Below are 57,377 nucleotides of genomic sequence, written 5' to 3' on the forward strand. Positions count from 1 at the left end.
CCGTCGAGCCGTGCACACACCGGCCCAGGCGAACTCCGACTGGCAGGAAACACCCATGCCCCACCCTTCTCCCGCGCCCGACGGACTTGTGTTCCTCCGCAAACCGGCTCTCTGGGGTGGGACTTCCGCCATCGCCGGTGTGGTGATCTTCCTTCTGTCCTTGGCCTACCTGGGCGGCATCGTCAATCCCGCGGCCGATCTGCGGGGGCTGCCAGTCGCGGTGGTCAACGAGGACACCGGGCGGCCCGGCGGGCCGGCCGCGGGCGACACCGTGGCTGGCAGGGTGGTGGCGACCACGCGGGCGGACGGTCGCCTGGACGTGGAGCCGATGTCGCGGACCGATGCCGACAAGGCGCTCGCGTCCGGGAAGCTGTACGCCGCCGTCGTCATCCCGCCCGACTTCACCGAACGGCTCGATGGTCTGACCAAGCCGGCCGACCCGGCCGGAGAGCGCCCGGGAATTACCCTGCGGACCAGTCCGCGCGCGGGGACTCTCGGCGTCTCCCTAGCCACGTCAGGCCTTCAACCCGTCCTCGCACAGGTCTCGCAGCAACTCGGTGCGCAGCTTCTCGCCTCCGCCCCGAGCGGCTCCCGGGCACCGGCCGTCGTCCAGTTGCTCGCCGATCCGGTGCAGGTGACGTCGATGCCCCACGATCCGCTGCCGGCCCGGTCGGGCATGGGACTGTCGGCGTTCTACTGCACCCTCCTCATCCTGCTCGCCGGCTATCTGGGCGCGACGATCATCAACACGTCGGTCGACACGTCGCTGGGTCACGCCTTCGGCGAGTCGGGCCCCTTCCTCACCCGGAGGGCGCCGGTCGCCATCTCCCGGACGCGTACGTTCCTCGTCAAGAGCGCCATCTCCGCCGGGTTCGCCCCGCTGGCCGCTGCGATGCTGGTGCTCGCCTGTCATGTGTTGGACGTGGACACCCCGCACGCGTGGCTCATGTGGGGCTTCGCGACGGTCGCCATCGCGGCCGTGGGAGTCGCGCAACAGGCCCTGTTCACCGCGTTCGGATCACTGGGCTCGCTGTTGGGGACGTTCGTGTTCATCGCCCTGTCTCTGCCGTCCTCCGGCGGGACGGTCCCAAAAGAGGCGCTGCCCGACTTCTACCGCCTCCTGTCCGGCTTCGAACCCGCCGGACACCTCATCGGCGGGGTGAGGTCGATCCTCTTCTTCGACGCGCGGGGGGAGGCGGGGCTGGCCTCCGCCTGGACGACCCTCGGACTCGTCCTGCCGCTGACGCTGGCGTCGGGATGGGCCATTGCCCGCTTCTACGACCGGAGAGGCAGCAGACTCGCACTGCTGGAGACCACTCCGCCCGCGTCGTGATGCAGGAACCGTCGGCCCGGGCCCGCTGAACGCATTCCTGATCGGTGTTTTCTGACGAAGCCGCAAGCCTGCCGGGAGGGGCCCTCTCCCGCCCTCCGGGAGGGGGAAAGACGCCGGGCTCCGGCCAGGAACCCGCCCTATCACTGTCCGGAATTCGGCGGCGGTCAGACGTCGGTCACGCTCAGTCCGGCGTGGGCTTTGTAGCGGCGGTTGACCGAGATGAGGTCGGCGACGAGATCCACCTGGTGGGCGCCCCGCAGCCGGACCGCCGACACGCCCCGCAGGCCCGGCATGTGGGCCACTCGGCGTTGTCGGCGCCGTCGACGCCCCAGCCGAGCTCAGGGCGGCGGCCTCGGCGCGCTCGGCGGCCCGCGAACCGATGAATCACCTTCTGCTCGGCGCGGGCCAGGCGGTAGGCGAGGCCACGGCCCTGGTCGCCGGTGCGCCGAGAACAACAGCCGCTTCCTGCTGGTCTGTCTCCCTGACGCGCCGGTACAGGACGGTGGAACGGTGCGACCTCCTCCATGTGAGGCAACTGCAGTCCGTCGCCGCCTGTTTGCGGGAGACCTGCCGGTATGCCGCGGCGGAGACGCGGCTCAGGTAAGCATTGCGCTTCGCGCGCAGTCGACGAGCGACGCGGGGTGTCTGGATTCGAGTGAGGTGGAGCTGCGGGCCGCACTCATCCTGGCCGTGACCGAGCGGGACGCCCGGCTCAGGTCGGGTGCACCACGATCTGGCAGCACTGTTCCTTGCGGCGGGCAGGACGCGCAAGGCCACGAGGCACGCCCGCACGGCCCTGATGCCCGTACGGAACGCCGGTACATCCAATGAGTTCATGCATGCCGCCGGTCGATTGCGCCTGGCGTATGCCCTCGCCCCCGGGCCCACCCCGTGGTACGGCCGTCCGTCGTGAACGGCCCGGCTGCCGAGCGGAGAGCCGGGCGTGCCGGCACCCCTCACCGGAAGCCGAACGGACCTCCGACCACGGAGCTACGATTCGTACGCTCGCGCACCTCTTCAGGCGTCTGGTAGGCGTCCGTGTACTCGAAGGCCCGGAGGTTGGCGGGCCGTTGCGCGAAGAACCCGATCCGCACGAAGTCGTCACCGGCGATGGCATGCAGCGTCCAGTTGGTCAACACCCGGACCTTCGCCACGTTGGTGCGGAGGGCCGAGATGTGGTAGCCACGGGCCACCGCCTGCGCCGGCAGGCCCGCCAGTTCGATGCCCAGGGGCTTCGATACGGCGTCCGTACCACCGAGGTCCACCACGAGGCCGAGGTCACGGTGGCGGTACGGGCGGAGGCTTCCGTCGCGCATCGCGGCGATGACGTTGTCGGCGACCGCCTTGCCCTGGCGAGTGGCGTGCTGGGCGGTCGGGGGGCAGATGGCGCCCTCGCCCGACGCCAAATCCGGCACCGCCGCGGCGTCACCGACCGCGAAGACCCCGGGCGCGCCGGGCACTTCGAGCGTGGGGGTGACGGCCAGCCGGCCCCGCACCTTCTCCGCCTCGAACGTACTGATGAGGGGGCTGGCCGCCACACCCGCCGTCCAGATGAGGGTGTGGCACGGCAGCTTGCGCCCATCGGTGAACGTGACCGATTCCGCCGTGACCTCCGCCACCGACACTCCCAGGGAGACCTCGATGCCCCTGCGCCGGAGCATCGTCAGTGCCTTGAAGCCGAGGTCGTCCCCGAGCTCCGGCATCAACTTGGGAGCGATGTCGACGAGGTGCCACTTGACCTGGGAGGGGTCCAGGCGGGGGTAGCGCCGGCACGCTGCGGCGGTCAGGCGTTGCAGGGAGGCCGCAGTCTCGGTTCCGGCGTATCCGCCACCGACGACGACGAAGCGCAACCGTGCGGCCCGCTCCTCGGCGTCGAGGCTGTGCGCAGCCAGGTCGAGCTGCGTGATCATGTGATCACGCAGGTACGCCGCCTCCGCCAGCGTCTTCATCCCCCGGGCGTGGTCCTCCAGGCCGGGGATGTCGAACGTGCGGGTGACACTGCCAGGGGTGAGAACCAGGTAGTCGTACGGAACGTCGACGATCTCGCCGGTGGTCATCCTGACGACACAGTTCTTTGCCTTGGTGTCGATCCCGATGGCTCCGCCCGGGAGCACCTGGGTCCCGCGGAGCACACGGCGCAGGGACACGGCGACCGACTGGGGCGTGAGCATGCCCGCGGCCACCTGCGGCAGGAGCGGGAGGTAAAGCGAGTACCCGGCCGGGGTGACGAGCGTGATGTCCGCTTCCGCGCTGTCCAGCCGACGTGTCAGCCGCCGCGCACACTCCACTCCGGCGAAGCCGCCGCCCACGATGACGATCCGAGTACGTTCCATGTCACGACCCTCCGGCCCGGAGCAGGACTCCCTTGGCGGAACTTCTGAACACTCCGAACCACCCTGTCACCTGCAGGCCGGCTGGTCCGAGAGCAACCGGTACTCTCCGGGCCGCGCCTCCTTCCCCACCGTATGCGGTGGCGGTCCTGGGCGGAGACCGGAGATTCGTGGACCCCTGCGGGCTCCCCGAGGTCCCGCTCATCGTGAAGATGGCAGAACCGGTCCCCTCGGCCGTCGGCCCGTGCACCGGACCCTGCGCCAGCCGTGACCGACCAGTGGCCCTACGGATGCGATTCACCGGGCTGCGGCCCTTTGATGGGGGACGCCTACCGCGCGGCCCAGGGTGACGGCGGCGCCGTCGGTGCAGAAGGTGAACGCAAGCCACTACCTACTTCTCCCCTGTGAGCCACAGGGGACCACCGGCAGGAGGGCAGCAACGGGATAAGCATCGACTACTCACCTGAGGGCCGGCCGCGTGGCGGAGCATGTGAGAGACGGGCGCCCGGCCAAAGGCCCGCTTACCACCCGCCCGGCGAGATACGCAGGTAACCGGACTCTATTTACGGTTGCACTCACCCACTCATCAGGATCGAACATGTCATACCGCCCGTTCGCGCGTGGCAGCTCCCCCGTGGGTGTCCGCACCCTGGAGCTTTCGGACGAGACGCGCGAGAGTCGCCCTCTCACCATCGAGATCTGGTACCCGGCCGACGCCCGCTTCCTCGGCCAGGACCTCGACCCCGCCACTGCCGATCACTTCACTTCCGCGCCCGGCCTGCCCGAGGCCGTGCAGCACGCGGTACGCGACGCCGCCCCCGCCGTCGGCACCTTCCCCCTGCTGCTCACCTCGCACGCCGCGGCGTCCCACCGGCGGGACGGTGCCTTCGCCGCGACCCACCTGGCGAGCCACGGCTACGTCGTCGCCGCACCGGACCACAGCGGTGACACCCAGGCCGACCTGATCGGTGACGCGCTGGCGGCAGACACCGGCGCGCCGCCCCGCCGGCTGCCGGACGAGGAGATCTGCGTCCACCGGCCACTCGACGTGTTGTTCACCCTCGACCATCTGCTGTCCGGCGCCGACGCCGAGCTGGCGGCCCTGATCGATCCCGAGCGGATCGGCATGTACGGGGTCTCCCTGGGCGGCTGGACCACACTCACCACCAACGCCCTCGACAGGCGGCTGAAGGCCTCCCTGGTCGCTGCCCCGAGCTACGGCACCCACGGCCCCTTCCCGCAGACGGCGATGCAGACGTCCCTGCTGCGACTCGACTGGGGGCGGCCCGTACCCACCTTTGTGATCGCCGGCGAGTGCGACTCCCTTGTCGTCCTGTCGGACCTGCGGGAACTCTACGACAGGCTGCAACCGCCCAAGAGGTTCGCCGTGTTGTCCCGCGCCAGCCACTTCCACTGGGCGGAAAACGGCGAAGAGCTGTACGAGCAGGTCCGCCCGATGTGGGAGAGCGGCCTCATCCAGAACGCCGGTGCCGACCTTGCCGCGCTGGCCTCCATCCCGTTCTCCGCACTCTGCCCGAACCGGCACGCCACCGACACCCTCAAAGCCCTGTGCCTGGCACACATGGACACCCACTTGAAGGGCAGCGCCGCGGCCCGTGCCTATCTCGACAAGGACGTGCCCGGGTCGTTCACCGACCGCGGCATCGGTCTGGAGACGGTGTCCACCGGATAGCGAGCGGCGTACCTGGGGGGCGCCGGCCGACGCCACCCCCAGGCGAGGTACAGCACCTTCCGGGGCTACGGCCTCGACGGTCCCGCGGTTGACGGGGCGACACCGCCGAAGTGCCGCGGATGCCGGGCGTGGCACCCATCCGGACGGCACGCGGGCGAGACACGGTCTGCTCCGAACCCGTAACCCAAGACCTGTAGAGCAGCGAAGGAAGTCCCATGCCCAAGACGCAACCCATCGGCCGGATCATCAGGGAACTGGCCGCGCGGGACCCGCAGCGCCCTGCCGTGACCTGCGGCGCCCAGACCATCAGCCGAGAGCAGCTCGAGCGGCGGAGCAACCGGCTCGCCCGCGCCTACGCCCGGCTCGGTGTCGAGCAGGGAGACTTCGTCACCATCGCGCTGCCGAACTCGGTCGAGTTCTACCTCGCCACCGTCGCCATCTGGAAACTCGGCGCCGTCCCGCAGCCGGTCTCCTGGCGGCTGCCGCTCCGCGAGCGGCAGGCGATCGTCGAACTCGCCGGCTCCTCCCTGATCGTCGGCGTCCCGAACCCCGCCGACCACCCCGGCACCACCAGCGTTCCGGCCGGCTTCGAGCCCTCCGCAGATCTGGACGACGGCCCGCTGCCCGACCGGATCTCCCCGTCGTGGAAGGCGCCGACCTCGGGCGGCAGTACTGGGCGGCCCAAGCTCATCGTCGACGGCCACAGCGGTGAGATCGACCTCGACCAAGCCCGCTCCTTGCTGATGGAACCGGACGAGTGCCAGCTGGTCTGCGGCCCGCTCTACCACAACGGGCCGTTCTCCTTCTCCAGCCTGGGACTGTTCATGGGCCACCACCTGGTGGTGCTGCCCCGCTTCGAGACCGCGGCGGCGATCGACGCGATCCGCATCCACCGCGTGGGGTGGATGATGGTGGTGCCCACGATGATGCAGCGCATCTGGCGAGCGGTGCAGGAAGAACCCGAGCGCTTCGATCCCTCCTCCCTGCGAGTGGTGCTGCACACGGCGGCGGCCTGCCCGGAGTGGGTGAAGGAAGCCTGGATCGGTCTGATCGGCCCTGAGCGGCTGTGGGAGATGTACTCCGGCACCGAGTCCCAGGCGGTCGCCGCGCTCAACGGCACCGAATGGCTGCGACACCGCGGCTCGGTGGGCCGTCCGATGGTCGGCGAGATGACCGTCCTGGACGCCGACGGCATGCCGGTCCCGCCGCGGGTGGTCGGTGAGATATTCATGCGCTCCCCCCAGGACCACGCCCGCTACCGGTACGTCGGAGCCGAGGCCCGCTCGCACGGCGACTGGGAGTCCCTGGGCGACCTCGGCTGGATGGACGAGGACGGCTATCTCTACCTCAGCGACCGCCGCACCGACCTGATCGTCTCAGGTGGCGCCAACGTCTACCCCGCCGAGGTCGAGGCGGCCTTGAGCGAGCACCCCGCAGTGCTCTCCAGTGTCGTCGTCGGTCTGCCCGACGACGACCTCGGGCAGCGGGTCCACGCCGTCGTGCAGGCCCCCGTCGGCACCGCTGCGGAGGAACTCCTCGCCCATCTCGAGGAGCGTCTGGCCCGCTACAAGATTCCCCGTTCGATCGAGTTCACCGACCAGCTGCTGCGTGACGACGCCGGCAAGGCCCGCCGCGCCGCCATCCGCGACGCGGCCATCGCGCGTCTGAACACGCGCTGACACCTGCCGTGTGCCGTACCGTCCAGGGCGAGCTCTCCGAGGCCGTCCGGCCGTCGTGCGGTGCCCGGCCGGCCGAGCAGTAGCTGCCTGCCGCTGCCGGCCCGCGACGCGTCGCCGCACCATGGACCGCCGGGCGGGTAGCGGCACAAGACGAGCACGACGACGTCGACGGGTCGGGCCTCCCCCGCGAGGAGACCCGGTCCGGCCATGCTCGCGGCACGGCCCGGCTACACCATCCGTCCCGACCGCCGGCGGGCGCCCGAGGCGCGCGGCCGCCGGTTCCTCCACCGGCGGCCGGAGAAAGGTGAGCAACGATTGCTCGCCATCGCCCCGCGCACCACCCGGACCATGGACGTGGAGACCGTCGGGGGCGCGGCCCGGCAGACGTTCGCCGTCGGCCGAGGCACCTGCAGTCCCACAGCCGAGGGGCATGCTCCGGCAGTCACTTACCACCGCACCCATGCACAAGGAGCGTGAGCATCACATGTCCGAAAAGATCATTGACGCCGGTGACCTGAAGCTGTGGACCGAGGACTTCGGCAACCCCGCCGATCCGGCCGTGTTGCTGATCATGGGAGGGGTCGCACAGGGGATCCAGTGGCCGGAAAGCCTGTGTGAGGGCCTGGCGGCAAGCGGCCGACACGTCATCCGCTACGACCACCGCAATACCGGCAAATCCACCCTGGTGGACTTCGAGAAGGACCCGTACGACTGCCACGATCTCGCCCGTGACGCCCTCGCGATTCTGGACGCCTACGGCGTGGAATCCGCCCACATCGTCGGCATCTCCATGGGCGGGTACATCGGCATGCTGATGGCCCTGGACCACCGGTCTCGGCTGCGCTCGCTGACTCTGCTCTCGACCAGCTCGGCGATGGCCGCCCACCCTTCCGCCCTGCTCGGCGACCCGTTGTACTTCTCCCCCCTCCCGGACCCGCGGTTCCTGGAGCAGAATGCCGCGGGATTGGCCGAGTTGGCGGCCAATCCGCCCACCACCCGCGAAGAGTTCATCGAAGCCAAATTCCGGCTGTTCAGCATCTCCGTCGGGACCACCGAATACGACCTGGAGGAGTTGCGAAGGGTTCTGACCCGGGAATTCGATCGCGCAAACGACCCGTTTCACCCGGATGCCACCGCGCTGGCCATCTCCGCCACGGCTCACGAGGGAGATCTCGCGCCCCGGCTGGGCTCCCTTGATGTACCGACCCTGGTCATTCACGGCGTCGCCGACCCGGTCGTACCCGTCGAGCATGGCGAGGCGCTGGTCGAGAACATCCCCGGAGCCCAAGGGGTGTTCATCGACGGCTTCGGTCACGTCGCAATGAACGCCACGGTGATCGAGCGGTTGCGCGCCGCGATGACCGACTTCACCGGCGGGGTCTGAATCGCCGGGGCCGGTCCGGGACGCCGGGGCCGCCCCTGACGGGCGGACCCGGCGCTCGTCCCTCGCCACCGGTGTTCCTACGGATGCGGCATGCAATTCACGGGCGTTGGATGAGCCCGGAGTGCAAAAGGGCAACCGGTCCTACTTTGTGCCGTGCCACCCGGTGGGGTGGTGTTTCCGCCGCGTGCCCCCCCGATCGGCAAGACCTCGATCGTCGTCGAAGCCGTCAACATGGTCGAGGAGGGCGCGCGTCGCCGGTCTCCGAGGACAGGCCGGAATGCAGGCCCGTCACCCGACCGCCCCGCCCGCCCTCACCGATGAGCTCGACGTGAAGCTGTCGCAGGAGGCACCGGGAGGGGAGACCCAGCGAGCGGTTCCCGCGCCCGGGAAACCCCCGACCGGCGCGGGGACCGCGGTCGGCGAACCCACGGGGCGCCCTGCCGGACACGGGCCCGCCCGGGCGGTGCCGTGCACATCAACCATTCAGCAGCGAGAAGGAGACCACCCATGCGTGACGCAGTCATCGTGGACGCCGTGCGTACCGCCGTCGGCAAGGGCAAACCCGGAGGCGCACTGTCGGGAATCCACCCCGTCGACCTGTCGGCCCACGTCCTCAAGGCACTGGCTGAGCGCACGCACCTCGATCCGGAGCTCGTCGACGACGTCGTGTGGGGCTGTGTGTCCCAGGTGGGCGAGCAGGGCTTCTGTGTCGGCCGTCATGCCGCCCTGGGCGCCGGCTGGCCGGAGAGCGTGCCCGGCGTCACGGTGGACCGTCAGTGCGGCTCCTCCCAGCAGGCGGTCCACTTCGCCGCGGCGGGCGTCATCTCCGGTCAGTACGACGTCGTCGTCGCCGGCGGAGTCGAGTCCATGTCCCGCGTACCCATGGGCGCCGCCCTGAGCGCTTTCGGCCGGCCGATGGGGTCGCTGGTCGAGAAGCGTTACGACAACTTCCCGTTCAACCAGGGCACCGGGGCGGAGATGATCGCCGAGGAGTTCGGGCTCGGCCGAGAAGTGCTGGACCAGCACGCCCTGGACTCGCACGCCCGGGCCGCCCGCGCGCAGGACGAGGGACGGTTCAAGGGTCAGATCACCCCTGTTGCGGTCACCGGCCCCGACGGCACCGCCCACGTCTTCGACACCGACGAGGGCGTGCGCCGCGGCGGCACGCTGGAGGCGCTGAGCGCGCTGAAGACGCCGTTCAAGGAGTGCGGCGTCGTCTCGGCGGGCAACGCCTCGCAGATCAGCGACGGTTCCGCCGCGCTCCTGATCACCACCAGCGAGATCGCTGCCCGCAACGGGTGGACGCCGATTGCCCGGGTGCACACCGCCGTGGTCGCCGGTACCGACCCGGTCACCATGCTGAAGGGCCCCATACCCGCCACCGCGAAGGCGCTGAGGCGCTCGGGTCTGTCGATCGACGACATCGGCGCCTTCGAGATCAACGAGGCGTTCGCCTCGGTGTCGCTGGCCTGGCAGAGGGCGACGGGAGCGGACTATGACCGGCTCAACCCCAATGGCGGAGCCATGGCCCTCGGCCACCCCCTCGGCGGCTCGGGCGCCCGCCTGATGACCACACTGGTCCACCACATGCGGGACAACGGCATCCGTTACGGCCTGCAGTCGATGTGCGAGGGCGGCGGCATGGCCAATGCCACCATTCTGGAACTCGTGTGAGCCCTCGGCCGAGCGCGGGCGGCGCAACCGCCGTGACCGGCTTCCCCATCGCACCGGTCGGTGGGGGTCACCGCTGCCGGAACCGCTGCCGCGGGCATCGCGGCGATGGCTCTCTGCGGAGCTCCGGGCGCTGCCGCGAACTCGAACGGCATCCATGAGGAATCCCGCTGGAGCGAGGCAGTGTTCTGCCGGGGCCTCGCCACGGACGGAACGGTCCAGGTCCAGGTTCAGGCGCGCGCCGTGCGCAACGTTTCGACGCCGGCTTCTTCCACGTACAGGCGTTCGGAGACGGTGGCAGCGGTGACCTCCGGTTCGAGGCGGCGAGCGAGCCGGCCATCTGGTCGGGCGACGCCCTGCGGGGCAGTGCCGGGCTGATCGACCTGAATGCCGAGCCCCTGCCCGGCGAAGCCTCGCTCACCGCGTCCATCTCCGTCGCCGGTGACCTGCGGATCGGGTGGTGCGGGTACAGGAGAACAACCAGCCACGGTCACCAGTACGCAGTACCGGGTCAGAGCGCCCGTGCCGACCGTGACGGGGCTGGAACTCGGCCCGCTGGACTGCTCCGACAGCCGGTCCCGGGCCCCCATGACGGTGAGGCACGCGTGGTGGACATGGCGCGTGATGTGGCGGTGCCGACGGCATCCGGATCCCTCAGATGCTCGACCCCATAGTCACTCAGGTCATCGAGGACCTCGTCAGCGTCCCCGTCACACCGGTTGAGCAGACGACGGGTCCGGTCCGGACTGTCATGCCCGGCCCCCTCCGCCAGCGTCCAGCCGTTCTTCCGCTCCAACGGTGCTAGCAGTCCACGCATATACGCAAGCACCGGCTCCGGCGGCTCTGACCGGGGCAAGGCGGTCCACCCGCCCGGCCGGGTGGACCGTCCCCGTGTGTGCGACTCGGCCAGGCACTGACGGCTCTGTCTGTGGGGGCGCCGGGCCGAGTCAACCGTGCGGGCCGCCGGTCACGTAGATGACCTGGCCCGATACGTATCCCGCGTTCTCGCCGGCGAGGAAGGAGATCACATGGGCGATGTCCTGCGGACAGCCGACGCGCCGGACGGGGATCTCGGATGCCGCCTGCGCGAGGAGGCTGTCGAAGTCGGCGCCCATACGGGCCGCGGCGGCAGCGAGCATCTCGGTGACGACGTAGCCCGGGCCGATGGCGTTCGCCGTCACGCCGAAGGGACCGAGTTCGATGGCCAGGGTCTTGGTGAAGCCCTCCAGGCCGGCTTTGGCGGCGGAGTAGTTGGCCTGCCCGCGGTTGCCTGTGGCGGTCACCGAGGAGAGGTTGATGACGCGGCCCCAGCGCTGCTCCGTCATGTACGCCTGCACCGCCCGGCTCATCAGGAAGGCACCGCGCAGATGGACGTGGTGCACGGTGTCCCAGTCCGCGTCGGTCATCCTGGCGAGCAGGTTGTCACGGATGACTCCCGCGTTGTTGACCAGGACCGTCGGCGGCCCCAGTTCCTCGGCCACCCGGGTGACCGCCGCCTCGACCTGTTCGGCGTCCGAGACATCGGCCTGCACGGCCAGCGCCCGGCCGCCTTCGGAGGTGATGGCTGCCGTGACAGGTGCGCAGGCGGTGCTGTCCAGGTCGAGCACCGCCACCGCCAGACCATCGGCGGCAAGGCGTTGCGCGACAGCGGCACCGATGCCGCGGGCGGCGCCGGTCACAACGGCGACGCGGGTGAGTGGACCCGGCATGATGGGGCTCCTGGAGTCTGCCCGGGCCGCACCCGGGACGGAGAGGACCGGCCGGACGCGGGAGGACCCGGCCGGCCACTGCCTGGCAGGAAGGTGTCCCTCCATTACAGGGCCTGGGAGCCCGCACGGGATCCGTACGAACACTGGAGCGAGCACCCGTGCACGTCGGGGCGGGGGGACCGCTGGGTGGCCGTGACCCGTCCGTGGCCGAGCGGAGGGCCGTCGTACCGGGGCGGAACCGGTGTCACTCGGGCTTGGCCAGGTGAGGGGCGAGTTCGCTGCGGTGGCGGATCCCGAGTTTCCGGTAGACGGCGGAGAGATGGACCTCCACGGTCTTGGCGGTCACGTACAGCCGCTGGGCGATCTGACGGTTCGTGAGGCCGTCGGCGGCGAGCCGGGCCACGCGCGATTCGCTCGGCGTGAGGGCTTCCAGGCCGGTCTGCCGGGGCGCGCGGGGGCGGGCGCCGGCCGCACGCAGCTCCGTGCGGGCGTGTTCGACCAGGAGCGCGGCCCCGCACATGTCGGCGAGGTCCATCCCGGCGGTGAGGTCCTCGCGAGCGCTGGAACGCTGGTTGGCACGGCGCAGGGCGGCACCCCGGGCGATCAGTGCCTTGGCGTGGTCGAGGCGCGCCGAGGTGTGGCGCAGTGTCTCGATCGCACCCTCGAGGATCGGGATCGCCCCGGCCCCCGGGGTGAGCAGACCGACGGTGCACTGGGCCCGCCCCACCGTGTGCGGGGCGCCCCAGCGCATCGCCGCTGCCAGTTCCTCCTGCGCGAGGGAGAGGCCCTCCTCGCCCCGGTCCAGGGCGTGCAGACAAGCGGCGGCGACCGACCGCCAGCCCAGGACTGCGGGATTGTCCCCACCGCTGGCACCGAAGTCCCGGCCCGCGTCGAGGGCGGCTCGCAGCGCCTGCTCCTCCTGCCCTGTCGCGTGCAGGACCATGGCATGGGCCAGCAGGAGGAACCCGTACACCTCCCGGTCCTTGTGCGAGGGTCCCGGCAGGGCCTGCGCGAGTACGGCCTCCGCCTCGGGGAGCAGCCCCTGTTCGAGGAGCGTCTGCGCGAGCCAGGCGATCACGGCGTACTGCTGGAAGGGCGTATGGGCCGCTGTGGCGAGCCGGAGGGCCTCCCTCAGTTCGCCGGCGGCCTCCGACAGATCGCCGCGCTGGAGCCAGGCAAGGCCCCGGAATCCCTGGAGTGCCGACAGCGACAGCAACGACCCGGTCCGACGCGCTTTGTCGATCAGCAGGTCGCATGCGCTGATGCCCTCGTCGGGGTCGTACACGACCAGAGGGAAGGAAGCGTTCATGAAGAGGAAGGCCCCGTCGGCAGCGGCCTGGTGGACGCGGGGGTCGGCGATCACGCGGCGGGCTCTCCCGGCGGCCTCCGGCCGGCCCGCGTAGGCGTCACAGATCGCGATCATGCTGTCGAGGCCGACCGATCCGAGAGTCGTCGAGGGGGGCAGTTCCCGGAGCACGGGAAGCCGGTCGAGCAAGTGGTGGCGTCCCGGTACGACCAGGGGCACGGCCAGCAGCATGGCTTCGAGGGTCCGGCGCAGGTCGTCCTCGTCCTCGGGCAGCCGCTCGAGGGCTTCGTTCACCCCTGCGATGGTGTGATCGGGGTCCTGGAAACCGAGCAGGTGGATGAGCTCCCTGAGGGTGGCGAGGCGTGCCTGGGTCGTCGGGTCCTCCGCGAGGACTGCCGCGGTGTCCAGGTAGTCCTTCGCGGCCGGCAGGTCGGTGAGGAAGGCCGCAGTGGCGGCTTCCATGAGGACAGTGACGTGCTGCTCGGGCGGCGGGGGTTCGGTGGTGGCGCGGTGGAGGTAGGTGTGGGCCGCCTGGGGGGCGCCCGTGCTCATGGCGAGGGTGGCGGCCCGCCGGAGTATGGCGACGGTCTGGGGGTTGTTGGCGGGTGGCGTGTGGAGCAGATGTTCGGCCGCCTGTTCGGGGCGGGCGCCGGCGGCGGTGAGGAGGTCGGCGGCTCGGGCGTGCAGGGCTGCGCGTTCGGTGGGGTGGGTGGTGCGGTAGATGGTGGCGCGGATGAGGGGGTGGAGGAAATCGAGGTGGGCCTGGCCGCCGGGGTGCGGAGGGGACGGCTGCAGGAGGTGGGCGCTGTGCAGGTGGGTGAGGTGTCCGGCGAGCCGGGCCGGTTCGATGTCGGCCAGTCGGGCGGCGTGCGCGGGATGAGCATGGGGGCCGAGGACGGCGATGGCCCGGGCGAGGCGGACGGTGTCGGGGTGGAGCCGGGCGAGTTCGAGCGCGATGCGGCGGGCGAGGGCGCGGGACCCGATGTGTTCGACGTGGGGGATGGTGTCGGCGGTGGGCGGGAACGCGTCGCGGGTGAGGGCGCGGGTGAGTTCGGCGAGCAGGAGGGGGTTGCCACCGGTCGCCCGGTGGCAGGCGCGGGTGAACTCGGGGTCGGGCCGCCGGTCGAACCACTGCGCGAGTGCGTCGCCGGTGGCGCGCTCGGTGAGGGGGGCCGGGGTGAGGGTGCGGCATTCCTGGTCGGAGAGGATGAGGTCGAGCAACTGGCCCGAGGCGTCGGGTTCGTCGGGGCGGAGGGCGCCGACGACGAGCAGGGGCAGGTCACCGAGGCGGGGCAGCAGGTAGGCGAGGAACCGCAGGGAGGGTTCGTCGGCCCAGTGCAGATCGTCGATGATCATTGCCAGGGGCGTGTCCTGGCAGATGTTGGACGTGAGCCAGAACAACCCGTGCAGCATGGCGAACTCGCCGCCCGACGAGGTGTCGCTCAGCATTCCTCTCGCCGTGCCGGCCGCGCCGGACAGCCAGCGGTCGCGTTCCTCGGGGGTGGCCGCGTGGAGCAGGGGTTCGAACAGCTGTCGCACCAGGCCCAGGGAATACTCCCGCTCCAGTTCGGTGCCACGGGCGGACAGCACGCGGACACCTGCCTCACGGGCCAGGGCGTCCGTCTCCTTCAGCAGCCGGGTCTTCCCCATGCCCGCCGGCGCCGCGATCACCATAAAGGCGTGGCTGCCCGCCAGTACGTCACCGACGCCCGTACGCAGCCACCCCAGTTCCGCGTCGCGGCCCAGGAGGGCACCTTCCATGACACCCATTATGATCACGGCCCGGCGCGAGAGGGTCGGCTATGTGCTCGGTGACCCGTGACACCGGTGAGGGCGGGCCGGCTGGAGCTACGCCGGGAGAACCGTCCGGCCGCACCTGGCCAGGCGCTAGAGGACGAAACCGAGGGACCCGGGGCTCGTGAGGTGGCACCGGTTGCCGAGGATCCCCCGGGGCCCCGGAGTGCCGCGGGTCCCCCGGGCGCCGGAGTGCCGAGCGACCCTGGACTGCGCCGGGCACGCACGTTCCCCAGCGCGGCAGCGTCCGCAGCCCGCCGGAACCGCCCTCTGCCCGCTGCGCCTCTGCGGTGGCCGGCCGCGTACGCAGTGCCACGGCCTGTCGTCGTGGCGGGGGACAGCACCTCCCGTGCGCCGCGCCGCCCTTCGGCCGTTCGTCGCCGACGACGTTTGCCGTCGCCGGTCGGTCGTATCACGATGACTGTATGGACGGCGCGCTTCTCGATCGTGAAGCGGAAGTGGACCGGCTGCGTGCTGGCGCGGCCACTGCCGGGACGCAGGGCACTGTCGTCGTTCTCCTCGGCAGGGCCGGAACGGGAAAGACCCGCCTGCTCAGAGAAGCCGCATCCCTCGGCTCCGCCGAGAGCATGCGGATTCTGACCGCACGAGCCTCCGAACTGGAGCGCGAGTACGCCCTGGGCGTCGCACGGCAGCTGTTCGAACCCCTGCTCTTCTCCGCCTCACCGCAGGAGAAGGACCGCTGGACGGCGGGGGCCGCACGTACCGCCGCATCGGTCCTGAGCCATCAGCCGGCGGGCGGTGCCCAGCCGGGCGAGTTCGCCGCGTTCCATTCGCTGTTCTGGCTGGTGTCGAACATCTGCCAGGACACGCCCCTGGCAATGGTCATCGACGACCTCCAGTGGGCGGACGAGCCCTCGCTGCGCTTCCTCAACTTCCTCCTTCCCCGCCTCGCCGACCTGCGGCTGCTCATCACCGCGGGGCTGCGCCCCGACGAACCCGGCTCGGCCTCCCACCTGATCGACCTCCTGCTGGCGGACCCGGAGGTGCACACCGTGCCGCTGGGCCCACTGAGCGCGGCGGCCACGGACGAACTGCTGAAGGGCTGGTTCGAGAGCCCACCGGACCCCGACTTCTCCCGGGCGTGCCACACGGCCACCGGAGGCAATCCGCTGCTGCTGACCGAGCTGGGCAGGACCATGACGGGCAACAGCGTCGCGCCGACCGCCCTCGCCGTCCCGCAGGTGGAGCTGCTGGGTTCCCGGGTGCTGGCCCGCAGGGTGGGCGTGGAGCTGGGCCGGCTGCCCGCCGAGTCCATCCGCCTCGCCGAGGCGATAGCCGTACTGGGGCACACTGCCGGCCTGTCCCAGGCGGCAAACCTGGCGGACGTCCGGGTGGCGGACGCTCCCTGGAGCGTGGCGGCACTCCAGGCCGCGCATGTGCTCCGGACCCCCGAACCCGGCTCGTCCCCGCTGTTCGAGGACCTGGATTTCGAGCACCCGCTGATCCGCAGCACCCTGTACCAGAGCATTCCCCCCGACCGCCGTTCGTCGATGCACGCCCGGGCGGCCCGTCTGCTGCGCAGCGCGGGCGCCCGGGGCGAGCAGGTGGCCGCTCACCTGCTGTACGTCCTGCCCGCGGGTGACCCCGCGGTCGTTGCGGTGCTGCGCGGCGCGGCCGCCCAGGCTTCCGCCGAGGGAGCCTCTGAAGCAGCCTTTCGCTATCTGCGCCGCGCCGTGGAGGAACCACCGGCCGAGAGCGACAGGCTGGGAGTGCTCATGGAGGCCGGGACGGCAGCGTTCCTGGTCGACCTGCCCGCTGCCACACACTATCTGGACGCCGCCGATGAGCTGATGGACGACGTGGTGGCACGGGCGCGTCTGGCGGGGATCCGGCAGCTGGCCCATCTCATGGTGCTGAAGGACCCGGAGCGCGCGGTACGGGGGCTGACCGGGGCGATAGACGCGCTCCCCGCCGGTGAGGACGATTTGCGCCGCGCCTTGGAGGCGACGCTGCTCGCCGCTCCCCTGCTGCAGCCGGGCTGGCACAGCGTGCTCGACCGTCTGGCCGGTCTCCGTGCGCTGGCACCGGCCGGCACCGTCGAGGGCAGCATGCTCGACTCCATGATCGCCAACTGCGACGCCTTCGCCGGCCGGTCCGACTCGCTGGAACGTGCCCGGCGTGTGGTCGCCGATCCCGCCGCGCGGCAGGCCGCGGCGGGTGCCGCGGTCCTCGTGATGAACGCCTGCTTCCCCCTCCTGGCCGCGGATCCGGACGAGGGCATCACAGCGTCCGACGCCCTGATCGGGGACGCCCGCGAGACCGGCTCACTGGTGACGCTGTGCGCACTCTACGGATACCGGGGCTGGGGCTGGCTGCTGCGGGGCGACCTCGCAGACGCGGACAGCGACCTGCGGGAAGCCGTCCGTCTCGCCTCCACGGCCAAGGTGATGATGACCCACGACTATCTGCTGGCCTGGCTGGCGGAGGCGCTCGTCGAGCACGGCAGGACGGACGAGGCGATGGCCGTGCTGGGGCAGGCGGGGAACACCGACGGCCGCGCCGGGCCGAGGTACTTCACCCTCTACGCTCTGGCCCTCGTGCTCCAGGCACAGGGCCACCACGAGCGTGCGCTGGAGACGGCTCTCGCCGCGGGCAGCCGGTTCGCCGACCATGGCGGCGTCAATCCGGCCTTCATCCCGTGGCGGTCCCTCGCCGCGGAGTGCCTGCGGGCGCTCGGCCGCCACCAGGAGGCGGCCGACCGCGCCGAGGAGGAGGTGGCGCTGGCCCGCGGCTGGGGCGGATCCCGCTGCGTCGGCCGGGCCCTGCGTGTCCTGGGGTCCGCCACCAGCGGCCCGGCAGCCGTCACCGCGCTGGAGGAGGCGGTCGCCCTCCTCAGCGCCTCGTCCGCCCGCCTGGAGCACGCCAAGGCACGCGTCGCGCTCGGTGCGCGTCTGGCCGGCCTCGACGCCGCGCGCGCCCGTGGTGAGCTCAACGCAGGCCTGGAACTGGCCTTCGCCTGCGGCAGTGGTCCGCTCGTCGAGAAGGCGCGCACCGAGTTGCGCGCCACCGGCGCCCGCCCTCGCCGGACCCACCCGACGGGCCCGCAGGCGCTCACCCCGAGTGAACGGCGGGTGGCGGCGCTGGCCGCCGAGGGCCTCAGCAACCGACAGATCGCCCAGGAACTCTTCGTCACGGCGAAGACGGTGGAGGTGCACCTTTCCGCCTGCTACAAGAAGCTCGGGATCGCCCGCCGTTCCGAGCTGCATGTGTCCGCGCTGTGATGATCGAGGACTACGGCCTCATCGGGGACACCCAGTCGGCCGCCCTGGTCGGCCGCGACGGCTGTATCGAGTGGCTGTGTCTGCCCCGCTTCGACTCGCCGGCCCTGCTGGCCGGTCTCCTAGGCACGGAAGCGAACGGCTTCTGGCGACTCGGGCCGGTCGCCGCCGATGCCGGCGGGCTCATACAGGTGAGACGCCGTTACCTGCCGGACTCCTTGATCCTCGAAACCCTCTGGGAGACACCGGACGGATGCGTCCGGGTGCTGGACTTCATGCCTCCGCGAGGACATAGGCCTCAGGTGGTCCGTGCCGTACAAGGCGTCAGAGGGAGGGTTCGGGTCGCATCGGTGCTCAGTGTCCGCTTCTCCTACGGCCGGGTCGTGCCGTGGATCCGCAGGTCCGGGGACCGTGTGGTCGCGGTGGCGGGACCGGACTCGGTCTGGCTGGACGCCGACACGGCCTCGGGCATGAACGGGGACGCGGCGCCGAGGCGCGTCGAGGGCGCCACGGTCCATGACGAGGTGACCCCCGCCCCCGGCCAGTGGGTGTACTTCACCCTCACCTGGCAGCCCTCCCACCAGCCCGCTCCCCCGGTTCCCGTACCGGCGGACTCCCTCGCGGCGACACTGTCCTTCTGGGGGGAGTGGACGGGTGCGTGCCTGTACCGGGGCCCTTACCGGGAGGCAGTCGTACGCTCGCTGATCACCCTCAAGGCGCTGACGTACCGCCCGACGGGAGGGATCGTGGCGGCGCCGACGACATCGCTGCCGGAGGACGTGGGGGGCGAACGCAACTGGGACTACCGGTTCACCTGGCTGCGTGACGCCGCCCTCACCCTCTCCGTCCTGCTGTCCACGGGCTACCGGCAGGAGGCTCTCGCGTGGCGTGAATGGCTGCTGCGTGCCGTGGCCGGAGACCCGGAGAACCTGCAGATCATGTACGGCATCGCCGGGGAGCGGCAATTGAGCGAGACGACACTGGACTGGCTCGCCGGCTACGAGCGGTCCAGGCCCGTACGGGTCGGCAACGGCGCCGCCCAGCAGCTGCAACTCGACGTCTACGGCGAGGTCACCGACGCGCTGTTCCTCGCGTACGTCACCGGCCTGGCGCGTGATGAGCATGCCAGCGCGCTCCAGGCCCAGCTGATCACCTGTCTGGAAGCGCGCTGGCGGGAACCGGACGAGGGGATCTGGGAGGTGCGCGGCCCTCGCCGGCATTTCGTGCACTCCAAGGTGATGGCCTGGGTGGCCGTGGACCGAGCGGTGAAGCTGTTGCGGCAGGCCGCGGTGGACGGGCCCCTCGACCGCTGGCGGGCGCTGCGCGACGAGATCCACCGCGACGTGTGCACCAGGGGCTACGACCCCGTCCGCAACACCTTCGTCCAGTCCTACGGATCGGTCGACCTCGACGCAGCCCTGCTCCTCGTGCCGCAGGTGGGCTTCCTCCCGCCCACGGACGAGCGCGTGGTGGGCACCATCGAAGCGGTACAGCGCCACTTGACGGTGGACGGGCTGGTGCTGAGGTACCTCACCTCCGGTCGGGACGCGAGCGAGCTGGACGCGCTGACCGGCGACGAGGGCGTGTTCCTGGCCTGCTCCTTCTGGCTGGCCGACGACCTGGCCATGATCGGACGGGTCGAGGAGGCACGGGAACTCTTCGAGCGCATCCTGGCGCTGCGCAACGACCTCGGGCTGCTCGCCGAGGAGTGGGACCCGCGGCTCTGCCGCCAGGTGGGCAACTTCCCCCAGGCGTTCAGCCATGTGCCGCTCGTCGGCACGGCACTGCGGCTGACCGCCGGCGGCGGAGCCTGGCCCGCACCAGGCTCTCCCCCGGTGTGACCCCGCCAATGTCTGGGGGTGCGGCTCAGGGGCGGCACCAATGCCGGACGCCGCGCGCCGGACTACAACGGATGCGTGCATCCCCGGGTGACCGGTGTCCCCGACAGGTCACCGGCAGCCCGCCCAAGGAGAGGAAGCCCGTCCGATGAACCACCGGAAGGTGCGCGACCTGATGAACGACGCTGTGGTGAGCGTGCAGCGGGGAACTCCCTTCAAAGAGATCGCCCACCTGCTGCAGGAGTACGACATCACCGCGGTGCCCGTGGTGGACGGCGACGACCGCCCGGTGGGAGTCGTCTCGGAAGCAGACCTGCTCCACAAGTTGTGGGACCAGCTGGAGCCGGCCGGCCTGCGCGAGAGCCGTCCCGACGGCTCTGAGGACGCCGCCGAGGCGGGCAAGGCACTGGCCACGGACGCCGAAGGGCTTATGACGTCACCGGTGGTCTGCGCACGGGCCGACTGGAGCGTCGTCGAGGCCGCTCGCGCCATGGCGGAACACAAGGTCAAACGACTGCTGGTCGTCGACGAGACACAGCGTCTGATCGGTGTGATCAGCAGGAGCGACCTGCTCCGGGTCTTCCTCCGGAAGGACCAGGCGATCCGCACGGAGATCCTCGAAGAGATCGTGGTCAAAACGCTGGGGGCGCTGCCCTCCGCGGTCAACGTGGAAGTGAACAACGGACACGTGATACTGAGCGGCCACGTCTCGCGTACGCAGTCGGTCGCGCTGCTGGAGGAGCTCTGCAGGCACGTCGACGGCGTCGTGGCCGTCGTATCGCGGCTGGAGTCCATGGCACGGCACTGAGCACCGGCCGGCCCGGGCGGAGGGACCGTTCTGCGAGGTCCGGGGGTCAGTCCTGACCATGGCCGCCTGCATCGCTGGACCCGGCGGACGCCCCGTCGTCGCCGACCGGATTCCATGTCCTGAGGTTCCGCGAAGACCGCGTGGACGCGGCGGCGAGGGCGTGCGGCCGTTGCGGCCGGCCCCTCTCGAGGAGTGCCCGGCCCGACGATTCCGCCGGGCCGGCATGGGTCGGCCGCCGCGGATGAGCTGACAGCGGCCCCCGGGAGTGGTTCCTGCCACGAGGTGGTGGAGTGCTCCCGCCAACGCGCTGATCAGGACTCGATCGGGGCGTCCGTCCACCGGCTCGGCTCCGCACCTGACTCCGCCGAGCGTGGCCCTCGGAGCTGCACCAGGACGGCCCTGCCACAGGCCACGGTTCAGGCGGTCTGGAGCTCGAGCTCTGCCCAGTGGGCGCTCGCACTGCCGCGGTCCCGGGCCCCGGAGGTGAAGCCGAGCATGTCGACGATGGCGGATCCCCGCCCGTGCTCCTCGGGGGCGCAGCTGGTGACCCATGCGCCGGCACTGGGCGCGGGACCCCCGTCCGTGACCTCGATGTGGACGACCCCTGCGCCGCCGGCCTGCTGCCGCTGCAGGTGGAGCGTGACGGGCGGCAGGGCATGCTCCACGGCGTTGGTGACCAGTTCGGAGACGATGACGGTCGCGTCGTAGACGGCTTGCTCGTCCAGGGACCAGTGCGTGAGCACCGTCCGTGCCATCCGGCGTGCGGCGGCCACTGCCCTGGCCCGGTGTTCCAGAGGCCACACGTACACGTCGCCGCTCGGTGCCTCTGGGGAGGTGGTGCCGTTCATCACGGTCACGTCCTTCGCTTCGTGCGCTGCCGGAAGATCCACCTCCAGGAGACCTCCGGGACCCCCGTCCGGGCATCGGGGCCGACCCCAAGCCCACCCCCACCGTTTCGCGGCGGTGGTCCGGAGGCCAAGGGTTGGGGGGGCGGCCCGGTGGGCGCGGGCCACGGCCGTATCGGCGTAAGCCGGATTGGAGTAAGCGGTACTCAGCGGCTGTTCCCCCCGCCTCCGTAGGCTCGTTGTCGGATCACACAGGGTCCCGTCACCGCCGGCGTGGCCCCCCCCGCCGTGTTCGCCCCGGACGCGTGGACGCACATGGCCCGCAGATGCTCCGCCCTGAGGCTGGGGCCCGTCTGGGGGTCAGTCCCCGACGCGGACGCCCGCGTCCCGGACGTAGAAAAGCAGCACCACCCCATTACCTCGGGACGAGAGGACTTTGCCGATGTTTGCAGATGGTGACGAGTACGACGAGGGTCACACCGTCGCCGGCTGGACCGGAGTCGGGATCGCCACCCTCGGCGCCGCGGTGACCGGCGTCGGCCTGTGCGTCTGGCGTCCGGTCGGCGTGTGGCTGGGACTGGGGATCATGGCCCTGAGCGTGCTGGTCACGTGGGCGCTCCACCTGATGGGGTGGGGGAAGCCGTCCGGACCGCGCCCCCACGACCAGTGGAGCTGGAAGGTCCGGGACCTCACGGCGCGGAACGGCCACGCCGACTGCGTCGGCTGCCGGATGGCCGGCCGACGGCCGGAGCCGGCGGCCACCCCGGCCGTGATCACCCCGCCTGTGACCGATCCCCATCAGCAGGCGGTTGCCACCGAGTCCGTCTCCTGACGGCGTGCCAGGGGGGACTGCCGCGGCCCGTGGTCCCTCCCAGGAGTACGGGACGGACGGAGACACCACAGCAGCGGGGTGTCCGGTGTCCGACATGATTCCCCCCTCAGCGTCGCCGACGTACGGGAAGCCGTGGGCTTCCCGGCTCGGGTCCGGGCGCTGTACCCGCGAGTTGAGCCACCACACCGGGCGACGGCGCCGCCCGCCTCCGCACCGACCGGAGCGGCATCGTGGCCGCCGCGCTCCTCGGCGATGTGCTCCGAGCGCCGGAAACCTGCGAGCTTCGTCGCCGCCGCTCGGGTGAGCTTGGCCGGGCCGAAGAGCTCCCGGCTTGTGGGCGCCGGCTCGGCGTGCCGGCAGGCTCGGAGCCGGGGCTCCTCCTCGCGCTCCAGCGGGAAGACATGCGCGCTGCCCGCCGCGAGGCTCTCGGCGAGCCCCTCTGCCGGCGGAAGGCGGCCTGCTCCGCGGTGGACGGCACATCAGCGGTCCTGGCGCCGGCATCCTGTGCCCGGCCACGATGAGGTCCCCTCCCATGGCCTCCACCGCGGAACAGGCCGCCGTCCGCCGCGTCGAGCCGGTGGGACGTCTCCGCCCGCCGGCCACCCCGTGGCCGGCCAGTCGGCGATGACGGCGCCCACCGTCGCGAGGCGGTCACCGGTGGCCGGGTCGGCACGGAGGCGGCGGCCGGGGCCGGACGGAAGCGGAACGGCGCCGCTCGACGCGCATGAGGAAAGGTGCTCGTCGCAAGCTCTCTGGTCCGGCCGGTCCCACCCGCCAGGTCCCCGACCGGCTGGACGCCCCTACGGCCCGTGCGCGGGCCGGCTCCGGTGAGTATCCGCTACTCAAGCGGCCCCGTTCCGCCGCAGGTACCGCACCCGGCTCGCTACGTTCCGCGACAGGTCGTCGGAGAGCGGAGAGGGGCCGGATATGGGTGTCGAGGAAAGCCTGCCGAGCGGTTTCGCCCTGAGCACGGTCGAGGCGCTGGCGGGATGGTCCCGTCAGGCCTCGATGTTCCCGGCCGTCTTCGGCCTCGCGTGCTGTGCGATCGAGGTCATGGCCACCGGTGGGGCGAAGCATGATCTCGCCCGCTGGGGCATGGAGGTCTGGCGGGGGCCGCGGCAGGCCGACCTCATGATCGTGTCCGGCCGTCTCAGCCAGAAGATGGCGCCGGTCCTGCGCCGGGTCTACGACCAGATGCCCCATCCGAAATGGGTGATCTCGATGGGGGCGTGCGCGTCGTCCGGCGGGATGTTCAACAACTACGCGGTCGTGCAGGGCGTCGATCACATCGTCCCTGTGGACATCTACCTGCCCGGCTGTCCTCCGCGTCCCCAGATGCTCATCGACGCGGTCGTCAAGCTGCACGAGCACGTCCGCGACGAGCCGCTGGGCGTCCACCGTGAGGAGGCGGCGAGAGCGGCCGAGTCGGCGGCCCTCAGGGCCCGGACGCTGAGTGAGGTGGACATCGAGCGGCCGGAGCACCGGGGCTGAGTCCTGTGTGCGCCCCCGCCGCGAGGTCTTCACCACCCGAGCGCCGCGGCGAGGGCGGCCGCTCGAGCGGCGATGTCCTCCCAGGCGCCGAAGCCCACGGTCAGCGGGATCCCGCAGGTGAGCGCCATGGCGGTCGCGACGACGGGATGACGCCGGGCGTCGCGCCGCCGCCGGCCCCTGGGCCTCATCGCGGCTCACCGCCGGCCGCCGCCGCGGACATGGCGTACCCGGGTACAGCCGCCCGTTCCTCTGCCGTCGGCGGCTGCGCCTGCACAGGTACGCGCGCGTCCCTGTTCGCCGCGAGCCGACGACGGCAGAGCTCGGCCAGGGCCAGCAGGGAGGCGGCGACGGCCTTGGAAACGAGCACCGCGAGCCATGGGCGCGTCCGGAAGGTCTCCCCGCCCGCATAGCCGAGGCAGACGGCGAGCCCGGCCCACAGGACGGAGGCCAGCAGGGTCAGCCGCACGAAGCGCCTCGGCGGGAAGCACGCTCCCCCGGCGGCGAAGCTGACCACCGTACGTCCCGCGGGGACGAACCGTGCGAACACCACGACCCGGCCCTCCCCCGCGGCCAGCGCATCGCGCAGCCACCGAAGGCGAGCGACTTCGCCGCCCTTCCCCCTCGCCCTTGCACGGATCCCCCCGGTTCCGGCACGGATTCCGGTCCTGCCCCGCCCCTTGGTGCGGCTCCTGCGCACTCCGACCGAGCGGCCGATCCGGTAGGCCAGCACATCACCCAACCAGGACCCCAGGGCGGCGACCACGACGATGACGGCCGCGCTCAACTCGCCCGTGGCGGAGGCCAGGACCCCTCCCGCGATGACGGTCGTCTCGCTGGGGACGAACGGCAGGAACACATCGAGAAAGGTGACGCATCCGAACACGAGGTAGGCCCATGGCGTCATCGCGGCGATGTCTTCGATCCCCGGCATGAGGGCCTCCAGTCCGGACTGCCTGCCTACTTACCATTCGGCAAGTAGATTTCTACTATCTGTAAAGTAAGCGAGGGACCTCTCCCCTTCCCTCGGTCGCACAGACCTGCGGCGACCCCCTCATCGTCAGGGCATCCGAACCGCCCGACATGAGTAGTTGTGTCCCTCTCCGTGACACCGCCCCGGAGGGACCGCACCCAAGGGCAGATCGGACGAATGATGAAAAAATGGCTCCTGAGGGACTTAGGCTTGCCCTGTGGCGGGCCCGGGCGGGAGAGCGTGCCCCCGGGCCGCGGCCGGGACGAATGCTTGAGGTGGGCTGATGAGCAGGACCGACGGCTCGTTGCTCGAGCGGCAGGCGGAACTCGAAGCCCTGCGGGCGCGGTTGGACGGGGTGCGCACCGGGTCGAGTGCGCTGGTGATGCTGGTGGGAGCGGCCGGGGTCGGTAAGAGCAGGCTGCTCGACCAGGCCCGTCGGATGGCCGAAGAGGCAGGCATGCGGGTGCTCCACGGCCGCGGGGTGTCCCTCGAGCAGGAATACGCGTTCGGGGTCGTACGCCAGCTGTTCGAGCCGGTCCTCGTCCGCTCCCCGCCGCCCCAGCGCGACGAATGGCTGTCGGGCGCCGCAGGTGACGCCACGGTCGCCCTGGGGATGGACCAGGGACAGCCGGCCCCCGGTGACGGTGCCGTGGGCGACTACGCCGTGCTGCACGGTCTGTACTGGCTGACCGCGAACCTGACGCGCAGCGGCCCGGTCGTCCTGCTCATCGACGATCTGCACTGGTCCGACGAGCCGTCCCTGCGGTACCTGGCCTATCTCCTGCCGAGGCTGGAGGACGTGCCGCTGGCGGTCATCGCCGCGACCCGGCCACAAGGGCTCGGGTCCTCACGCCTGCTGGACGCCGTGGCGCTGGACCCGGGCTGCATGCTGCTGCAGCCGGCGGACCTGAGCGTTCCCGCCACCGCTTCCTTGCTGGAGGAGCGGTTCGGGCAGGCTCCGGAGGAGGAGTTCAGCGCCGCCTGCCACAGGGCGACCGGCGGCAACCCCCTGCTCCTGCAGGAACTCGTCCGAGCGCTCAAGGCGGAAGGTCTGTCCCCCTCGGCCGGCAGCGCGCCCCGCGTCGGCCACATCGGCTCACGCGCGGTGAGCCGTCGGGTGGCCCTCGAACTCACCCGTCTGCCACCCGACGGCCGGCGGGTGGCGGAGGCGATGGCCGTGCTGGCCCCCGCGGCCTCGCTCGAACACGCGGCCCGGCTCGCCGGCGTTGAGGTGGTGCGGGCGGCGGCCGCGGCGAGCACCCTCGTCTCCATCGAGCTCCTGCGTCCCGTCCGCGAGAAGTCGCCCCGTGAGAAGTACGACTACATCCACCCCCTCGTGCAGCAGGCGGTGTACGAACAGATCCGCCCCGACCAGCACGACGGTTACCACCGTGAGGCGGCACGGTTGCTGGCCGAGACCGACGCGGGACCCGAGCGGATCGCCACCCACCTTCTCCGGCTGCCGCCCGGCACCGTGCCCCAGACGGTCTCCCTCCTGCGCGACGCGGCCGCGCACGCGCTGGCCCACGGCTCTCACGAGGGCGCCTTCACCTACCTCAAGCGGGCCCTGGAGGAGCAGCTGAGCAGGGACGAGCGGTCCACTGTGCTCACCGAGGCCGCCTTCGCGGCACTGCGGTCCGATCTGTCGCTGGGCATCAGCTACTTCGAAGAAGCCCTGACCTTCACCGAGGACCCCCAGCACCGAGCCCGTCTCGCCGCACCCCTGGGGCTGGCCCTGCTGTACGTCGAGCGGGCCGATGCCGCGGTGGACGTCCTGACCCGAGCGGCCGAGGACCTCCCGCCGGAGGCGGACGATCTGTGGCGCGGCCTGCAGGCCATCCTGCTGAACATCCCCACCGTCGCCGTCGGCTGGGACCACCTCGGCCGCGAGCTGCCCGCACTGCGGCGCCTTCCCCCGTCGCACTCCATCGGGGCGCTGATGCTCGAAGGCATGATCGCGGCCCATGAGACCTACCAGGCGGACCCCCAGGGTGTGGAGCGGGCACGCCGGGTGATCGCGCACCCGGAGTTCGCCGCGGCGGCCAGCCAGGGTGCCACCACGGCCGTCGGCGCCTACTTCGCCCTGCTGCTGGGGGACCTCGACCAGGGCATCGCCGCCCATACGGCACTCATCGAAGAGGCCCGGCGCTCCGGTTCGCTGCCCACGCTCTTCCAGGGCTTCGGCTTCCGGTCCCTGGGCTGGCTGCGGCGCGGCGACCTCTCGGAGGCGGAAGCGGACGTCCGAGAAGCCATCCGGATCGCCCTCCTGTCCCACTCGACGGTGGGGATCTCCATGCTCTGGGCCATCCTGTGCGAGATCTTCGTCGAGCGGGGCAGCCTGGACGAGGCCGAAGCCGCCCTCGCCAGCGCCGAGGTTCCCGAGGAGCTGCCGCCGAGCGGGATGTTCTACTGGTTCATGCAGGCCAAGGCGCGGCTCCTCCATGCGCAGGGCCGTGACGAAGAGGCTCTCGACATGGCCGGCCGCGCCGGGGCGCGGTTCGCCGACAACGGCGGCTGCAACCCGGCGGTGACCGCCTGGCGCTCCACCGCCGCGCAGTCTCTGCACGCGCTGGGCAGGACGGATGAAGCCGTGCGCCACGCCGCGGAGGAGATCGAACTCGCCCGCCGGTGGGGGGCCGATTTCGCTCTGGGCCGTGCCCTGCGGGTGGGCGGTCTGGTCACCAGCGGCGACGAGGCGCTCGGCTTCCTGCGCGAGGCGGTCGACGTGCTGCGGTCCGGCCACGCACCGCTGGAGTACGCCAAGGCGCTGATCGATCTCGGGGCGGCGCTGCGGCGCGGGAACGCGCGGGTGGAGGCGCGGCCCTACCTGTCCGAGGGACTGCGCCTCGCCACCGGCCTGGGAACCGCGCCGCTGGTCGAGCTGGCCGAAGCCGAACTGCGGGCCGCCGGTGCGCGGCCCAGGCGCTCGCCGGCAGAAGGCGCGGAGGCTCTCACGCCCAGTGAGCAGCGCGTGGCGGAACTGGCCGTCCAGGGACTGACCAACCGGGCCATCGCGCAGAAGCTCTACGTCACGGTCAAGACGGTGGAAGTGCATCTGGGCAGCTGTTACCGCAAGCTCGGGATCACCGGACGCGCTCAGCTCGGCTCGTACGTCGAGAGCGCCTGACCGTGCCGCGTCGGAGGGGCTCCGGTCCTTCGAGGTCTCGGTTGCCGAAGGGTCTCGGTTCCGAAAGGTCCCGGTTCCGGTTTCTTGAGTAGCACTTGCTGATCCGTGGCCGCTGGTCCGCGGCCTACGTTGGGCTGCGACCGTCAGCTGGGCCCGGAGCGTCGCAACCGCTCACCGGCTGCCTCCTCGCAGACAAGGAAGAGACACTCGTGAGTGACCTGACAGCCAAGGTGACGGCATCACCCTCCGCCTGGCAGGGTGTGCCGCTGCCGGATCGTCTGCGGTGGACCCGGCGGCACATGTGGCTCACCGCGGCCACCGCGGCACGGCTCCCGACGCTGAAGGGTGTGCGGCTCGCCGCGGCGGTACACCTCGATGTGAAGGCGGCCGTCTTCCTGGAGGCCTTCGCCGCGGCGGGTGCCGAGGTGGCCGTCACGCCCGCCGATCCGGCGACGACACGCACGGACGTGGCCGACCACCTCAGGGCGCATATGGAGGTCTTCGTCACCGGTCCGGGCCGTGGGCGCCCGCCCGCGGAGAGGTGCGTGGCCTGGGGACCCAGCCACACCCTGGAGATGGGTGCCGACATCACGAGGACCGCGGCGGAGCACGGCTACGACGGTCTGCGGGCCGGCGTCGAGGTGACGCGCACCGGCATCGGCACGCTGCGCGACCTGCCCCTGCGCCACCCGGTATTCGACCTCGACCGCGTGCCGCTCAAGAACCACGTGCACAATCGGTACGCCGTGGGGATCAGCACGTGGCAGGCGTTCATGAGCCGCACCAACCTCACCCTCCACGGCAGCGTCGTGGTCGTGGTCGGTTACGGCGAGGTCGGTGCGGGTCTGGCGCGTGCGGCCGCCGCGCTGGGCGGCCGGGTGCTCGTGGCCGAGGAGTCGGCCGAGCGCCGGCTGATCGCCGAGTACGAGGGTTACGAGACCGGGACCGTCGAGGCGCTCGCACCCCGCGCCGACATCCTCGTCACGGCCACCGGCCGCGACGGCGTCGTGTCGAAGGAGGTCCTCTCCGAGCTGACGGCGGGCTGTTTCCTGCTCAACGCGGGCCACTCACCGCGAGAGATCGATCTCGGCGTGCTGCGGACCGGCACACAGGTCCTGCCGCACGTCACCTGCCACCGGCCCTTCGGCAAGGAGATCCTGCTGATGTCGGGCGGCCACATCGTGAACCTCACGGCCGGAGACGGCGACAGTCTGAACTCCTTCGATCTCACGGCCGCCCTCATGGTCAGTGCCGTCGGGTGGATGAGCGAGCACGGCGGCCGATACGCACCCGGTGTGCACCCGCTGCCGCAGGCCGCGTGGGTGGCTTCCATCGAGAACTACTGAGGCCGGGCGGGCGGCGCCCGCGCGCTTCCGACAGGGGCGCGGTGCCAGGAGTGATCCGGCACCGCGCCCCTGCGCGTGGGCACCGCGGAGGACCGGCCCCAGGGGATGCCGTGCAAGAAGTCCCTCCTGCCCCAGGCGTCTGGCACACACTCTCGCCAGCGGACGAACACCGAGTACGGGAACGCGCGTCCGCCCGCCCCGCCGAGAGCACGCACCGGACGCCAGGGACCCGTCCGTCGCCCGGCGCGACTTCGCGGACACCCCCTAAGGGGATGGTGCGGCAAACGTTGGGGACCGCCCCCGACGCCCCGCACCCGGGCGGCCGGGTGTTCTGGACTCACCGGCGCCGGGCGAGGCAGACACCCCGCCCCGGGCGCCCCGACAGTCCTCCCGTACCGGGAGCCCCATGCCTCTTGGAGGAGCCGTGTCTTCCTACTCGTCCGATCCCGCCGGTGGCGGGCCGCCCGTCGCTTCCCTCTCGGCCCCCTCCGTGCCGTCGAGCGACGCGTCCGCGTCGGCGGTCAGCGGCCACGGGCCCACCGGCGCTCGCCTGGCGTTCATGGTGGCGGCCGCGCTCGCCGTGGTTCAGCTCGTCGTCGTCATCGCCTTCGCCTGGCCGGGGGCCCGCAGCGGCCCCCACGACGTGCCGATCGTGGTGGCCGGGCAGGGTCAGGCCGCCACGGCCGTCTCCGGACACCTGGAGAAGGGCGAGCCCGGGGCCTTCGACATCACCAGGCTCGCCGACGAGGCCGCGGCCCGTGAGGCGATCCTCGACCGTGACGCGTACGCGGCGGTCGTGGCGGATCCCGCCGGCCCCAAGGTGCTGGTCTCGACCGCCGCCAGCGGTGCGGTGTCGACGGCCTTCACACAGATGGCGGGCGAGATCGAGAAGCAGAGCGGTCGGCCGGTGACCGTCGAGGACGTCCGCGCCGCTCCCGAGAAGGACCCGCGTGGCGCCGCCTTCGCGTCGTCGATGCTCCCCCTGGTGCTCACCGGCATGATCGGGGGCATCCTCATCACCCTGAAGATCCCGAGGCTGCGCAACCGGCTCGTGGCCGCGTCAACCTTCGCCGTCGTGGCGGGGCTGTGCACCACAGCGGTGGTCCACGGGTGGATCGGGGCCTTCGACGGCAACTACTTCGCGGAGGCCGCGGTCGTCGCCCTGATCGTCTTCACCATCAGCACCACCGTGGCCGGCCTCGGCACCGCGCTGGGGCATCCGGGCCTCGGACTCGGCGTGGTGACCGTGCTGCTGCTCGGCAATCCCCTCTCCGGAGTGGCGACCGCACCCGAGATGCTGCCCGAGCCCTGGGGGGCGCTGGGCCAGCTGCTGCCACCGGGTGCCGGTGCCACGCTGCTCCGGTCGACATCGTTCTTCGACGGCACCGGGGGCGGGGGAGCCCTGGCGGTGCTCCTCTCCTGGGCTGCCGTCGGGCTCGGCCTGCTGTTCCTGGGCACCGCTCGCGCGAACCAGCGGATCAAGAGCCTGCGAGCGACCTGAGTACGGCGCTCCACCCGTGCCCGTCCCCCTTCCCCGGGGGCGGGCACGCGGTCGTGGGGAGGCGCCGTGCGCCGAGTCAGCCGGCCGGGGGCGCGGGGTGCCATGACGGCTGCCACCGTGCGGATGCCACTGGCGCCTCAGGCCCGTACATCGATGCCGATCTCCAGCCGTACGCGTGCCTTCGACCCCACCGATCCAGCGCTCCGAACCCGCCGCGCCCACAGTGGCGTCCCCCGGCCGGCGGCCACATGAGTGATCACTACTTGCGGCCACTGCCCGGACCGGCCCGGGGCCGCCTTTCCTTATTGGTAGGGACAACCCGCCTATGGCGTGGCGCTCGCATCCCGCACGCTGACCACATCCGGGCGGCAACCCTGCCGGAACCGGACGGAAGGCGAAGGCCCGGGACGCGGGCCTTCGGACTCTCCCGCCGCAGGCGCCACCGCACCCGCGCCCGGAAGTCATCCCTGCATCACAGACCGGTGGTCCCCGTCGGGGCACCGGAAGACCCGCTCTGGATCGACGTAGATCCCGCTTCCTGGAGGTTGACCTTGCGCAGGTCCCTGATGTCCGCCGCCGCTGTGGCGGCTCTCGCTCTCACCATGACGGCGTGCGCCGAAGACGGCTCCGACACGGCGGCCGGGAAGGACGCGCCGAAGCCCACGGGCAAGCCCCTCCGCATCGGGTGGGTGAACCTCGAGGGCGGCGCGGTGTCCGTCCCGGAGACGCGTATCGGCGCCGAAGCAGGCGTCCGCTATGTCAACCAGCACCTGAACGGCATCGGCGGACGCCCGCTGGAACTCGTCCGCTGCGACGTGGACGGATCCCCCGAGAAGTCGGTCGACTGCGCCAACAAGATGGTCGAGGAGAACGTCGCCTTCGTCCTCAACGGCCTCGACCCCGCTGGGGACGCCATCCTGCCCGTCCTCGCGTCGGCGCACATCCCCGTGGTCGGTCACGGCGCCGACGGGCCCGCGATGCAGACGGACAAGAACTCCGTGTTCTTCGGGACCGCGGCGCCTGCCGGCCTCACCGCGCCACTGAAGTTCTACGCCGGTCAGCAGGTCTCGTCCTACACATTCCTGATGCCGGACGTGAAGTGGAGCAGTGCGATCACCGAGCAGGTCCTGGAGCCGACGGCCAAGGCCCTCGGCATGACGCAGAAGACGCTCACCTACGACATCTCCAACCCCGACTGGAGTTCGCTGGCGGCGTCGGCCGCAGCCGGCGAACCCGACCTCGTCGGGGGGCCGATCCTCACCGACGACCAGTGCGTCGGTCTGGTCGGCGCACTGAGGTCCAGCGGCTACCAGGGGAAGATCTTCGGCAGTTCCTGTTCCGGCGCGGTGGCCGAGGCGCTCGGCAACGAGGCCACGGCCGGCATGGTGACGTACTCGGACGTGTGGCGAGCCGACGCACGCGACCAGGCGCCCCCGGCCAAGCAGAAGGAGATCGACACCTACCTCGCGGCCATGAAGGAGAGCGGGCAGGAGGACAAGGCCTCCAACATCTTCGCCCAGACCACGTTCGCCGACATCGTCAACCTCAGCCGCATCCTCGCCGAGGACCCGGCGAAGGCGGAGGGCCGTGCGGTGCTCGACGCCCTGAAGAAGGCCGGCCGTTTCGACTCCTTCATGGGACCGGCGCTCGTCTGCGACGGCAGCGCCTGGCCCGGCCAGAGCAACTGCGGCAACTCGGTGGTGTTCTACGAAAGCCAGGCCGACGGCAGCGTCAAGCTCGCGTCCGACGGCTTCGTCGGCGCGAGCCCGTCCCAGTAGCCACCGTGCACCCCCGAGGACTTCACGTATGAATGCCTACCTCAGCATGCTCATCGTCGGGCTCGGCGTGGGCGCCGCCTACGCCGCCCTGGCCACAGGTCTGGTGGCGATCCACAAGGGCACCGGCATCCTCAACTTCGCCCAAGGGGCGATGGCGATGTGGGGCGTCTACGTCTACGACGAGATACGCAAGTCGGGAGAGCTGGTCCTGCCCGTGGGCCGGCTCTCGGTGAACGACGGGTCGGTGACGGCCTTCACCTTGAGCCTGCTCTCCTCCGCCGTCCTGGGCGTGGCCACGCATCTGCTCGTGTTCCGGCCGCTGCGGACGGCGCCGCAACTGGCGAAGGTCGTCGCCACGATCGGCATCATGCTGGCCGTCCAGGCACTCGTCGTGCTCCGGTTCACCTCCCAGCCGAGGTCCGTCGCACCCATCCTGCCGAACGCGCCACTGACCTGGGGAGACCTCACCTTCTCCCGTGACCGCCTCTACCTGGCCGTGATCGCGGTACTCGCCGCCGCCGGTATGTGGGCCTGGTTCCGCTTCACCCGCACCGGTCTGGCGACGCGCGCCGCCTCGGAGAACGAGACGGCGGCCTCCCTGTTCGGTTACTCACCCGACCTCCTGGCGGGGATCACGTGGGGCATGGTGGGGACCGTCACGGGCATCGTGACGATCCTCGCCGCACCGGTCACCGGCCTCAACCCCATCAACTACACCCTCTACGTGGTCCCCGCCCTGTCCGTGGCCCTGGTGGCCCGTCTGCGGTCCCTGGGGACGGCTTGTGCGGCGGGGCTGCTGCTCGGTGCGTTCCAGTCCGAGATCACCTTCCTCGGCATGAAGGACTGGTGGCCTTCCTGGGCGGGCACCGGTGCCGCCGACGCCCTGCCGTTCGTCATCATCGTCGTCTGCCTGTTCCTGCTGGGGCGCGGCCTTCCCGGGCGCGGTGGCCTCGAGCACACCGCGCTGCCCCAGGTGAAGGTCCCGCGCATGCGTCCGGTGACCGTCGCCGCCTGGGTTCTGGCGGGTCTCGCCCTCCTGGCGCTCACCCGTGGCAGTTACCGCTTCGGACTGGTCAGTTCCATGATCATGGCGGTGATCGCGCTGTCCCTGGTCGTCCTCACCGGTCTGGTCGGCCAGATCTCGCTGGCGCAGGCGGCGTTCGCCGGCGCGGCGGGCTTCGCCCTCTCCAAGTTCGGTACGGACCTGGGGCTGCCCTTCCCGTTGTCGCTGTTGGCGGCGGGGGCGGTGGCCGCCGTGCTCGGAGTGCTCGTCGGACTGCCCGCGCTGCGGATCCGCGGGGCGCAGCTCGCCCTGGTCACGCTTGCGGGCGCCGTCACCATCGAGCGCCTGTTGTTCCGCAACCCCGAACTGTCGGCCCCGGGAGGCGAACTCATCGAGGACGCCACGTTGTTCGGTGTCGACCTGGGTGTCCGTGAGGGCGACGAACTCGTACGCCTCCCGTTCGCCGTGATGGTCCTCGTCGTGCTCGCCCTGGCCGCCGTCGCCGTGGGGAACCTCGCCCGCAGCGACACCGGCCGTGCCTTCCTCGCGGTGCGCTCCAACGAGAGGGCGGCCGCCGCCGCGGGGATCAACGTGGCGCACACCAAGCTGCTGGCGTTCGCCGTCGCATCCTTCCTGGCGGGTGTCGGCGGCTGTCTGATCGGATACAGCCGGGGGCAGTTGTCGGTGGACTCCTTCAGTGTGCTCGCGGGGCTGTCCTTCCTCGCGTTCGCCTATCTGGGCGGCATCACCAGCATTCCGGGCGCGATGGTCGCGGGCCTCCTCGCGCCGTCCGGTCTCGCCTACGTCTTCTTCGACCGCAGCATCGACCTGGGCGAGTACTACGTCCTGGCCTCCGGTCTGGGCCTCGTGCTGACGGCGGTCCTCAACCCGAACGGCATCGCCGCCAAGGTCGGCACCGACACAGCGGCGCTCCTCGCCCGGCTCCATCGCCGGCGCGGGCAGAACGCGACACCGGCCGCCGGGGGCCCGGGCACGGTCTCCGGCGCCGCTCCCCGGCACCACCAGCCCCTCGCGCAGCTCCAGGAGGATTCCCGTGCACAGTGACGATGTCCTGCTGGCGACGCAGGCCCTGACGGTCCGTTACGGCGGTGTCCTGGCCGTGAACGAAGTGAGCCTGCGCGTACCGGCCGGCCGGGTCACGGGCCTCATCGGTCCCAATGGCGCCGGCAAGACGAGTCTCGTCGACGCCGTCACGGGTTTCACCCCGAGCAGCGGCGAGATCCGCCTGAGGGGCGAACGGCTGGACGGCCGGCCCGCCCACTTCCGTGCGCAGGCCGGCCTCGCCCGTACGTGGCAGTCACTCGAACTGTTCCAAGATCTGACAGTACGTCAGAACGTGCAGGTGGCGGCCCGGCGGCTGAGCATCGGGTCGGTCCTGCTCGACATGGTCCGGCCGGGCCGCCACGCCGTCGAGGAGAGGGTGACGGTCGCACTCGAACGTGCCGGGCTCCTGGACGCCGCGGAAACCTACCCCGGCGAACTCTCGCTCGGACAGCGCAAGTTGCTCGGTGTGGCCCGTGCGCTGGCCCCGGACCCCGACGTGCTGCTCATGGACGAGCCGGCGGCCGGACTCGACACCGACGAGAGCATGGCGCTCGGCGACCGCATCCGGAGCATCGCCGCCGCCGGGACGGGTGTGCTCCTCATCGACCATGACATGGGGCTCGTGCTGGACGTGTGCGACGAGGTCTACGTGCTGGAGTTCGGGGCGCTGATCGCGCACGGAACCCCCGACAGCATCCGCAGCAACGACAAGGTCGTCGCCGCCTATCTGGGGACACACGGAACGAAGGAGAACCGGTCATGAAGCGCTGGCGTGCCGCTGGGCGGGACACGCCCTTCGACGGCAGGACCGTGGTCGAGACGTCCCAACTCGGTGCAGGATACGCCGGCATGCCCGTGGTGAGGCAGCTGGACCTGCGGGTCGACCGGGGGGAGATCGTCGCCCTGCTGGGCCCCAACGGGGCGGGCAAGACCACGACTCTCATGACACTCGCGGGCCTCCTCCCGCCGGTCGGGGGCGAGGCCCGCATCCTCGGCTCCCCGCCCGGCCGACGGGCGCACCTGCTCGCGCGCCGCGGCGTGGCCCTCGTACCGGAGGACCGGGGGCTGTTCCCCGGGCTGACTGTGGCCGAACACCTCCGTCTGGCCCGGCCGGCCGGACCGGCCGACGGCGACACAGGGGGCCGGTACGCCGCATCCGTCGTCGAGGAGCACTTCCCCGAGCTCGGCCGTCTGATGCACCGTGCCTGCGGGCTGCTCTCCGGTGGCGAGCAGCAGATGCTCGCGGTGTGCCGCGCGCTGGCGACGCGGCCGGCGGTGCTGATGGTCGACGAGATGAGCCTGGGCCTCGCCCCCAAGATCGCCGAGCGACTGCTGTCGGTGCTGAAGCGGATCTCCGCCGACCAGGACATGGCCGTCCTGCTGGTGGAGCAGCACGTCCACATGGCGCTCGACGTGGCGGACCGGGGGTACGTCCTGAGCCACGGCGACGTGGTGCTGCAGGGTGACGCCTCCTATCTGAGGGAGAACCGCGCCGTGCTGGCGAGCGCCTACCTCGGGGGCGTGGCCCTGTCCTGACGGGATGGGGGTCACCGCGCCCCCCAACGTAACGAAGCCCTCCGGTGGTTCACACCGGAGGGCTTCCGTCACGCCCACTCCCCAGGGGCCCGGCGGGACTACAGGCCCAGGGACTTGGAGACGATCATCTTCATGACCTCGCTGGTCCCTCCGTAGATCCGGGACACCCGGATGTCCGTGTAGAGCGTGGAGATCGGGTACTCCGACATGAAGCCGTAACCACCGTGCAGCTGCAGGCACTTGTCGATGACCCGGGAGGCGGCCTCGGTGCAGAACAGCTTGGTCTTGGCCGCGTCGGCGCCACTGAGCTCGCGGCTGTCGTGCAGTTCGACCGCCCGGTCCACCATGACCTGCATGGCCTCGAGTTCGGTCGCGCATTCCGCGAGGACGAACTTGGTGTTCTGGAAGGACGCCACCGACCGGCCGAAGACGGTCCGGTCCCGTACGTAGTCCAACGCGCGTTGCAGTGCGCCGGCGGCCATGGCGTAGGAGTCGATCGCGATGGTCAGCCGCTCCTGGGGGAGGTTGTGCGAGAGGTACTCGAAGGCTCTGCCCTCCTCGCCCAGCAGGTTCGTCACGGGCACCTTGACGTCGCTGAAGGACAGTTCGGCCGTGTCGGAGGTCTTCAAGCCGATCTTGTCGAGCTTGCGCCCGACGGCGTACCCCTCGCTCCTGGCGTCGACGCACAGGATCGACAGCCCGCCGCGACGGTCGGTGGCGTCGCGCGTGGACGTACGGCACACGACGAGGACCAGATCGGCGAGCACCCCGCCGGTGATGAACGTCTTGGACCCGTTGAGCACGTAGTGGGTGCCGTCGTCCGACAGCCGGGCGGTGGTGCTGACACCGGCCAGATCGGAACCGGTGCCCGGCTCCGTCATGGCGATGGCCGTCATGATCTCCCCACTGGCGAACCCGGGGAGCCAGCGCTTGCGCTGTTCCTCCGTGCAGTAGTTGAGCAGGTACGGCAGGATGAGGTTGGTGTGCAGGGTGGCGTTGCCGAAGCTGACGCCGGCCCGGCAGAGCTCCTCGCTGATGACCATGGCGTACTTGAAGCTGGTCTCGCCCGCTCCGCCGTACTCCTGCGGCACCTGGATGCCGAGCACGCCCAGCTCCCCGAGACGGCGGTAGAACTCCCTCGGCGGGTGCCCGTCCGCAGACCAGGACGGAAATGACGGCGCGACTTCCTCGGTCATGAACTTGCGCATGACGAGCCGGAATTGCTCGTGTTCGTCGGTGAACACAGAACGGCGCATGACGGTCTCGCTTTCCTTCACATGGCGACCACGTCCAGCGGTCGGGGTGGGTGGCGGGGACTGCCGGTGCGAGGACAGGTCAGCCCTCGCGGCTTCCCTCGTACATTCGGTCGATGACATGGGCGAACGACGCTTCCACGGCTGCGCGCCGCACCTTCATGCTGGGAGTGACCTCGCCGTGCTCCTGGGAGAAGTCCCGGGGCAGCACCGCGAACTTCTTGATGGTCTGCCAGCGCTGGAGCCCGGCGTTGACCTGCTCGACGTACCCGGCGATGAGCTGCCGCGTCTGCGGCGCGGCGCACACCTCGCCGAAGGACCTGCCGCTGAGGCCGTTCACCTCCGCCCAGGCCATGACGGCGGGGGCGTCCAAAGTGATGAGGGCGGAGCAGAAGTTGCGGTTGTCGCCCACGACCAGGATGTGCCCGGCATACGGACATGCGCCCTTGAAACGGCTCTCGATCTCCACCGGCGAGACGAACTTGCCCCCGGACGTCTTGATCAGTTCCTTGATGCGCCCAGTGATCCGCAGGTAGCCGTCGGCGGTCAGCTCCCCGAGATCGCCGGTGTGGAGCCAGCCGTCCGGTCCCAGCACCTCGGCGGTCTGCTCGGGCCGATTGTGGTAGCCGCGCATGATGTGCGGCCCCCGCAGGAGCACTTCTCCGTCGTCGCCGATGCGGACCTCCGTGCCGGGCAGCGGCTTGCCCACCGTCCCCACGCGGTACTCGAACGACGTGAACGTGGTGCCGCCGGCGCACTCCGTCATCCCGTAGCCCTCGATGATCCGCACCCCCGCCCCGCCGAAGAACTGGGCGATGTCGGGTGCGAGGGGCGCGCCGCCCGAGATGCACGCACGCAGCCGCCCGCCGAAGGCGTCGCGGACCTTGGTGAACAGGAGCCGGTCGGCGATGGCGTGCGCGGCGAGGAGTTTCTCCGGGACGAGCGCGGTCCCCGTCTCCATTCCGGCACCGAGTTCCGTCCCCAGCTCCTGTGCGGTGGTGGCGTACTCGCGGGCGACGGCGGCGGCCCAGTAAAACGCCTCCTCACTGGCCGGCCCCTGGGAACGGGCTTCGACGACCAGCGCGTTGTACATCTTCTCGAACACCCTGGGCACGGCCGCCATCAGCGTGGGGCGCAATGCCGCGAGGTTCTCGGCGATGCGGTCGATCCTGCCGTCCACGGCGACGGGGTTGCCCACCGCGACCTGCGCGCAGAGCAGGCTCTTGCCGAACGTGTGGGCGAGCGGCAGCCATACGTACTGGAGGTCGTCCGGGGTGAGCTCTCCCGACTCGGCGGAGGTGAGGGCGTGGAAGGACCAGCAGTCGTGCACCAGACGTACGCCCTTGGGTCTGCCGGTGGTGCCGGAGGTGTAGATGAGAGTGGCCAGGTGCTCCGGGTCGATGGCGTCCACCGCCCGGTCCACGCACCCCGGATCGCGTCGGGCGTACTCCGCGCCGTGCGCCTCCAGTCGGGCCAGCGACAGGACGTCACAGCGCGGTGCGTCCACCGGGGCCTCGGCCGGTACGCCGTCGAACAGGACCACGGCGGTCAGGCCGGGCAGTTCGCCGATCCGCTCCATGACCTTCGCAAGCTGTACGGCGTCCTCGGCGAAGAGCACCCGGCTGCCGGAGTCGGCCAGGATGAACGCCATCTCGTCGGCGTCGGTGGTGGGGTACACCGTGGTGGTCGCCGCGCCGGCCGACATGACGGCGAGGTCGGCCAGGAACCACTCCACACGCGTGCCGGAGGCGATGGCGACACGGTCCTGGGGGCGAACCCCGAGGGACATCAGTCCCGCGGCGATCCTGTGGACCCGTGTTCCTGTCTCGGCCCACGTCAGCGAGGTCCATTCCGCCGAGTCGTTCACCGGCCGATAGCGGTAGGCCTCGTCGTCGGGGCTGTCGTGCAGGCGGTCCCGGAAGAGGTGTGCCAGGGAGGGCGGACGGCTGTCGACGGTGTACCGGTGAGTCATGTGTCCCTCTGGACTGTCGTGCGGGAACGGGTGATGCCGCCATGGCCCGGACCGGTCGCGGGACCGGCTCCGGACGCCACCGGGCAGGAACGCGGTGTGCGTGACGCGGAGCCGGCCGGTGCGCGGGCAGGTCCGAGGACACGGCGGCGGAGTCGCGTGCTGTCCCGTCAGCCCTGCGGGCCGCCGGAGACGTAGATCACCTGGCCGGATACGTACCCGGCGTTCTCCGACGCGAGGAAGGACACCACGTGCGCGATGTCCTCGGGCTCGCCGACCCGCCGGACGGGGATCTCCCCGGCCATGTGCTGCTTCAGGGTGTCGAAGGACATGCCCATCCGCTCGGCCGTCGCCCTGGTCATCTCGGTGACGACGAAGCCGGGGCCGATGACGTTGGCCGTGATCCCGAACTTGCCCAGTTCGATGGCGATCGTCTTGGTGAATCCCTGGAGACCCGCCTTGGCCGCCGAGTAGTTGGCCTGTCCCCGGTTGCCGAGGGCGGAGATGGACGACAGGTTGATGATCCGGCCCCAGTTCTGCTGGGTCATGTACTTCTCGACGGCCCGGGTCATCAGGAAGGCACCCTTCAGGTGCACGTCCAGCACGGTGTCCCAGTCGTCCTCGGTCATCTTGAACAGGAGGTTGTCGCGCAGCACGCCGGCGTTGTTGACGAGCACCGTCGGCGGTCCGAGCTCTTCGGCGATCCGCGCCACCGCCGCCTGCACGCGTGTGCTGTCCGAGACGTCGGCGGAGACCGGCATGGCCCTGCCCCCGGCCCCGGTGATGGCGTCGACCACCGGCGCGCAGGCGGCTTCGTCGAGGTCGAGGACGGCGACGGCCATGCCGTCGGCGGCGAGCCGGACGGCTGTCGCCGCGCCGATGCCCCGAGCGGCGCCGGTCACCACCGCGACACGGCTGGATGAGAGGGACATGGGAAACCTCCTGGGAGCAGCCGGTGCGACCGGGTGGCCGCGAGAATCCGGCGAGCGGGGTGCGGGTGGCACCGGCGCGTGAGATCCGGCGCGGTCACCCGACCGGGCGCCGCACAGCGCCTCGGACAGGCACGGGCGCGGGGCACGGGCGTATCCGGCACGGACCTCGCCGGCTGACGCAGAACGTGAGTTTTGATTTACTTCCGACCGGCGGTCCTGCCGTCACCCTGGCAGCACCGCCGATGCTTCCGTCATCCAACGGCGCCTGCCGAGTCGTGCGCATCCGTAGGACTACTGGTCTGCCGCTCCCCCGCGGAGGCCGCCGGGGTCGTGACCGGAGCCGGGGGACGCGTCACTCCGTACGGCCGAGAGGACTTCACGTGACAGAGGGCAGGCGGGACGGGGAGCCCGGCTCCGGGAAGGGTGCGGAGTCCGGGGCCCGGCGCCGTGGCGGTGAGCCCCCGATCGAGGCGCTCCTGGCCCAGGGCCGCAAGCACGGCGTCCGCAAGCAGGTGATCCTGCGGCAGGCCGCCCGGCTCTTCATGGAACGCGGTTACGCCAGGACCGGCATGGCCGAGATCGGTGAGGCGGCGGGCATCACCGGCCCGGCCGTCTACCGGCACTTCTCCGGCAAGCAGGCGATCCTGTCGGCGCTGGTGGACCTTTCGCTGGAGCAGCTCAACAGGGACTTCGCGCAGGTCGTGGAGGGTTCCCTCGCCTCGCCCGCCGAGGCCCTGGAGGCGGCGGTCGACTGCTACCTGGACTTCGTCCTGGACCACCGCGACCTCGCGGTGGTGCTGGACAGGGAGATCGGCAAACTGCCGTTGGAGGACCGGCGGCGGTTCAACCGGTCCAACCGGCTCCTGCGGGAGGACTGGGTGCATCTGCTGGCGGAGACGCGCCCCGAACTGTCCGACGCGGCGGCCCGGGTGGCCGTGCTCTCGGTGATGGGGATGACGGTGGCCGTCGCGTCGCACCGCATCGGCATGGCCGAGGGCCCCCTGCGGGCCCAGCTCCGGGCGCAGGCGCTTGCCGTGCTGCGTGCCCCCGTGGTCGCCGGCTGACCGGAGGGCCGCAGGCGGTGTGACCGCTGACACGCGTGGCTCGCGCTGGACACAAAGGCTAATCGGCGATAACACTTTGCGAAGCGGCGCCCCTTGTCCGGGCGGTCACCCACCGCGGAGTCTCCGACACGTTGCACGCGTTCACGTGCGCTTTCCGTGTCCGCGCTCCGAGGTCGCGACGAAGTCGCAGGTGGGTGCGAGTCTCCTGCGCTCTCAGCCGTTCACACACGTTTCCCGTACTGCCGCCGTACCCCGGTGCCGCCACCTGAGCGGGCCGCGGCTGCCGCGCCCGGTCCCCGTGGCGCGCCGGCCGGAGCGGCGAAGTGCGGGGCAAGGAGGCGTACACAGCATGGGGCCGTTGTCTGATCTGAAAGTCGTCGAGATCGGCGCTCAAGGGCCGGGACCGTTCTGCGCGACCGTCCTGGCCGACCTCGGAGCGGACGTCGTGCGCGTCGACCGGACCACGGAGGTCGGCCGCCCGTTCCACGACGTCGTCCTGCGCCGCAGCCGCCGGTCGGTGGCCGTGGACCTGCGGTCCGCCGAGGGTGCGTCGGTCGTCCTGCGGCTGATCGAGGACGCCGACGTCCTGGTGGAGGGATTCCGCCCCGGTGTCATGGAGCGGCTCGGAGTGGGCCCGCAGGAGTGTCTTCGCCGTAACCCCGGCCTCGTCTACGGGCGCATGACCGGCTGGGGGCAGGACGGCCCCTGGGCGCAGGTGGCCGGGCATGACATCAACTACACCGCCCTGTCCGGCGCGTTGGCGGCGATCGGGCCTCCCGGCGGCGGGCCCGCCGTGCCGCTCAACCTCGTCGCGGACTTCGGCGGTGGTGGCATGCTGCTGGCGGTCGGTGTCCTCGCCGCCTTGCAGGCCCGCACGAGGACGGGCGCCGGCCAGGTGGTCGACGCCGCCATGATCGACGGTGCCGCCCAGCTCATGGGCATCTTCTACAGCATGCAGCAGCAGGGCATGTGGTCCCAGGAGCGAGGGACCAACTGGCTCGACGGCGGGGCGGACTTCTACGACACGTACGAGACCGCCGACGGCCGCTACGTCGCGCTCGGCGCCATCGAGCCGCAGTTCAGGCACGCCCTGTACGAAACCCTGGGACTCGACGCGGACGCGCTCATGGCGGACGCGGACCCCGCCCGGTGGCCCGAGCGCAAGAAGCTGGTCGCCGAGGCGGTCCTGCGGCGCACGCGCGACGAGTGGTGCGCGTCGTTCGCGGGCGTCGACGCCTGCTTCGCCCCGGTTCTCTCCCTCGATGAGGCGCCGCACCACCCGCAGTACGCGCAACGCGGGAGCTTCGTCGAGGTCGACGGGGTGCTCCAGCCCGCGCCGGCGCCGCGGTTCGGCGCCACACCGTGCGCAGCGCCCTCCCGTGCGGCGCGCCCCGGCGAGGACACCCGCGACGTGCTCACCGAGGCGGGCTACTCCCCGGACGCCATCGACTCCCTGGTCGCCGCCGGCGTACTCGCCGTTGCCGAAGCCTGAACCGGCCGACCGCGCGCGACGGGACTCTCCTGCCCCCGCCGCCCAGTCCTCCTCCTTCTCCTTCTCCTTCTCCCTCTCCCATCACTTGGACCGAAGGGCTCATCCGTGACCTCCGAAGCATTCATCTACGACGCGATCCGCACTCCGCGCGGGCGCGGCAAGCAGACCGGTGCCCTGCACGGGACAAAGCCGATCACCCTGCTCACCGGTCTGATCGACGAACTGCGCCGTCGCCACCCCGACCTCGACCCGGCCGCCATCGACGACATCGTCCTCGGCTCGGTCATGCCCATCGCAGACCAGGGCGGCAACATCGCCAAGACCGCCGCCCTGGCCGCCGGTCTGCCGGACACCGTGTGCGGCATGCAGCTCAACCGCTACTGCTCGTCCGGTCTCGAAGCCGTCAACACGGCCGCGGCACGCTTGCGCTCCGGCTGGGACCACCTGATCATCGCCGGCGGTGTGGAGTCCATGTCGCGGGTCCCCATGGGGTCGGACGGCGGCCCGGTCGCCTACGACCCGGAGACCGCCACCGCCGCTCAGATGGTTCCGCAGGGAATCGGTGCCGACCTCATCGCCACGGTCGAGGGTTTCACCCGGGAGGACGTGGACGCCTACGCCCTGATGTCCCAGCAGCGGGCAGCGGCGGCATGGGAAGGCGGGTACTTCGCCAAGTCCGTGGTGCCCGTGGTCGACCACGGAGTGCCGGTGCTCGACCACGACGAGCTCATCCGCCCCACCACCATGGAGTCCCTCGCCGAGCTGCCCGCGTCGTTCACCGGCATGGGCTCCCTCTTCGACGCGATCGCGCTCCAGAAGTACCACTGGATCGAACGGATCGAACACGTCCACACCGCCGGCAACTCCTCCGGGATCGTCGACGGTGCCGCCATGGTGCTCATGGGCAGCGAAGAGGTCGGCACCCGCTACGGCCTCACCCCGCGGGCCCGGGTGGTGGCCGCCGCCCTCACCGGTGACGACCCCGTCATCATGCTCACCGGCCCGGCGCCCGCTGCCCGCAAGGTGCTGGACATGGCCGGTCTGTCCGTCGACGACATCGACATCTTCGAACTGAACGAGGCGTTCGCCTCGGTGGTGCTGAAGTTCGTCAAGGAACTGGACCTGCCCATGGAGAAGGTCAACGTCAACGGTGGCGCGATCGCCATGGGGCACCCCATGGGCGCCACCGGAGCCATGCTCGTCGGCACCGTGGTGGACGAGCTGGAGCGCCGTCAGGCCCGGCGTGCCCTCGTGACGTTGTGCATCGGCGGTGGCATGGGCATCGCCACCATCATCGAGCGGCTGTGACCGGCTCCCTTCGAAGATCGCTCCCCCATCGCGCCCCCCGAACTGGAACAGGACTCATCGCATGACAGACAACATGATCCGCTGGGAGCAGGGCGAGGACGGTGTCGTCGTCCTGACCATGGACGACCCCGCGGGCCCCGCGAACATCATGAACGACACCTTCCAGCACTCCCTGGCCGCCACGGTCGACCGGCTGGAGGCGGAGCGCTCCGGCATCGCCGGAGTGATCGTCACCTCCGCGAAGGACAGCTTCTTCGCCGGCGGTGACCTCACCCAGCTGCGCCGGACGGCACCCGAACGGGTCGCCGACATGGCCGCGGGAACGGACCGGCTCAAAGCCCTCCTGCGCCGCCTCGAGAAGCTCGGCAAGCCGGTCGTCGCGGCGATCAACGGCTCCGCGCTAGGCGGGGGCCTGGAGATCGCGCTGGCGTGCCACCACCGCATCGCCCTGGACGTCAAGGGCAGTGTGATCGGCCTGCCCGAGGTCACCCTGGGCCTCCTTCCGGGGGCGGGAGGGGTGACCCGTACCGTGCGGATGCTCGGCCTCCAGGAGGCGCTGTCCGAAGTGCTGCTCACGGGGCGCGCGTTCAGGCCGGCCCAGGCGCTGGCGCGAGGTCTCGTCGACGAGCTGGCCGACTCGCCCGAAGCCATGATCGCGCAGGCGAAGCGCTACATCGGCGAGCACCCGGAAGCGGTGCAGCCCTGGGACGTGAAGGGTCACCGCATCCCCGGCGGCACCGCCAGGTCCCACACGTTCAACACCAAGGTCGTGGCGCCCCTCACGGCGACCGTGCGGACGATGGGCCGCGGTACGCCGGTGATCGCCCCGCACCGCATCGTGGCCGCGGCGACCGAGGGCACCCAGGTGGACATCGACACCGCGTTCAGGATAGAGAGCCGGTACTTTGCCGAGCTGGCCTGCGGACAGATCTCGTCCAACATGATCAAGGCGTTCCACTTCGACAGCCGGCAGATCGAGAAGGGCGGCAGCCGTCCCGCCGGCTTCCCTCGGCACCGGGCGCACAAGGCGGTGGTGCTGGGTGCCGGCATGATGGGCGCCGGCATCGCGTACGTCTGTGCCAGGGCCGGCATCGAGGTCGTCCTCAAGGACGTGACGGTCGAGGCGGCCGAGCGCGGCAAGGGCTACTCGCGCAAGATCCTCGACAAGGCCGTGTCGCAGGGCAGGCTGTCGGAGGGGAAGCGGGACGAGGTGCTCGCCCGCATCACCGCCACCGACCGCGCCGAGGACGCCGCCGGGGCCGACCTGGTCATCGAGGCGGTGTTCGAGGACACCGCGCTGAAGAAGAAGGTGTTCGCCGAGATCGAGCCGTTCGTCGCGCCCGACGCGGTGCTGGGGTCCAACACCTCGACCCTGCCCATCACGGGCCTGTCCGAGGGTGTGCAGCGTCCCGAGGACTTCATCGGTCTGCACTTCTTCTCCCCCGTCGACAAGATGGCTCTGCTGGAGATCATCGTGGGAGAGAAGACGACCGACGCGACGCTGGCGAAGGCGTTCGACATCGCCCAGCAGATCGGCAAGACCCCGATCGTGGTGGGTGACAGCCGCGGCTTCTTCACCAGCCGGGTGATCGGGACCTTCCTCAACGAGGCCGTCAACATGATCGGCGAGGGTGTGTCCCCCGTCTCCGTGGAACAGGCCGGTCTCCAGGCGGGATACCCCACCGCCCCGCTCGCCCTGACCGACGAACTCAACATGAAACTCGCTCAGAAGGCCCGTGGCGAGACGCGGGCCGCCTCGGCTGCCGAGGGCCGGGAATGGGTGCACCACCCGTCGTTCGACGTCATCGACCGCATGGTCGACGAGTTCGGGCGGCCCGGCCGGCTGGAAGGGGCGGGTTTCTACGAGTACGCCGACGGCAGGCGGGGACGGCTGTGGTCCGGCCTGGCGGACGCCTTCGGCTCCGTCACGGCCGACGTGCCGTTCAGGGACATGGTCGAGCGGATGCTCTTCGCGGAGGCGCTGGAGTCCGTCAGGTGCCTGGACGAGGGGGTGCTGCGGTCCGTCCCGGACGCGAACGTGGGATCTCTCATCGGTATCGGCTTCCCGGCATGGACCGGTGGCGTCCTGCAGTACGTCAACCAGTACGAGGGGGGCCTGTCGGGCTTCGTCGACCGGGCCCGTGAACTCGCCGAACGCTACGGTGACCGGTTCCTGCCGCCGGCCTCGTTGGTGGCGCGGGCCGAGCGGGGCGAGAGCTACGAGTAGGCGCGGGCAGGACCGCTGAGGGCGTTTCGCCCCTCGTGGTCCGTCCCGATCCGCGCCGGTGCGCCCGGCCGGGGGCGGTCCGGTGCCGCCGCGCCAGGACTGCTGAGTGATCGTTACTCAATGGGCGGGGCCGGCGGCCCCAGCGATGGACGTCGCTCGGAGGCAGAGGGCAATTTGGTGTGCACCTCTCCGCACGACGTACATCGTTGCTGGTCGTCGAGCCGGCCCGGGCGGCCTTCGTCGTCCGGGCCGGTGGCCGGCCCCAGGACGACGGAGGCGATCCGCCATCCCTGCACATCCACCTCTCTACGGCCGTGCCGCCGAGCAGGCCGCGATCGACCGCGTCCTGGAGGAGGCCGCGGTCGGACGAAGCGGCCTGTTGCTGTTGCACGGTGAGCCCGGAGCGGGCAAGAGCGCCTTGCTGGGCCATGCGCGGCAGCGCGCTGCCGCGCATGGCATGCAGTGCGTCCAGGCCCGCGGCGCCGTGTCCGAATCGGAGTACGCCTTCGCGGGGTTGCACCAGTTGCTGCATCCCCTGCTCCGTCACCTGTCGGCACTGCCCGGCGCGCAGGCGAAGGCGCTGGCGGGTGCCCTGCGGTTGGGGGCGGACCGGGTGGAGGACCGGTTCCTGGTGTCCGTCGCAGTGCTGTCGCTCCTGACCGAGGCGTCGGCCGGGACCGGGCTGGTGTGCGTCCTGGACGATGTCCAGTGGCTGGACCGCCCCACGATGGAGACCCTGCTGTTTGTGGCCCGGCGCATCCGGACCGAACGCGTCGCCGTGTTCCTGGGGCAGCGTGATCCGGTGCCGGACCCGCTGTCGGACCCGTGGCTGCCCCGCCTGCGCCTCGGCGGGCTCGACGAGGGCGCCGCCGGGCAACTGCTCGCGGCAGGAAGGGACGTACCCGATGCGGCGGTGGTCAGGGAACTGGTCGCCCGGACGAGGGGCAATCCCCTCGCCCTGACGGAGCTCGGCGAGGCGCTCGCGCAGGACCAGTTGTGCGGCCGCGAGCCGCTGCCCGTTCCACTGCCTCTGGGGGCGGGCGTCGAACGGGCCTTCCTGGACCGGGTGCGTGCCCTGCCGGATGCTACGCAGCTCGCCTTGGTGGTGGCCGCCGCCGAGGAGACCGGCGACCTGTCCGCGGTGGTCGCCGCGCTGGAGCGGCTCGGCCTGTCCGACTCGAGCCTGGACGCGGCGGCGGACGCGGGTCTTGTCTCCGTCCGCGGCGGACATGTGGAGTTCCACCATCCGGTCGTCCGTACGGCGGTGTACAGCGGGTCCGGCTTCACTCGGCGGCGCCGGGTGCACGCGGCGCTCGCGGAGGCGCTGCTGCCCCAGGCCCGGGACGGTCGCCGTGCCTGGCACCTGGCGTCGGCCGCCTTGGGGCCCGACGAGACCGTGGCCGCAGAGCTCGCGGACGCGGCGGAGCACGCCCGTGCGCGCGGTGGTTACGCGTCGGCGTCGGCGCTGCTGGAGCGGGCGGCGCGGCTGACGCCCGACGTCGATGTGCGGGCCGGGCGGTTGTACGAGACGGCGCGTGCCACCTGGGAGGCAGGCCGGGCCCGGCACACGGAGGAGCTGATCGCCGAGGCTGAGCTGATCGCGCGGGGCCCCGCCCTGCTGGGACGTCTGCTGCAGCTGCGCGGGGCGGTGCAGATGCGCAGCGGGGTCATCACGGACGCGTATCGCACCTTGTCCAGGGCGGCGGACTGTTTCGCGGAGTCGGAGCCGTCGGTCGCCGCCCGGTGCCTGGTGCAGGCGGCGGAAGCGGCGTCCTACTCGGGTGACCTGCGCCGCTTCGGTGAGTTGGGTGCCACGGCCGCCCGTCTGGCGTCGGACGAGCCTGCCGTCCACTGCACCCACCTGCTGCTGTCCGGAGTCGGCGCCGTGGTGGAGGGGGATGTCGGCGCGGGCCGGGAGCTTGTGACCCGGGGCATCGAGGAAGCGGTCGCCCTGGAAGACCCCATGCTCGTGGCGTGGGCGGGCAATGGTGCCCTCTTCCTGGGGGAGGCCGCGCAGGCCATGGAGCTCTTCGGCCGGGTCGGCGAGCCGGCGCGGACCTCGGGCCATGTGGGCGCGTTGCCGAGCAATCTCCACTTCGTCGTCATCCTCGAGATGCTCAGCGGGCGTACGGCGCACGCGACCTCGCTCGCCGACGAGGGCTTCCGGCTGGCGCGCGAAACCGGACAGGAGAACCTGGAAGCCCTGCACCTGTCCCGGCTGGCGTTCCTGCACGCGATGCGCGGCAATGAGGACGCGTGCCGCGAGGCGGCGCAGACCGCCCTGCACACGGCGCTGCGCCGGCGGATCGGGCTGGCGGTGGCCACGGCCCACCACGCCCTCGCCGCCCTGGCGCTGATCCGCGGCGAGTACCCGGAGGCACTGCACATGCTGGAGGCGCTGGCGTCGGCGGAGCCGGGGACCGGACACCCCGTCATCAGTCTGCTGTCCCTGCCCGACCGCATAGAAGCGGCCATCCACGCAGGGGAGCCGGAAGCCGCGCGCACCGCGATGCAGGAGCTGGAGTCGTGGCAGGCGGGCGCCGTGACCGGCGAGGCCCGGGCCCTGCTGGCGCGGTCGCGGGCGCTGCTGGAACCGGACGACGACCGGGCGGTCGTCTTCTTCGAGGAGGCGCTGGCGCTGCACAGCGGAAGTGTCCCGGCGGAGAAGGCCCGTACCGAGCTCTACTTCGGGGAGCGCCTGCGCAGGATACGCAAGCGGGTCTACGCCCGGCGCTGTCTGCGCAGCGCGGCGGACACGCTGGAGCGCCTGAACATGTGGCCGTGGGCGGAGCGGGCGCAGCGGGAGCTTCGGGCCACGGGTGAGGCGAGGCGCCGGACCAGCAGGACGGCCGATCTCACACCGCAGGAACTGCGTATCGCCCGCCTCGCGGCCCAGGGGCTCTCGAACCGGGAGATCGCGGGTCAGCTGTTCCTCAGCCGCCGCACGGTCGAGTACCACCTGTACAAGGTGTTCCCCAAGCTTTCGGTGGCCTCCCGTGCGGACCTGACGCGGCTGTACTACGCGGATCCCTCGCTCTTCGAGTGACGGGGAAGTCCTGTCTGCCGCCGATATCCCGCACAAATGCTGGGGTGCGTCTTGGGGGCCCTCCCCCGTGTGTCCCGTCAGGCGGATGACGTTCGCTGAAACGGACAGATCACCCCTTTCCACTGCTGAGGAATGGCCCATGTCATCACTGCTCCATCGACTCGGACGCTCATGCGCGCACCATCCATGGCGCGTCATACTCGGCTGGCTGCTGGTCCTCTGCGCCGCCTTCGGTGTCGTCTCCGCGACCGGCGGATCGTCCTACGTCGACCAGCTCAAGGTGCCGGGCAGCGACTCGACCCGCGCCCAGGAAGTGCTCGAGAAGGAGTTCCCCCAGGCATCCGGCACCTCGGTGATCGTGGTGTACCACACCGAGGACGGACACCTGACCGACCCCGAGCGCCGGGACGCGGTCGCCGAGTCCAGCCGCAGGATGCAAGCCCTGCCGCACGTCGTGGCCGCGCCCGAGCCGATGGGTGCCGGTTCGGTGTCCGAGACCGGCGCGACCGCCCACACCACGGTCACCTACGGCGTACCTGTGGACGAACTCGACGAGAAGGACTTCGAGGCCCTGGAGAGGGCGAATGAAGCGGCCGAACACGCGGATGTGGAGCTTTCCTACCAAGGGGCCCTGGTCGACAACTCGACCGCCGAGGAGTCCATGGCCGAGATGATCGGCCTGGTGGCCGCCATGGTCATCCTGCTCATCTCCTTCGGCACCTTCGTGGCCATGGGCCTGCCCATCGGCACGGCGCTGATCGGCCTGGGGCTGGGCACCGCCGGCAACATGCTGCTGTCCCAGCTGACCACTGTCGGTTCCTCGGCTCCGACCGTGGCCACGATGATCGGTCTGGGAGTGGGCATCGACTACGCCCTGTTCCTGGTCACCCGGCACCGCACGAACCTCGACAACGGGATGGATCCCAAGGAGTCCGCCGGGCACTCACTGGCGACCGCCGGCCAGGCTCTGGTATTCGCCGGGTTCACCGTCGTCATCGCACTGATGGGGCTGCAACTGGTCGGCATCCCCTACGTCGCCTCCTTCGGCTACACCTCCGCCGTCGTCGTGATCATCATGGTGCTGGCCGCCCTCACCCTGCTGCCGGCACTCCTCGGCCTGATCGGGCACCGGATCGACAAACTGCGGGTGTTCAAGCAGCGCCCGGCGCCCAACGGCAGCGCCTTCTGGCGCCGGTGGGCGCTTGCGGTCACCCGCCGCCCGAAGACCGCCGTCGCCGTCTCGGTCCTGCTCATGGGCTTCCTGGCCGTTCCCGCGCTCGACATGCGCCTCGGCCAGCCGGACAACGGCACGAAGAACGAGAGCACGACCCAGCGCGTGGCCTACGACCACTTGGCCGAAGCGTTCGGACCGGGGTTCAACGGGCCGCTGACCATCTCCCTCAGCGCACCCGACAGTGCCGCGCTCAAGCAGACCGGGGCCCGGGTGAGCGAGGCGATCGGCCAGGACCCAGGAATCGCCACGGTCGGGGTGCCGGTTCCCAACGAGGCCGGCACGACCGCCATCCTGACCGCGGTGCCCAAGACGTCACCGCAGGACGAGGCGACGTCCGAACTGGTCGACCGCATCCGTGAGGACGTCCTGCCCGCCTCCCTCGGGAGCGGCTCCGAACAGGCTCACGTCACCGGACCCACGGCCGCGAACATCGACATGGCGGACCGGATCAGCGAACGCCTGATGCTCTTCATCGGCGCCGTGGTGGGCATCTCCCTGCTGCTCCTGGTGTTCGCGTTCCGCTCGGTCCTGGTGCCCATCAAGGCGGCTGTGCTGAACGTGCTCTCCGTGTTCGCCGGCTACGGCGCCGTGGTGGCCGTCTTCCAGAAGGGATACGGCAACGAACTGATCGGTCTGGACGGCACCGTCCCGATCATCAGCTTCGTCCCCATGATGCTGTTCGCCATCCTCTTCGGACTCTCGATGGACTACGAGGTCTTCGTGGTCAGCCGGATCAGGGAGGAGTACAGCCGTACGCGGGACGCGACGAAGGCCGTCGTCGAGGGGGTGGCCCACACCGGACGCGTGGTCAGCGCCGCGGCCCTCATCATGGTCACCGTTTTCGGATGCTTCGTCATCGGCGACGACCCGATCATCAAGATGTTCGGTCTCGGCCTGTCACTCGCGGTGGCGCTGGACGCCTTCGTCGTCCGCCTGGTGCTGGTGCCGGCTCTGATGAAGCTCATGGGCAACGCGTCCTGGAGGCTGCCCCGCTGGCTGGACCGCATCCTGCCGCACATCGACCTGGAAGGCGGCAGCGAGCCGGCCCCCACCGGACGGCACCGAGCGGTGGACCCGGCCCCCGGCGGCCACACCGATGAGGAGCTCACGCCCGTCGGCTAGGACCGCTGCTCCCCGCTCGGCCCAGGGCCCCGCTGCGTGCAACGCCCTGGGCCACGCCGCGTGATGACCGAGACACCGGTGCCCCGAACAAGGAGAGACCACCCATGGCGAACACGGTCCCGCCCGAACAGCGCGGCCGGAACCCGGCCGGTGCCCACCCGCCCGCAGACCCGGGCAACGCGGTCAGGGAGCACACGGTGCGGGATCACCCCGGCCGGCCCGGCCACATCCTGAAGAGCCACCCCGCCCTGGACCACTCCGGCCGAGGGCACACCGCCCTGAAGCGCGTCGTCCAGGACGCCGACGCGCTAACGCTGTCCCTCTCGGCCCAGCTCTCCGCGGTGCGTCCCGTCGGGCGGGCGGCCGAAGCGCACCGGCTGACCGAGCACCTCTCCGCGGCGGCGGGCGCGGGGGGCACCGTCCTGCTGCGCGGCCCCGCGGGCGTCGGGAAGTCGTGCCTGCTCGACGATGTGCTGGGCGGCGCCGCCCGGAACTGGCACGTCCTCCGTCTCACTGGCGACGTCCTCGACGAGGCCCGTCGCGTCCCCTTCCGGACGCTCGCCTCGCTCACGGCGGCGGCCCCCGGCGCGCGGAGCGCGTCCAGCGGCGAACCGGCCGCAGCGGTCCGCCTCGTAGCCGAGGGACAGCGCCACGACGACGTGCACCTGGCGGCGGCACGCCTGTTCAGGCTCCTGCGCGAGGAGAGGCCCACGGTCGTCGTGCTGGACGACCCTGCCTATGCCGACCCCGACACGCTCGCGCTCATCGGCCACCTCACCCGCACCCCGGCCAGACACCCACTCGTGGTCGCCGCCGCCACGCGTGTCCCCCGCGACGCGCCGGTCGGCGCATTCGGCGCCCTCCTGGCCCGCGAAGAAGGCCGGCAACGGCTCCACACCACCGATCTAGGGAACCTGGACACGGACGGCACCGCCCTGCTGCTGACGCAGGCCCTGGGGACGCCACCGGCACCCGCCCTCGCCGCGCACGCGCACACCCGGGGCGGGGGCAACCCGTTCTTCGTGCTCCAGACCCTCCTGGACCTGGCCGAGCACCGGCGTCTGGAGCGGCGTGGAGGGGCCTGGCACCTCGTTGGGGGGCCCACGCCTCTGAGCCCGGACCGGCGACGGCAGATCCTGCAACGCGCCCTGGGCGGCACGGTCTCCTCCATGCGTGTGGCCAGGGCGGCCGCACTGCTACGCGTGGTCGCGCTGACCCGCCTGGACCTGCTGGCCCGCGTCTCCCGTCTGTCGTCGCGCGCCACGGAGTCCGCCTTCGACAGCCTCGTACGGCACGGCGTGCTGCGAGCTGTTGCTCCCGGCACCTATGGCTTCGCCAGCGAGGTGGTCCGCGACGCCCTCTACGAGGACCTGGGGCCCGCCGCTCGCCGGTGCGGCCACCGCACCGCGGCGGACTGGCTGCTGAGGCTCGCCCCGGCAGCAGACCTCCAGGAGGACATCGCAGCCCATGTCGCACAGACCGCCGACCACGGGGACGCCCGGGCCATCGAGATCCTCGCGGGGGAAGCCGGGCGAGCGTTCTCACGTACGCCGGGGGCCGCCGTCCCGTGGTACCGGAAGGCCGTCGACATCACCCCGCCCGACCACCCGGACCACGCGGAACTGGTGACCCGCCTCACCCTGTCCCTGCTGGTCGCCGGCCATCCCGAGGAAGCCGCTCGCACCGGCGGTACCGCGCCCGGAGGTGTCGCCGGTGCGAACCGGCTGAGCAGCCTCGTCATCGGGGCGCTCACGGAGCACGGCGCGGTCGGGGAGGCCCGCGCGCTGGTGGACGAGGCCAGGGCGGCGGCGCCCGGCCACCTCGTCCTCACCGCCCAGGCCGCCCTCCTGCATCTGATGACGGGCCGGACACGGGAAGCCACCGCGCTCGCCGCCGAGGCGGATGCGCGGCTGGAGCGGGCGCCTCTCAGGGACCGGATCACCGCACTCGGCTACCTCGTGCCCCTGCACTGCATGACCGACGGCTACCGCAGTCTCGAGCCCCTGGCGATCCGGCTGCGGGACGCTGCGGCCGAGGCGCCCGCCAGTCTGCGGCTCAACGCCCTCAGCACCTTGAGCTACCTGCACTCCATGCGGGGCGACACCCACGCCTGTGCCGGGTCCCTCGCCGAGGCGGACGCCCTGCTCGCCGACTGCGGCTGGCACTTCTTCCGAGGGAGCCTGGTCGCGGCCCGCGTCCACAACGCCGTGCAGACGGGCGACTGGAGCACCGGGCACGCGCACATCGTCATGGCCGCCCGGCAGATGCGGGAATCGGGATCGCTCGTCCACCTCGGCCCGCTCCGGCTGAGCGAGGCGACGCTCCACGCCCACCAGGGCAACTGGAGGGCGGCCCGCCAGGCCGCCGACGCCATCGCACGCACCCAGCCCCTGCTGAACACAGCGGCCGTCGTCGCCCACTCCGTCGTCGACCTGATGCAGGGCGACCTCGACAGCGGCCGCCGCCGGCTGACGGAGCGGCTCGGCGAGGGGAACCTCCCCGATCACCTGCGCGCACGGCTGCTGGTCCGGCTGGCCGAGATCGAAGCGGAGGCGGGCTGCCCGGAAGCGGTGACCGGCCTGCTCGCCGCAGCCCGGGATCACGGCATGGACAGCCACGACTACACCGGCTTCACCGAGGCCCGTCTCGCCCACGGCCACGCCACCGGAGACACCGCGGCCCTCCTGGAGGCGGCGTCGGTGGCGGAACGGCACGACCTGTCGTTCCTGAAGGCCAAGGCACACCTGTACCTGGGCACGGCGGGCGTAGACGCGGAACGGCACCTGCGCAGCGCCCTCGACGTGTTCCACCGGCTGGGAGCCCTGCCGTGGCGCCGCCGGGCCGGCGTCGAGCTGCGCCGGCGGAACCTGAAGGTTCCACGCCACCGGGCGTCGTCCCCGGCCGAGCTGACGGCGACGGAGACGCAGATCGCCCGCTACGTCCAGCTCGGGCGCTCCAACCGGGAGATAGCGCAGGCGCTGTCCCTCAGCGTGAAGACCGTGGAGCGTCATCTGAGCCGGGTGTACGCGAAGACGGACTGCCGCAGTCGTCTCCAGTTGGTGCGCGCCCTCGACGGGGGGTTGCTGGGAGAGCGGCCGGCCGGTCCCGGCCGACCGGGCGACGCGGGGCAGGGTCCTCGGTGATGTGTCTCCGCTGCGGTGACCGGCAGCCGGGACACCGGTCCCGGGTGTCCACCGCTGCGGCCCGAACGGCCGGGCTGCCGATGCCGGACCCGCCCGCCGCGAGCACGCGTTCAGCCCCCGGTCGCCCTGGTGGTCTGCCGGGCGGCCTGCCGGATGCCCAGCACGGCGCAGGCCGCCGCCAGCAGCGGCTCGGCGATCTCGTCGGACGGTGCGGTCCGTTCGTCCAGTTCGACGACGGGCACGAAGACGGCGCCGAGGGCCGCCGCGCCCCTGACCGTCTGCCGGACGTCCCGGTCAGGACCGGCCACCACGTCGAGCAGCCGCTGCGAGAGCTCCGAAACACGCTCGCCCACAGGATGCCCCAGCAGCGTCTTGTCGTACGAAAGCACCGCCGTGGTGCGGCGGTTGGCGAGGTAGAGGTCGATGAGCTCGGCCAGGGCCTGCCGTACCGCCGAGGGAGTGCGCGGGCGGCCCTCGGCGCGGACGACGACTCCCTCGAAGTCGTCGACGAACGCCGTGGTCAGATCTTCGAGCAGGTCGTCCTTCGTCCTGTAGTAGTAGTACAGCGCCGCCTTCGTCAGCTCGAGCCGGTCGGCGATGTGCTGCAAGGTGGTCGTCCCGTAGCCCTGCTCGCCGAACAGGTCGAGAGCGGCTTCCTTGATGCGTTCGCGGGTCCGTCCTCGCGCCCCTGCCATGGTTGCTCTCCCTCCGGGCTGCGGAGAGTGAGGCCGCAGCCACCCTCAATTTACTGGTCGGCAAGTAGAAACCCAAGCTCATTCCTGGGGTCGGCACACCTGATCCAGGGGGCCCTCCCCGAGGCGCCCGGCCGAGGACCTTGCGTAGAAAGAGTGGGGCGGGGACCTCCGGAGCGGCACGCCGACCCGCCCGGCGAACGGCCGCCTCTTCCCGCGCCTCGGCGCGGATCGCCGTACCGGCGCTCTCGTCACGACGTGACGCGCCCATCCCTCCTACGCCAACTCATCGGCACACACCACCGCACCACCTGACAACCGAGTGCTCCGCGCCTGCGGAGCACTCTCCGTCCCACCAGGGAGTGATCATGGAAGAACGCAAGGCGATCGTCGTCGGCGGCGGCATCGGTGGCCTCGCCACCGCACTGGCGCTGACCTCGAAGGGCTGGACCGTCGAGGTCCTCGAACGCGCCCCGGAGCTGAGGGAAGTGGGAGCGGGTCTCTCCCTGTGGCCGAACGCCCTGCGCGCTCTGGGCGCGCTGGGGGTGGGCGACCGGGTCCGGGCACAGGCGATGAGCGAGTCGGCGACCGGGATCCGTGACGACCGGGGGCGGTGGCTCTCCCGCCTCGACACCGCGGAGATGGCACGACGTCACGGCACGGCCGCCATGATCCACCGGGCCGACCTCCTCGCCCTCCTGGCCCAGGCCCTGCCCTCCGGTGTCCTGCGCACCGGCGTCGAGGTCACCGGGGTGCTCCCCGACGGATCGGTCGCCCACAGCGCCGGGCTGTCCTCGGCGCAGCTGGTCGTCGGCGCCGACGGCATCCGCAGCGCGGTCCGCAACTCCGTATGGCCCGGAGCCGCCGCTCCCCGTTACGCCGGGTACGCGACGTGGAGGGCGGTCACCGGACCGATCACCATCGAGGGCAGCGGCGAGTCCTGGGGGCGGGGTGCCCGGTTCGGTTACGCCGCGCTCCCCGACGGCCGTGCGTACTGCTACGCCGCCGCTACCGCGGAGGAAGGCGCCCCCCTGTGGGGACTGGACGAGCTGCGCCGGCGCTTCGGCAGCTGGCACGATCCGATACCGGCCCTGCTGAACGCGACGTCTCCCGACGCCGTGCTGCGCCACGACATCTACGAGCTGCCACCGCTGCCGACCTTCGTCCGCGGCCGGGTGGCCCTCGTCGGCGACGCGGCACACGCCATGACCCCCAACCTCGGACAGGGAGCGTGCCAGGCCCTGGAGGACGCCGTGGTGCTCGCCGCCTGCATGGAACACCCGGACGGCCTGCACGCCTACGACGCCCAGCGCCGCCCGCGAACCCAGATGATCACCCGGCGCGCCCACCAGGTGGGGCTGATGGGCCAGTGGTCGTCCCGTGCGGCGGTGACACTGCGCAACGCCGCCCTGCGCGCCCTGCCCGGGAGTTCGTTCCAGAAGAGCCTGGACCCGGTCCTGGCCTGGCAGCCTCAGGGCGACGGCGCCACGCCCCGGGGGTAGCACCCCAAAAGGCGGCGGGGGGGGGGGGGGGGCGCGGGGGCGGGGCGCCCCCGCCCGCCCCCACGCCGGGCGCCGCCGGGCTCCCCCGGCCGCGCGGGCGCCACGGCGGGGCCCC

Annotated in this window: 36 protein-coding genes and 4 pseudogenes; 27 read left to right on the forward strand and 13 right to left on the reverse strand. The window is 71.3% G+C overall.

The features are described from left to right. Positions 1–55: 55 nt before the first annotated feature. Entirely contained in the window at positions 56–1,333 is a 1,278-nt protein-coding gene (locus ACFY5C_RS10230; protein WP_389442796.1) for a DUF3533 domain-containing protein, read from the forward strand. 164 nt (positions 1,334–1,497) lie between these two features. On the opposite strand, the pseudogene ACFY5C_RS10235 reads toward ACFY5C_RS10230, so the two are convergent. Together ACFY5C_RS10235 and ACFY5C_RS10240 are read right to left on the reverse strand one after the other, a co-directional pair. Next, a pseudogene (locus ACFY5C_RS10235) lies at positions 1,498–1,623 on the reverse strand (NADPH-dependent F420 reductase); the annotation flags it as partial. Between the two features lie 666 nt (positions 1,624–2,289). Next, entirely contained in the window at positions 2,290–3,666 is a 1,377-nt protein-coding gene (locus ACFY5C_RS10240; protein ID WP_389442798.1) for an NAD(P)/FAD-dependent oxidoreductase, read from the reverse strand. Positions 3,667–4,261: 595 nt separating this feature from the next. Here ACFY5C_RS10240 and ACFY5C_RS10245 point away from each other — a divergent pair. The 5 genes from ACFY5C_RS10245 to ACFY5C_RS10265 all read left to right on the forward strand — a co-directional run bounded on the left by ACFY5C_RS10245 (position 4,262) and on the right by ACFY5C_RS10265 (position 10,093). Beyond that, a complete protein-coding gene (locus ACFY5C_RS10245) occupies positions 4,262–5,356 on the forward strand; it encodes an alpha/beta hydrolase family protein (RefSeq protein ID WP_389442800.1) in 1,095 nt (364 codons plus the stop codon). Between the two features lie 215 nt (positions 5,357–5,571). Beyond that, a complete protein-coding gene (locus ACFY5C_RS10250; RefSeq protein WP_389442802.1) occupies positions 5,572–7,035 on the forward strand; it encodes an AMP-binding protein in 1,464 nt (487 codons plus the stop codon). A gap of 207 nt (positions 7,036–7,242) precedes the next feature. After that, entirely contained in the window at positions 7,243–7,512 is a 270-nt protein-coding gene (locus ACFY5C_RS10255; RefSeq protein ID WP_389442803.1) for a hypothetical protein, read from the forward strand. Between the two features lie 7 nt (positions 7,513–7,519). Beyond that, positions 7,520–8,419: an alpha/beta fold hydrolase gene (locus ACFY5C_RS10260; RefSeq protein ID WP_389442805.1), complete on the forward strand. Its 900-nt coding sequence runs from the start codon at positions 7,520–7,522 to the stop codon at positions 8,417–8,419. Positions 8,420–8,926: 507 nt separating this feature from the next. Then, complete coding sequence (locus tag ACFY5C_RS10265; RefSeq protein WP_389442806.1) at positions 8,927–10,093, forward strand: thiolase family protein; 1,167 nt, start codon at positions 8,927–8,929, stop codon at positions 10,091–10,093. Positions 10,094–10,320: 227 nt separating this feature from the next. On the opposite strand, the gene ACFY5C_RS10270 is transcribed toward ACFY5C_RS10265, so the two are convergent. The 4 genes and pseudogenes from ACFY5C_RS10270 to ACFY5C_RS10285 form a co-directional block, all read right to left on the reverse strand. Beyond that, positions 10,321–10,584, reverse strand: coding sequence for a hypothetical protein (locus ACFY5C_RS10270; protein ID WP_389442808.1), 264 nt, complete (start codon positions 10,582–10,584; stop codon positions 10,321–10,323). A gap of 143 nt (positions 10,585–10,727) precedes the next feature. Further along, positions 10,728–10,925 (reverse strand): annotated as a pseudogene (locus ACFY5C_RS10275) (IS701 family transposase); the annotation flags it as partial. Positions 10,926–11,037: 112 nt separating this feature from the next. Further along, complete coding sequence (gene fabG, locus ACFY5C_RS10280) at positions 11,038–11,799, reverse strand: 3-oxoacyl-ACP reductase FabG (RefSeq protein WP_389442810.1); 762 nt, start codon at positions 11,797–11,799, stop codon at positions 11,038–11,040. Positions 11,800–12,043: 244 nt separating this feature from the next. Then, a complete protein-coding gene (locus tag ACFY5C_RS10285) occupies positions 12,044–14,866 on the reverse strand; it encodes an ATP-binding protein (protein WP_389442812.1) in 2,823 nt (940 codons plus the stop codon). Positions 14,867–15,324: 458 nt separating this feature from the next. On the opposite strand from ACFY5C_RS10285, the gene ACFY5C_RS10290 reads away from it, so the two are divergent. The 4 genes and pseudogenes from ACFY5C_RS10290 (at position 15,325) to ACFY5C_RS10305 (ending at position 20,784) form a co-directional block, all read left to right on the forward strand. Further along, positions 15,325–18,141 (forward strand): ATP-binding protein, encoded by a 2,817-nt coding sequence (locus tag ACFY5C_RS10290; RefSeq protein ID WP_389442814.1) that lies wholly within the window; start codon positions 15,325–15,327, stop codon positions 18,139–18,141. Continuing rightward, positions 18,141–18,591: pseudogene (locus ACFY5C_RS10295) on the forward strand (trehalase-like domain-containing protein); the annotation flags it as partial. The gene ACFY5C_RS10290 and the pseudogene ACFY5C_RS10295, both read left to right, overlap by 1 nt. A 95-nt stretch (positions 18,592–18,686) precedes the next feature. After that, a pseudogene (locus ACFY5C_RS10300) lies at positions 18,687–19,979 on the forward strand (glycoside hydrolase family 15 protein); the annotation flags it as partial. 145 nt (positions 19,980–20,124) lie between these two features. Next, the gene (locus ACFY5C_RS10305; RefSeq protein WP_389442816.1) at positions 20,125–20,784 is read left to right on the forward strand and encodes a CBS domain-containing protein; all 660 of its coding nucleotides are present in this window, start codon (positions 20,125–20,127) and stop codon (positions 20,782–20,784) included. 416 nt (positions 20,785–21,200) lie between these two features. Here ACFY5C_RS10305 and ACFY5C_RS10310 read toward each other — a convergent pair whose 3' ends face one another. Then, positions 21,201–21,632 (reverse strand): ATP-binding protein, encoded by a 432-nt coding sequence (locus ACFY5C_RS10310; RefSeq protein ID WP_389442817.1) that lies wholly within the window; start codon positions 21,630–21,632, stop codon positions 21,201–21,203. Between the two features lie 439 nt (positions 21,633–22,071). Between ACFY5C_RS10310 and ACFY5C_RS10315 the strand changes: the two genes are divergently transcribed. Further along, positions 22,072–22,461 (forward strand): HGxxPAAW family protein, encoded by a 390-nt coding sequence (locus ACFY5C_RS10315; protein ID WP_389442819.1) that lies wholly within the window; start codon positions 22,072–22,074, stop codon positions 22,459–22,461. Positions 22,462–23,388: 927 nt separating this feature from the next. Continuing rightward, positions 23,389–23,952, forward strand: coding sequence for a NuoB/complex I 20 kDa subunit family protein (locus tag ACFY5C_RS10320; RefSeq protein ID WP_389442821.1), 564 nt, complete (start codon positions 23,389–23,391; stop codon positions 23,950–23,952). A gap of 29 nt (positions 23,953–23,981) precedes the next feature. Here the strand turns inward: ACFY5C_RS10320 and ACFY5C_RS10325 are convergent, their stop codons facing one another. Continuing rightward, complete coding sequence (locus ACFY5C_RS10325) at positions 23,982–24,140, reverse strand: hypothetical protein (protein ID WP_389442822.1); 159 nt, start codon at positions 24,138–24,140, stop codon at positions 23,982–23,984. Continuing rightward, positions 24,137–24,883: a DedA family protein gene (locus tag ACFY5C_RS10330; protein ID WP_389442824.1), complete on the reverse strand. Its 747-nt coding sequence runs from the start codon at positions 24,881–24,883 to the stop codon at positions 24,137–24,139. Before ACFY5C_RS10330 ends, ACFY5C_RS10325 begins: the two co-directional genes overlap by 4 nt. Positions 24,884–25,205: 322 nt before the next feature. On the opposite strand from ACFY5C_RS10330, the gene ACFY5C_RS10335 reads away from it, so the two are divergent. From ACFY5C_RS10335 to ACFY5C_RS10365, 7 genes are all read left to right on the forward strand, one after another. Then, the gene (locus ACFY5C_RS10335; protein ID WP_389442826.1) at positions 25,206–28,049 is read left to right on the forward strand and encodes an AAA family ATPase; all 2,844 of its coding nucleotides are present in this window, start codon (positions 25,206–25,208) and stop codon (positions 28,047–28,049) included. Between the two features lie 209 nt (positions 28,050–28,258). Then, positions 28,259–29,395, forward strand: a complete 1,137-nt coding sequence (locus tag ACFY5C_RS10340) for an NAD(P)-dependent oxidoreductase (RefSeq protein WP_389442828.1) — start codon at positions 28,259–28,261, stop codon at positions 29,393–29,395. 424 nt (positions 29,396–29,819) lie between these two features. Next, positions 29,820–30,896: an ABC transporter permease gene (locus ACFY5C_RS10345; protein WP_389442830.1), complete on the forward strand. Its 1,077-nt coding sequence runs from the start codon at positions 29,820–29,822 to the stop codon at positions 30,894–30,896. 551 nt (positions 30,897–31,447) lie between these two features. After that, positions 31,448–32,674 carry an ABC transporter substrate-binding protein gene (locus tag ACFY5C_RS10350; protein ID WP_389442832.1) on the forward strand — a complete coding sequence of 409 codons (1,227 nt, stop codon included), beginning with the start codon at positions 31,448–31,450 and terminating at the stop codon, positions 32,672–32,674. Positions 32,675–32,702: 28 nt separating this feature from the next. Then, positions 32,703–34,742, forward strand: coding sequence for an ABC transporter permease (locus ACFY5C_RS10355; RefSeq protein ID WP_389442834.1), 2,040 nt, complete (start codon positions 32,703–32,705; stop codon positions 34,740–34,742). Further along, positions 34,732–35,505, forward strand: a complete 774-nt coding sequence (locus ACFY5C_RS10360; RefSeq protein ID WP_389442836.1) for an ABC transporter ATP-binding protein — start codon at positions 34,732–34,734, stop codon at positions 35,503–35,505. The genes ACFY5C_RS10355 and ACFY5C_RS10360 overlap by 11 nt, the downstream gene beginning before the upstream one ends. Further along, positions 35,502–36,278, forward strand: coding sequence for an ABC transporter ATP-binding protein (locus tag ACFY5C_RS10365; protein ID WP_389442838.1), 777 nt, complete (start codon positions 35,502–35,504; stop codon positions 36,276–36,278). Before ACFY5C_RS10360 ends, ACFY5C_RS10365 begins: the two co-directional genes overlap by 4 nt. 98 nt (positions 36,279–36,376) lie before the next feature. Here the strand turns inward: ACFY5C_RS10365 and ACFY5C_RS10370 are convergent, their stop codons facing one another. The 3 genes from ACFY5C_RS10370 to fabG (ACFY5C_RS10380) all read right to left on the reverse strand — a co-directional run bounded on the left by ACFY5C_RS10370 (position 36,377) and on the right by fabG (ACFY5C_RS10380) (position 40,432). After that, on the reverse strand, positions 36,377–37,534 hold the full coding sequence (locus ACFY5C_RS10370) for an acyl-CoA dehydrogenase family protein (RefSeq protein WP_389442840.1): 1,158 nt from the start codon (positions 37,532–37,534) through the stop codon (positions 36,377–36,379). A gap of 79 nt (positions 37,535–37,613) precedes the next feature. Then, on the reverse strand, positions 37,614–39,503 hold the full coding sequence (locus ACFY5C_RS10375) for an AMP-dependent synthetase/ligase (protein ID WP_389442842.1): 1,890 nt from the start codon (positions 39,501–39,503) through the stop codon (positions 37,614–37,616). 167 nt (positions 39,504–39,670) lie between these two features. Then, on the reverse strand, positions 39,671–40,432 hold the full coding sequence (gene fabG, locus ACFY5C_RS10380; RefSeq protein ID WP_389442844.1) for a 3-oxoacyl-ACP reductase FabG: 762 nt from the start codon (positions 40,430–40,432) through the stop codon (positions 39,671–39,673). A 380-nt stretch (positions 40,433–40,812) separates the two neighbouring features. Here fabG (ACFY5C_RS10380) and ACFY5C_RS10385 point away from each other — a divergent pair, with 380 nt between their 5' ends. From ACFY5C_RS10385 to ACFY5C_RS10415, 7 genes are all read left to right on the forward strand, one after another. Then, the gene (locus tag ACFY5C_RS10385) at positions 40,813–41,496 is read left to right on the forward strand and encodes a TetR/AcrR family transcriptional regulator (RefSeq protein WP_389442846.1); all 684 of its coding nucleotides are present in this window, start codon (positions 40,813–40,815) and stop codon (positions 41,494–41,496) included. A 349-nt stretch (positions 41,497–41,845) separates the two neighbouring features. Continuing rightward, on the forward strand, positions 41,846–42,988 hold the full coding sequence (locus ACFY5C_RS10390; protein ID WP_389442848.1) for a CaiB/BaiF CoA transferase family protein: 1,143 nt from the start codon (positions 41,846–41,848) through the stop codon (positions 42,986–42,988). A 105-nt stretch (positions 42,989–43,093) separates the two neighbouring features. After that, positions 43,094–44,296: an acetyl-CoA C-acetyltransferase gene (locus ACFY5C_RS10395; RefSeq protein WP_389442850.1), complete on the forward strand. Its 1,203-nt coding sequence runs from the start codon at positions 43,094–43,096 to the stop codon at positions 44,294–44,296. A gap of 61 nt (positions 44,297–44,357) precedes the next feature. Further along, on the forward strand, positions 44,358–46,523 hold the full coding sequence (locus ACFY5C_RS10400; protein WP_389442852.1) for a 3-hydroxyacyl-CoA dehydrogenase NAD-binding domain-containing protein: 2,166 nt from the start codon (positions 44,358–44,360) through the stop codon (positions 46,521–46,523). A gap of 145 nt (positions 46,524–46,668) precedes the next feature. Further along, positions 46,669–49,569 (forward strand): ATP-binding protein, encoded by a 2,901-nt coding sequence (locus ACFY5C_RS10405; protein ID WP_389442854.1) that lies wholly within the window; start codon positions 46,669–46,671, stop codon positions 49,567–49,569. A gap of 139 nt (positions 49,570–49,708) precedes the next feature. Beyond that, positions 49,709–51,925 carry an MMPL family transporter gene (locus tag ACFY5C_RS10410; protein WP_389442856.1) on the forward strand — a complete coding sequence of 739 codons (2,217 nt, stop codon included), beginning with the start codon at positions 49,709–49,711 and terminating at the stop codon, positions 51,923–51,925. Positions 51,926–52,029: 104 nt separating this feature from the next. Continuing rightward, positions 52,030–55,068 carry a helix-turn-helix transcriptional regulator gene (locus tag ACFY5C_RS10415; protein ID WP_389442857.1) on the forward strand — a complete coding sequence of 1,013 codons (3,039 nt, stop codon included), beginning with the start codon at positions 52,030–52,032 and terminating at the stop codon, positions 55,066–55,068. Between the two features lie 110 nt (positions 55,069–55,178). Here ACFY5C_RS10415 and ACFY5C_RS10420 read toward each other — a convergent pair whose 3' ends face one another. Further along, the gene (locus ACFY5C_RS10420; protein ID WP_389442859.1) at positions 55,179–55,763 is read right to left on the reverse strand and encodes a TetR/AcrR family transcriptional regulator; all 585 of its coding nucleotides are present in this window, start codon (positions 55,761–55,763) and stop codon (positions 55,179–55,181) included. 365 nt (positions 55,764–56,128) lie between these two features. On the opposite strand from ACFY5C_RS10420, the gene ACFY5C_RS10425 reads away from it, so the two are divergent. Beyond that, positions 56,129–57,262: an FAD-dependent monooxygenase gene (locus ACFY5C_RS10425; RefSeq protein WP_389442861.1), complete on the forward strand. Its 1,134-nt coding sequence runs from the start codon at positions 56,129–56,131 to the stop codon at positions 57,260–57,262. The last annotated feature ends 115 nt before the right edge of the window (positions 57,263–57,377 follow it).

The organism is Streptomyces sp. NPDC012935, from assembly GCF_042900345.1.
In the GTDB taxonomy this organism is placed as follows: domain Bacteria; phylum Actinomycetota; class Actinomycetes; order Streptomycetales; family Streptomycetaceae; genus Streptomyces.

What these genes read in the sequence shown, in the direction of transcription:
- ACFY5C_RS10290 (WP_389442814.1), top strand. Translation starts at nt 15,325, where the DNA reads ATGGACGGCGCGCTTCTCGATCGTGAAGCGGAAGTGGACCGGCTGCGT.
- ACFY5C_RS10400 (WP_389442852.1), top strand. Translation starts at nt 44,358, where the DNA reads ATGACAGACAACATGATCCGCTGGGAGCAGGGCGAGGACGGTGTCGTC.
- ACFY5C_RS10255 (WP_389442803.1), top strand. Translation starts at nt 7,243, where the DNA reads ATGCTCGCGGCACGGCCCGGCTACACCATCCGTCCCGACCGCCGGCGG.
- ACFY5C_RS10245 (WP_389442800.1), top strand. Translation starts at nt 4,262, where the DNA reads ATGTCATACCGCCCGTTCGCGCGTGGCAGCTCCCCCGTGGGTGTCCGC.
- ACFY5C_RS10320 (WP_389442821.1), top strand. Translation starts at nt 23,389, where the DNA reads ATGGGTGTCGAGGAAAGCCTGCCGAGCGGTTTCGCCCTGAGCACGGTC.
- ACFY5C_RS10410 (WP_389442856.1), top strand. Translation starts at nt 49,709, where the DNA reads ATGTCATCACTGCTCCATCGACTCGGACGCTCATGCGCGCACCATCCA.
- ACFY5C_RS10325 (WP_389442822.1), bottom strand. Translation starts at nt 24,140, where the DNA reads ATGAGGCCCAGGGGCCGGCGGCGGCGCGACGCCCGGCGTCATCCCGTC.
- ACFY5C_RS10250 (WP_389442802.1), top strand. Translation starts at nt 5,572, where the DNA reads ATGCCCAAGACGCAACCCATCGGCCGGATCATCAGGGAACTGGCCGCG.
- ACFY5C_RS10240 (WP_389442798.1), bottom strand. Translation starts at nt 3,666, where the DNA reads ATGGAACGTACTCGGATCGTCATCGTGGGCGGCGGCTTCGCCGGAGTG.
- ACFY5C_RS10230 (WP_389442796.1), top strand. Translation starts at nt 56, where the DNA reads ATGCCCCACCCTTCTCCCGCGCCCGACGGACTTGTGTTCCTCCGCAAA.
- ACFY5C_RS10415 (WP_389442857.1), top strand. Translation starts at nt 52,030, where the DNA reads ATGGCGAACACGGTCCCGCCCGAACAGCGCGGCCGGAACCCGGCCGGT.
- ACFY5C_RS10365 (WP_389442838.1), top strand. Translation starts at nt 35,502, where the DNA reads ATGAAGCGCTGGCGTGCCGCTGGGCGGGACACGCCCTTCGACGGCAGG.
- ACFY5C_RS10310 (WP_389442817.1), bottom strand. Translation starts at nt 21,632, where the DNA reads ATGAACGGCACCACCTCCCCAGAGGCACCGAGCGGCGACGTGTACGTG.
- ACFY5C_RS10260 (WP_389442805.1), top strand. Translation starts at nt 7,520, where the DNA reads ATGTCCGAAAAGATCATTGACGCCGGTGACCTGAAGCTGTGGACCGAG.
- ACFY5C_RS10315 (WP_389442819.1), top strand. Translation starts at nt 22,072, where the DNA reads ATGTTTGCAGATGGTGACGAGTACGACGAGGGTCACACCGTCGCCGGC.
- ACFY5C_RS10375 (WP_389442842.1), bottom strand. Translation starts at nt 39,503, where the DNA reads ATGACTCACCGGTACACCGTCGACAGCCGTCCGCCCTCCCTGGCACAC.
- ACFY5C_RS10355 (WP_389442834.1), top strand. Translation starts at nt 32,703, where the DNA reads ATGAATGCCTACCTCAGCATGCTCATCGTCGGGCTCGGCGTGGGCGCC.
- ACFY5C_RS10390 (WP_389442848.1), top strand. Translation starts at nt 41,846, where the DNA reads ATGGGGCCGTTGTCTGATCTGAAAGTCGTCGAGATCGGCGCTCAAGGG.
- fabG (WP_389442844.1), bottom strand. Translation starts at nt 40,432, where the DNA reads ATGTCCCTCTCATCCAGCCGTGTCGCGGTGGTGACCGGCGCCGCTCGG.
- ACFY5C_RS10420 (WP_389442859.1), bottom strand. Translation starts at nt 55,763, where the DNA reads ATGGCAGGGGCGCGAGGACGGACCCGCGAACGCATCAAGGAAGCCGCT.
- fabG (WP_389442810.1), bottom strand. Translation starts at nt 11,799, where the DNA reads ATGCCGGGTCCACTCACCCGCGTCGCCGTTGTGACCGGCGCCGCCCGC.
- ACFY5C_RS10335 (WP_389442826.1), top strand. Translation starts at nt 25,206, where the DNA reads ATGAGCAGGACCGACGGCTCGTTGCTCGAGCGGCAGGCGGAACTCGAA.
- ACFY5C_RS10405 (WP_389442854.1), top strand. Translation starts at nt 46,669, where the DNA reads ATGGACGTCGCTCGGAGGCAGAGGGCAATTTGGTGTGCACCTCTCCGC.
- ACFY5C_RS10425 (WP_389442861.1), top strand. Translation starts at nt 56,129, where the DNA reads ATGGAAGAACGCAAGGCGATCGTCGTCGGCGGCGGCATCGGTGGCCTC.
- ACFY5C_RS10285 (WP_389442812.1), bottom strand. Translation starts at nt 14,866, where the DNA reads ATGGAAGGTGCCCTCCTGGGCCGCGACGCGGAACTGGGGTGGCTGCGT.
- ACFY5C_RS10305 (WP_389442816.1), top strand. Translation starts at nt 20,125, where the DNA reads ATGAACCACCGGAAGGTGCGCGACCTGATGAACGACGCTGTGGTGAGC.
- ACFY5C_RS10370 (WP_389442840.1), bottom strand. Translation starts at nt 37,534, where the DNA reads ATGCGCCGTTCTGTGTTCACCGACGAACACGAGCAATTCCGGCTCGTC.
- ACFY5C_RS10330 (WP_389442824.1), bottom strand. Translation starts at nt 24,883, where the DNA reads ATGCCGGGGATCGAAGACATCGCCGCGATGACGCCATGGGCCTACCTC.
- ACFY5C_RS10265 (WP_389442806.1), top strand. Translation starts at nt 8,927, where the DNA reads ATGCGTGACGCAGTCATCGTGGACGCCGTGCGTACCGCCGTCGGCAAG.